The sequence below is a fragment of the Streptomyces sp. NPDC046197 genome, from assembly GCF_040646295.1.
GTDB lineage: Bacteria > Actinomycetota > Actinomycetes > Streptomycetales > Streptomycetaceae > Streptomyces.
This window is the reverse complement of sequence record NZ_JBEYZY010000037.1, coordinates 1-57,671: the sequence shown is the minus strand read 5'-3', so window position 1 is coordinate 57,671 and position 57,671 is coordinate 1. Positions and strand designations below refer to the sequence as shown.

Here is a 57,671-nt window from a genome sequence, read left to right as displayed (position 1 = left end):
CGCGTGATGCTCGCCGTCGAGGTCGTGTTCGCGGGGACGGACCCGGTGCCGACGTACCTCTTCGACGAGGTCGACGCCGGTGTCGGCGGCAAGGCGGCCGTGGAGATCGGGCGGCGGCTGGCCCGCCTGGCGAGGACCGCGCAGGTCGTCGTGGTGACCCACCTGCCCCAGGTGGCCGCCTTCGCCGACCGGCAGCTGCTGGTCGAGAAGACCAACGACGGGTCGGTCACCCGCTCCGGCGTGAAGGTGCTGGAGGGCGAGGACCGCATCCGGGAGCTGTCGCGCATGCTGGCCGGCCAGGAGGACTCGGAGACGGCCCGCGCCCACGCGGAGGAGTTGCTGGCCACGGCCCGGGCGGACGGGTAGCGGGCGGTGCCGGGCGGCCGGTGGCACGCACCACGGCCGTCGCGGCACGGTTGGCACCGGCGGCGAGGGCGACCGGGGAACGGCACGGGGCGCACGCGCGGCCGTGGTCCTGATCGCGCACGCCGCCGCCGCGGTCGCCGCGGGCGTGTACGGTGACAGGGTGAGTGAGGCGGCCCGTTCGCGGTGAGGGGCTCGGGCGCTTCCCGAACCTCCCTTCACCCGTGTGGGTGGCATACAGGGCATCCACGCCCTGTGCCCGTGCGCCGGTCGCACGCCGGCGTTCCCGGAACACGCGTACGTGCTGGCATCCTTGGGGCCGGAACCTCGGCCCGCCAAGGCAGCGCGTGCCCCGGCCCCTTGCTGGATACCTTCTGTACGTCTCCCCGTGACTGTCCGACGCCGAATCAGGAGCCCGGCCGCGTGAGCCCCGTGAGCAGTCCCGCATCACACGGTCACTCGCCGCTGCGTACGGTGCAGGTGCTGGGCGGAGGGAACGCCGGCAGCAGCGCGCATGTGCGGTCGCTGTCCGCCGGGCTGGTCGCAAGGGGCGTACGGGTCCTGGTGTGCGCCCCCGCCGAGGCCGACCACGCCTACGACTTCACCGGCGCCGGTGCCGAGCACGTGCCGGTGCCACGCAGCAGCGACCCGGTGTCCGTGGCCGCGCTGCGGGCGGCCTGCGCGAACGCCGACCTGGTGCACGCCCACGGGCTGCACGCCTCCTTCCGGGCGGCGCTCGCGCTCGGCGGGCGGCACACCCCACTGGTGGTCACCTGGCACAACCACGCGCACGCCGAAGGCGCCCGCGCCCATCTCCTGCGCGTACTGGAGCGACGGGTGGTCAAGGCCGCCACCGTCGTCCTGGGCACCACCTCGGAGCTCGTGGACCGCGCCCGCCGCAGGGGCGCACGGGACGCACGGCTCGCCGCGATCGCGGTGCCCGGACCGCGTACGGGCTACGAGGACCCCGAGCGGCCGTGCTCCAAGGTGCGGGCCGAACTCGGTGCCACCGGGCGGCCGTTGCTCATCGCCGTCGGTGTCCTCGACCGGCACCGGGGCCACGAGCTGCTGCTGGACGCCGCCCGCGCCTGGTGCCACCGCGACCCCGTACCCCTGCTGGTGATCGCGGGGGAGGGTCCGCTGCGCACCGTCCTGCAGCGGCGCATCGAGGACGAGGAACTGCCCGTCCGGCTCATCGGACGGCGCGACGACGTCGGGGAGCTGCTCGCGGCCGCCGATCTGGCGCTGCTGCCGGACACTCCCGAGGCCCGCTCCGTCCTCGCGCAGGAAGCCCTGCACGCGGGTGTGCCGCTCGTCGCCGCGCGGACCGGCGGCATCCCCGAACTCGTGGGCGACGCGGCCGAGCTGGTCCCGCACCGGAACGCGGCAGCGTTCGGCGCCGCCGTCGCACGGCTGCTCGACGATCCCGAACGCCGGGAACTGCTGCGGGAGAAGGGGACCCGGCAGGCGGCCACCTGGCCGACCGAGGACGAGACCGTCGCCCAGGTGCTCAGCGTCTACGACGAGTTGACCCAGCCACAGCCGCCGGCCTAGGGGTGTCGGCCACCGGCTCGCCTACGGCACGTGCCGGCGGGCCCGCAGGGCGAGGCTGAGTGCCAGGACCGTCTGCGGATCGTCGAGGTCCGTGCCCAGCAACTCCCCGATACGGGCGAGGCGGTTGTAGAGCGTCTGCCGGTTGAGGTGCAGCTCCCGGGCTGTTTCCGCCTTCCGGCCCGCGTGCGCCAGATACGTCTCCAGGGTGGGCAGCAGTGGCGGTTTGGAGCGGCTGTCGTGGTCCCGCAGCGGACCGATGGCACGGTCGACGAAGGCCGCCAGATCCGGATGGTCGCGCAGTCGCCACACCAGCAGGTCGATGTCGAGGCGGCGGGCGTCGTGCCACGGCCGGTCGGACAACCCCTGGGCCGCGGTCGCCGTCTCGGCCGCGTGCCGCAGGGCCGCCGAGGCCGCCGCCCACCCGCCGGCCACCCCGACCACGACGACCGGCGGCTGCCCGCCCGGCCGTTGCATGCCCGCCCGCTCCACCCCCGCCCGCAGCGCCGCCGCGACCCGGTCCGCGACCGCCGACCGCTCCGACTCCGAGCGCAGGCCGAGCAGCAGCGGCACCCGGCCCTCGACCGGGCGTACGCCCAGCAGCACCGGAACACCCACCGAGGCCAGCTCCTCCGAGACCGCGCGCGCCAGCACCGCCCAGCCCCCACCGGGCGCGAGCGTGTCGCCCAGCCGCATCACCACCGGCAGCAGCGGGCTGCCGCCCGGCTTGAAGCCGAGCACCCGGGCCTGCGCCGGGGCGTCCTCGGCGGCGATCCGGCCCTCGGCGAGGTCGGTGAGGAAGTCCCCGCGGCCGCGCGCCGCCAGCTCCTCCTCCTGGCGGGCCTGCATCAGTACCACGGCCAGGATGCCCGCGGCCCGCTCGGCGGCCATGCGGTGCACCGGGGCGAGGGGCGAGCGGACGGGCAGCAGCACCAGCCGGGCGCGCACCGAGCCCACCCCGGGGCCGCCGCCCGGCACGTCCACCAGGACCGAGCCCGACGGCGGCGGGGCGTCCTTGTGCTGGCCGCGCAGGCCCTCCCAGACCTGGAGCGGGTCCGCGCCCTCGGGGCCGGAACCGGCGGCGTACAGCAGCCGGCCGTCCGGGGTCTCCAGGAAGACCGGGTTGTCCGCGAAGTCGGCCAGGATGCCGAGCACCTGCGGCACCCCGCCGCCGCCGAGCAGCGCCTCGGTACAGCGCCGGTGCACCTCCTCGGCCCGCTGGAGCAGTGCGTAGTGACCGTTGACGATCTCCGTGTGGATCTCCTCGGTGACCGTCACGAACGGCACCTCGCGGTGCAGCTGGACCAGGGGCAGACCGGCGCCCCGCGCCGTGTCGACGAGCGTCGCCGGCAGGCGGGCGAAGCGCGGGCCCAGTTCCACGACCAGGGCGGCGATGCCGCGATCGGCGAGGGTGCGGACGAAGGCGCGCTGGTCGGCGGGGCGGGTGCCGAGGCCGTAGCCGGTGGTCAGCAGCAGTTCGCCGCCCTTGAGCAGGGAGGCGATGTTGGGGACCTCGCCGGCGTGCACCCAGCGCACGGTCCGGTTCAGCCGGTCGGCGCCGGCGAGCACCTCGGGCAGGCCGCTGCGCAGGCCGGGCAGCTCCAGGGCGCGCTGGACCGTGATCCCGGCTCCCTCGGTGTCGAATCTGCTGTCCATGCAGCGGACGCTACCTGGGCCGATGGCACCGGGACAGACACGGGTGCCGGCGCCGACCGGCGGGCCAGGGCCGGATCCGCCGGTCGGGCCCTGGGAGTGCACTGTGGGTTCGGTGAGCCGTGTCCTCCGGAGATGGAATGACCTGTGTTTTCGCGGCTTGATTCCGCGGTCGTGTCGGCGGTGCAGTCCCGTCTCCCCCGTCTCAGCGTCGTTTTCCTCAGCGGACGGGAAGCAGCACCGGCCGCCCAGTGACGGCGGCTCTAACCGGCGGACTCCGATCCGAAAAGCCGCAGCAGCCGCCCGCCAAGCAGTACGGCGCAGGCTCCGACGGTCAGTAGCCCGCCGACGAGGAAGGTGCCCCGCACGCCGGCGAGCGGCAGGACCAGTCCGCCGAGCGCGGCGCCCGCTGCGATGCCGGCGTTGTATGAGCCGGAGTTCGCCGCGAGTGCGATATCTGTGCGGCCCGGTGCGCAATGCAGCATCGCGTTCTGGGTGGTCATGAACACCGGCCCGAGTGCACTGCCCATCAGTGCCAGGAACACCACCGCTGCCACCGGCTCGGTGCCGACCGCATACAGACCGAGCATGCCCACCGCCTGCGTAGCAACGGCAGTGGTCAGTGCGGCTTGCGGAAAGCGGTCCAGCAGAGCCCCGGTGATGCTCACGCCGGCCAGACACGCAACCCCGAAAGCCACGAACAGGGCACTGACCGTGCTTGAGGAGAACCCGCTCACGTCGCCCAGGAACCTGACGACGTAGGTGTATCCCGCGAAGGCCCCAGTAGCGGATAAGGTCCCGGCCGCCAGAACGATCCCGAACCGGCGGACGTCGGGACTGGTTCCGTAGGCGGCGTTCTCCTCTTCCGGACGGGAGGTGGGCAGCAGGACGGCGATGGTCACCAGAGAGACAAGTCCGAGAGCCGCGAGCAAGGCGATGGGCACCTGCCAGTCGCTCTGCTGGCCCAGCCAGGTCCCGGCGGGAACACCGAGCACGAGGGCGAGCGAACCGGCGACGGACAGCGCTCCGACCACACGTCCACGGACCTCGGGCGCGAACAGGCCCACCGCGACCGGCCCCATCACGGCCCAGAACAACGCTTGGGCGAGCGCGGTCAGCAGCCGCGCGAAGAGGAGCACCCAGTAGGAGGTGGCCAGCGCTGCAACCAGGCTGGACACGACCAGCGCGGCCAGTAGTCCGGTGAGCACATGACGTCGGGGCACGGCCCGCATGACATAGGCGAGCGGTAATGACGCGACGGCCACTGTCACGCCGTAACCGGTGACCAGGAGACCGACCGCTGACACTGACACCCGGAGGCTTTCGGAGATGAGCTCCAGGAGGCCGATCGGCAGGCTTTCCGCGGTGTTGAGGGTGAAGGCGGCCAGCATCAGGGCCGCAAGCACCCCCGCCCTGTGCCACGGAGGCGGATGCATGGTGACCCTGCGGTCTCTTCCTGACCTCGCCCGTTGCGCCTGCTCCGTGGCACCGTTCATGTAGGTAGCTCACCGGGCTGCCCGGTCCCGCCGCAACCGAATTCATCTGTCGTGTAGGCAGCTCGGAGGGCAACTGGCGTATAGCGAGATCCTCCTGCCCTGGGGTTTCACGTATCGGTCCCACCTCTGTGTCGTTGGTTTTGTCCCGTGGTGCTGCGGTTTTCCTCAGCCATGAGTGCGGCATGGGGATCGTGGGCCATGGCTTGGTGTGCCGCAGCGGTAAGTGAGTAGTAGGTGCGTCGGCGTGCGGAGCTTGGCCGTTCGGCACGGGTTTCGAGGCGGCTTGTGAGCCAGCCGGCTGCTTCCATGCGCTTGAGCTGCTCATGGACGGTGTTGAACGGGATGCCGGTGGCGGTGTGGATCTGGGCTGCGCAGGTCTCCTGGGCGCTCTGTGCCAGGAGGTGGCTGAGGAGGGGGCGCAGAGGTGAAGGGATGCTCACGACGAGTCCACGCGCACGTGAACGCGACCTTCGGCCGTTCCAGTCGATGACGCGGCTTGACATCCACGACCACCGGCCCGTCATCGGTCAGCAGCAGATAGTCCGGGGTGTGCCGCCGCAGCCTGCCCTCGACCACGGCCTTGAGCAGGAATGGCTGAGCGACGACGTGCCGGACGTCCGGGGCGAAGTCCGCGAACAGCAGCCGGGCCAGCTCCAGCCGCGACTCGTAGATCACGTGGTCGCGTACCGTCGCCGCCCAGTACGTCCCCGAGTGGTGCTGCTGGCCCTTGTACCAGCGGAACGTCCGCCACGGCTGTGCGTGCCGAAGGAGATCGAGTGGCGCGGACGCCCACTCCCAGTCCTCCACCACACACTCGTCGGCCTGCCGGACACTCACCTGTACCGACGCAGCCAGATCTGTCGTGCTCACCGGACCCCACCTCGCGTTCTCCACGGCGGCCTGATCGGCCACCGAACGCCGTGGGCATGCCCCGGTCGTCTGCGTGATGACGACCGGGACGGTCCGGTACACGAAGAGGGGAACTACTTGAGTCAGAGGCATGAATCCCGCTCACCTGTCGTATCCGACACGGCTACGACATCCCCGCGCCGAATCCGACACGGGGAACGGGATCCCACATGCACTCAGCCTCCGTACGCCCCCGACGCCGTCAGGCGCAGTGCCGTGTCGATCAGCGGCACGTGGCTGAAGGCCTGCGGGAAGTTGCCCACCTGGCGCTGCAGGCGCGGGTCCCACTCCTCGGCCAGCAGGCCCAGGTCGTTGCGCAGCGACAGCAGCCTCTCGAAGAGCTTGCGCGCCTCGTCGACGCGGCCGATCATCGCCAGGTCGTCGGCCATCCAGAACGAGCAGGCGAGGAAGGCGCCTTCGTCGCCAGGGAGGCCGTCGACGCCTTCGTCGCCGCCCGAGGTCGGATAGCGCAGGATGAACCCGTCCGGGGTGGACAGCTCTCGCTGGATCGCCTCGATCGTGCCGATCACGCGTTTGTCGTCCGGCGGGAGGAAGCCCATCTGCGGGATCAGCAGCAAGGACGCGTCCAGTTCCCGGGAGCCGTAGGACTGCGTGAAGGTGTTGCGCTCCTTGTCGTAGCCCTTCTCGCACACGTCCCGGTGGATGTCGTCACGAAGCTGCCGCCACCGGTCCAGCGGGCCGTCGACGTCGCCCGACTCGATGAGCTTGATCGTGCGGTCCACGGCCACCCAGGCCATGACCTTGGAGTGCACGAAGTGGCGGCGCGGGCCGCGCACCTCCCAGATGCCCTCGTCCGGCTCGTCCCAGTGCTGCTCCAGGTAGCGGATCAGCTTGAGCTGGAGCAGGGAGGCGTAGTCGCTGCGGGCCAGGCCGGTCATGTGGGCCAGGTGCAGGGCCTCGGTGACCTCGCCGTACACGTCGAGCTGGAGCTGGTGCGCGGCGCCGTTGCCGACCCGGACCGGCGCCGAGCCCTCGTAGCCGGGCAGCCAGTCCAGCTCCGCCTCGCCGAGCTCGCGCTCGCCGGCGATGCCGTACATGATCTGCAGGTTGTCCGGGTCACCGGCGACGGCCCGCAGCAGCCACTCGCGCCAGGCGCGGGCCTCCTCGCGGTAGCCGGTGCGCAGCAGCGACGACAGGGTGATCGCCGCGTCGCGCAGCCATGTGTAGCGGTAGTCCCAGTTGCGGACGCCCCCGACGTCCTCCGGCAGCGACGTGGTGGGGGCGGCGACGATGCCGCCCGTCGGGGCATAGGTCAGCGCCTTCAGGGTGATCAGGGAGCGGATCACGGCCTCGCGGTAGGGACCGTGGTACGTACAGTGCGCGACCCACTCGCGCCAGAAGTCCTCCGTCGCCTCCAGCGACTGCTCCGGCTCCGGCAGCGGCGGCGGCTCCCGGTGCGAGGGCTGCCACGAGATGGTGAACGCGATCCGGTCACCCGGAGCGACCGTGAAGTCCGCGTACGTCGTCAACGCCTTGCCGTAGGTCTCCGCCGATGTGTCGAACCACACGGAGTCCGGACCCGCCACCGCGACCGTGCGCCCCTCGTGCTTGTGCACCCACGGCACCACCCGGCCGTAGGAGAACCGCATGCGCAGCTCCGAGCGCATGGGCACCCGGCCCGTAACGCCCTCCACGATGCGGATCAGCTGCGGGGCGCCGTCGCGCGGCGGCATGAAATCGGTCACGCGGACCGTGCCGCGCGGGGTGTCCCACTCCGACTCCAGGATCAGAGAGTCGCCCCGGTAGCTGCGCCGGGCGGCCACGGGCGGCTCCGCCTCGGGTGCGTGGGCCGGCCCCAGGCGCCAGAAACCGTGTTCTTCCGTGCCCAGCAGACCGGCGAAGATGGCATGCGAGTCGAAGCGGGGCAGGCACAGCCAGTCGACTGTCCCGTCCCGGCAGACCAGTGCTGCGGTCTGCATGTCTCCGATGAGTGCGTAGTCTTCGATGCGCCCGGCCACGTGCAACTCCAGTCGAACGGCCACGTCACCCCGCATGGGGGCGGTCGCTAGTGCGGTCAAGGGGTCGTTGTAATGCGTCGTTGAGCGGTGAATCCGAACCGCCGATCAGCCGTGAGGCAGAACGACAACCCTTGCTCAACGAACTGACGAGCTCTCGTTGTTCCGGTGCGTACGGGCGGGGGTGGTGCCGTGTTGCCGGCCGGGCTCGGCAGCGAGTGTCCGAGCAGGATACGACGCACGTAGATGATGTGTGTGCCGCTCCGGACAACGCACCTGCGCCGAACGGGTGAGCCACGGGTGGGAGAGCGGTCATGGATCCGCACGCGTGGCGACGTGTGCGCGGAGCGTGGCCGGAAGCCATCCCCGTCCGGCGCTGATACCCTGGTAGCCCGTGGACCGGTGGGCTCGAAACCCCCGAACCGCAGCGACGGCACCTCCGGGCGACAACCCGGACGACCCGGGATCCCCGGGCCGGACAGCCGCACCGCACGACAGATCGCGACCACGGGAGCTCCCTCTTGGCCATGCCGCCCGCTGCTTTTCGTAACAGCACAGCCACGACGACCAAGCACATCTTCGTCACCGGGGGTGTCGCCTCCTCGCTCGGCAAGGGCCTCACCGCCTCCAGCCTCGGCATGCTGCTCAAGGCCCGGGGCCTGCGCGTCGTGATGCAGAAGCTCGACCCGTACCTGAATGTCGACCCGGGCACGATGAACCCCTTCCAGCACGGTGAGGTGTTCGTCACCAACGACGGCGCCGAGACGGACCTGGACATCGGACACTACGAGCGGTTCCTCGACCGTGACCTGGACGGCACCGCCAATGTCACCACAGGCCAGGTCTACTCGACGGTGATCGCCAAGGAGCGGCGCGGCGAGTACCTGGGCGACACGGTGCAGGTCATCCCGCACATCACCAACGAGATCAAGCACCGCATCCGGCGCATGGCCACCGACGAGGTGGACGTGGTGATCACCGAGGTCGGCGGCACGGTCGGCGACATCGAGTCGCTGCCGTTCCTGGAGACGGTCCGCCAGGTGCGGCACGAGGTCGGCCGGGACAACGTCTTCGTGGTGCACATCTCGCTGCTGCCCTACATCGGCCCCTCCGGCGAGCTGAAGACCAAGCCCACCCAGCACTCGGTCGCGGCCCTGCGCAACATCGGCATCCAGCCGGACGCCATCGTCCTGCGCTGCGACCGCGAGGTGCCGACCGCGATCAAGCGCAAGATCTCGCTGATGTGCGACGTCGACGAGGCCGCCGTGGTCGCCTGTCCCGACGCCCGCTCCATCTACGACATCCCGAAGGTCGTGCACTCCGAGGGCCTGGACGCCTACGTGGTGCGCAAGCTCGACCTGCCCTTCCGTGACGTGGACTGGACGACCTGGGACGACCTGCTCGACCGTGTCCACAAGCCCGACCACGAGATCACCCTCGCCCTGGTCGGCAAGTACATCGACCTGCCGGACGCCTACCTGTCGGTGACCGAGGCGCTGCGCGCCGGCGGCTTCGCCAACAGGGCCCGGGTGAAGATCAAGTGGGTCACCTCCGACGACTGCAAGACCCCGGCCGGTGCCAAGGAGCAGCTCGCCGACGTCGACGGCATCTGCATCCCCGGCGGCTTCGGCGACCGCGGTGTGCTCGGCAAGGTCGGCGCCATCCGCTACGCCCGCGAGAACCGGATTCCGCTGCTCGGCCTGTGCCTGGGCCTGCAGTGCATCGTGATCGAGGCCGCGCGCAACCTCGCCGACATCGCCGACGCCAACTCCACCGAGTTCGACCCCGCCACCGCCCACCCGGTGATCTCCACGATGGCCGAACAGCTGGACATCGTGGCCGGCGAGGGCGACATGGGCGGAACGATGCGCCTGGGCATGTACCCGGCCAAGCTGGCCGAGGGTTCGATCGTGCGCGAGGTCTACGACGGCAAGGAGTACGTCGAGGAGCGCCACCGCCACCGCTACGAGGTGAACAACGCCTACCGCGCCGAGCTGGAGAAGAAGGCGGGCATCACCTTCTCCGGCACCTCGCCGGACGGCAAGCTCGTCGAGTACGTCGAGTACCCGCGGGACGTCCACCCGTACCTGGTCGCCACCCAGGCGCACCCCGAGCTGCGCTCCCGCCCGACCCGTCCGCACCCGCTGTTCGCCGGGCTCGTGAAGGCGGCCGTGCAGCGGCAGCAGCAAGAGGACGCGCTGAAGAATTCGAAGTAACACACCAGTTGTACGGTGGCCGGGGTGCATACCTTCAAAAGGTGAGCACCCCGGTTTCTTTTGTGCACGTGGAAGGACAGGGCATGACGATCAAGGACACCCCCGAGGAATGGGAGATCCGCGCGACGGAGACCCCCTTCGTGGGCAACAAGACCTCCGTCCGGACGGACGAGGTGGTCATGCCCGACGGCTCGGTGGTCCGCCGTGACTACCAGGTGCACCCCGGTTCGGTGGCGGTGCTCGCGCTGGACGGCGAGGGCCGGGTCCTGGTCATCCGCCAGTACCGGCACCCCGTGCGGCAGAAGCTGTGGGAGATCCCGGCCGGCCTGCTCGACGTGCCCGGTGAGAACCCGCTGCACGCCGCCCAGCGGGAGCTGTACGAGGAGGCGCACGTCAAGGCCGAGGACTGGCGGGTCCTGGTCGATGTGTACACCACGCCCGGCGGCTGCGACGAGGCGGTGCGGATCTTCCTCGCCCGCGGCCTGTCCGAGGTGGTCGGCGAGCGCTTCGAGGCCGAGCACGAGGAGACGGACCTGGAGATCGCCCGGGTGCCGATCGAGGAAGTGGTGCGGGGCGCGCTCGCGGGCGAGCTGCACAACAACTGTCTGGTCGTGGGCGTTCTCTCGCTGGTCGCGGCAGAACGGACGGACGGTCTGGACGCGCTGCGCCCGGCTCAGGCGCCGTGGCCGGCCCGCCCCTTCGAGTCGTGAACCCCGCCGTTTGCGCTTGCGGTGTGACCATCGCCTGATCCGATCGGGCGATGTGTCCGCCGTGCTCCTCCGGGATCGTCGCAGAGCGTGAACTAGGCTCTGGAAGCGCCCGCACCGGAGTCCCGGCGGGCTTGCGCGTGCGGTGGGACGGGAGCGTGGCCCGTGACGGATCAGGCGGTGGACGCAGGTGGCGTGAACCTGCCGCGGGACGACCGGGTCCGGGCGGCCACGGAGCGCCTCTTCCTCGGCCGCACACGGGAGTTGAAGGAACTGCGCGCCGACATCGAGCGCGCCGGCCTCGACACGATCTCCGGCCGGAAGGCTCCCCGCGCGCGCGTGCTGCTCATCGCGGGCAGGCCCGGTTCCGGCCGCAGCGCGCTCGCCGGGAAGCTGGTACGGCAGGTCGCGCACCGCTATCCGGACGGCGTGCTGCGCGCCCGGCTCACCGAACCCGACGGGACGCCCGTGCCGGTCGAGGGCGCCGCGCGCGCCCTGCTCACCGCCCTGGGGCTGCCGACGCCGCCCGGTGCCTGCGAGGACGACCTGGCCGAGGCCGTGCGGACCGCTCTCGTCGGCCGGCGCACACTGCTCCTGCTCGACGACGCGGCGGATGCCGGGCAGGTCGACGCGCTGCTGCCGGACAACGCCGACTGCCTGGTCGTCGCGGTCGCCGAGGGCCCGCTCACCGGGATCGCGGACGTCCGGCCGTGCACCCTGGGCGGCCTGGACACCAAATCCGCGGTGGAGCTGCTGGCCACGCGCATCGACCCGGTCCGCATCACCGTGGACCCGCGCGCAGCCGAGAGCCTCGTCGAGGTGTGCCAGTGCCACCCCGCCACACTCAGCCTGGCCGGCGGCTGGCTGGCGGCCCGCCCGCAGGCGGCCGTCTCCGACCTCGCCAAGCGCCTGCACGCCGACCCCGACGACGGCACACCGCTCGGCCGGGTCCTCCGGCTCGTCCACGACTCCCTGCCGGCTCCGGCCGCCCGGATACTGCGGCTGCTCTCCCTCGCCCCGGCCGGCGACGTCGACCCGCACACCGCCTCCGCGCTGGCCGGCTGCTCCGTCGACGCCGCCCGAGCCACCCTGGACGACTTCGTCGCCCTCGGCCTGCTGCACGCCGTTTCCTCGCGGCTGCCGCGCTACGAGGTCCCCGGGTGCCTGCATCCGCTGCTGCGCAGGCTCGCCGGGACCCAGGACCGCCCCGCCGAGCTGCAGCTGGCCCGGGCGCGGATGCTGGAGCGGAACGTGCGCCTGCTGCAGTCCTGCCGTGCGATCACCGAGACCGACAGCCCGGAGACCCGCGAGAAGCTGAAGCAGCTGCCGCCCGCCCTGCGCTTTTCGACCCCGCGGGCCGCCGCCGACTGGCTGGAGGACCGCCGGCCCGCCCTGCTCGCCGCCGCCCGGCTGGCGGTCGCCGACGGGGAGCTGGACACCGTGGCCCGCCGCCTGATGTCCCAGCTCGTACGGGCTCTGGTCGCCCACGTCGGCACCCAGGCCGCCGCCGGCGACCTGTACGGCATCCACCGCCTCGTCCTGGACGTGGCCGAGCGGCGGCAACTGCCCCGGGAGAAGGCCGCCGCCCTGCTGAACCTCGCCGACGTCGACGCCCGGACCGGCCGGACGGCGGAGGCGCTGGTGCGCTACCGGGCGGCACTGGACGCCGGCCGGGAGGCGAACGACCCCTACGCGACCGGCCGCGCGATGGAATCCGTAGGCGGCGCGCACCTGGAGCTCGGGGACTACGACCGGGCCGCCGACTGGTTCGGCCGGGCCCTCGCCCAGCGCCTCGCCCGCGGGGAGCGCGCGGACGCCGCCCGGCTGTACGGCCGTATCGCCACCGCGCACACCTACGCGGGCCGCTACGGCGAGGCGCTGCGCAACTGGCGGGCGGCCGTGGCAGCGCACCGGAAGATGGGTGATGTTCCCGCCCACGCGCGGGCGTTGAGCGAAATCGCCCGGGTCCAGGAGTACGCGGGGCGGCCCGCGGAGTCGCTGCGCACCTGCCAGGAGGCCGTCGAGTGGGCGCGCCGCGCCGGGGACGTCCGACTGCAGGCCGCGCTGCAGCTGCGGCTGGCGGACACCCTGGAGCGGCTGGGCGACGCGACGGCCGCGCGTCTGCACCGCGGGGCGGCCGAGCGCATGCTGGGAGACGAGCTGCAGGGGACCGACGAGCGGGCCGAGGAGGTCATCGGGCCGAAACACCACCCTGAAGCCTGCGAAATCCGCAGTGCATCGGCTGAAGATTGATGCAATGAAAGGCTAGACAGGGACAACGCCTTCATTAAACTGGCTCTGCCGCTCGTTCTCCTGCGGTGTCTCCTGGTATGCCCGCGCATGCCGGGGTACGTCTTGTATTGCCCCACATTCCCTGAGCCAAGGACCGTGATCGACGTGAAGGTCGGCATCCCCCGCGAGGTCAAGAACAACGAGTTCCGGGTGGCCATCACCCCCGCCGGCGTGCACGAGCTGGTGCGCAACGGCCACCAGGTCGTCGTCGAGCGGAACGCCGGCGTCGGTTCCTCGATCCCGGACGAGGAGTACATCTCCGCCGGTGCGCAGATCCTGGACACCGCCGACGAGGTCTGGGCCGCCGCCGACCTCCTGCTGAAGGTCAAGGAGCCCATCGCCGAGGAGTACCACCGCCTCCGGAAGGACCAGATCCTCTTCACCTACCTGCACCTGGCCGCCGCCAAGGAGTGCACGGACGCCCTGCTGGAGTCCGGCACCACGGCGATCGCCTACGAGACCGTCGAGCTGCCCAACCGCGCGCTGCCGCTGCTGGCGCCGATGTCCGAGGTGGCCGGCCGTCTGGCCCCGCAGGTCGGCGCCTACCACCTGATGGCCGCGGCCGGCGGCCGGGGTGTGCTGCCGGGCGGTGTCCCGGGTGTGCCGGCCGGCAAGGCCGTCATCATCGGCGGTGGCGTCTCCGGCTGGAACGCCGCGCAGATCGCCATCGGCCTGGGCTTCCACGTCACCCTGCTCGACAAGGACATCAACAAGCTCAAGGAGGCCGACAAGATCTTCGGTACGAAGATCCAGACGGTCGTCTCCAACACCTTCGAGCTGGAGAAGGCATGCCTCGAGGCCGACCTCGTCGTCGGTGCCGTCCTCATCCCGGGTGCCAAGGCCCCGAAGCTGGTCACCAACGAGCTGGTGTCCCGGATGAAGGCGGGAAGTGTTCTTGTCGACATCGCGATCGACCAGGGTGGTTGCTTCGAGGACTCCCGCCCGACCACGCACGCCGAGCCGACCTTCAAGGTCCACGAGTCGGTCTTCTACTGCGTCGCCAACATGCCCGGCGCGGTGCCCAACACCTCCACCTACGCGCTGACCAACGCGACGCTGCCGTACATCGTCTCGCTCGCCAACAACGGCTGGGTGGAGGCGCTGCGCCGCGACTCCGCGCTGGCCAAGGGCCTCAACACCCATGACGGCAAGGTGGTTTACAAGGAGGTCGCCGAGGCGCACGGCCTGGACCACGTGGAGCTGGAAACCCTCCTCGGCTGAGTCCCGGCCGGGCCGCCGACCGGGGCGTCGGCCAAGTCATCAGTGAGTAAAAGGCGATACGTCAACATGTGTCGTCAACAGAACGCGCCCGGCCGGACCTTGCCCGACAAGGTCCGGCCGGGTGTGTGTATGGTCACTTCGCCACGCTCGGTCAACTCGCCTCGAACGTAACCCTTCGACCGATTCACGCACCGCTGAAACCTGCCGTGCGACGGTCGTACGCCCTTGACAGAGGGATGTTTCATTGCCGACACATCGGGCCGGGTCCGGCGGATTGTGTTGCTGCGGACCGCCGACACGCCATAGAGTCGCCAACCGTCGGCATGGTGCCACGCTGACCTGTCTAGAAGTTTCCTGGTCACCAAGGAGGTAAGACGACTTGTGAATGAGTCGACATTTTCTCCCGGGGGTGGTCAACCAGGAATGCCGGCACGGGGCCAGGGCTCCGCGGGATTCGAGGCTGTCGGCTCCGTTGCTGTGCGCACCTTCGCAGCCCACCAGAGTCACCCGAACCCTGAGGTGACCCAGCCAGCACACCAGAGCATGGATGGCCATCACGTGAACGCCATGGCCGGCGACGGAAGTGGCGCGCCCCACAACCACTTCGCCGACTACGACGAACTGCCCGACGGGCACTTCTACGACCCCGACGCCGAGTACGAGCCCGACCCCGAGTACGCGGCCACGCTCGCGCCCGACGCGGCCCGCCAGCGCCGCGAGCGCATCGGCCCGACCGGACGCCCGCTGCCCTACTTCCCGATCCCGGGTCCGCTCACCGATCACGGCCCCGCGAAGATCATCGCGATGTGCAACCAGAAGGGCGGCGTCGGCAAGACGACGTCGACCATCAACCTGGGTGCCGCACTCGCGGAGTACGGCCGCCGGGTGCTGCTCGTGGACTTCGACCCGCAGGGCGCGCTGTCGGTGGGTCTGGGCGTCAACCCGATGGAGCTCGACCTCACCGTCTACAACCTGCTCATGGAGCGGGGCATGTCGGCGGACGAGGTCCTGCTGAAGACCGCGGTCCCCAACATGGACCTGCTGCCCAGCAACATCGACCTGTCGGCCGCCGAGGTCCAGCTGGTGAGCGAGGTCGCGCGCGAGTCGACGCTCCAGCGCGCGCTCAAGCCGCTGCTGCCCGACTACGACTACATCGTGATCGACTGTCAGCCCTCGCTCGGCCTGCTCACGGTCAACGCCCTCACCGCCGCGCACAAGGTGATCGTGCCGCTGGAGTGCGAGTTCTTCGCGCTGCGAGGTGTCGCGCTGCTGACCGAGACCATCGAGAAGGTCCAGGAGCGGCTCAACCCGGAGCTGGAACTCGACGGCATCCTGGCCACGATGTACGACTCCCGCACCGTGCACAGCCGCGAGGTGCTCGCGCGTGTCGTCGAGGCGTTCGACGATCACGTCTACCACACGGTCATCGGCCGCACGGTCCGCTTCCCGGAGACCACCGTCGCCGGTGAGCCGATCACCACGTACGCCTCCAACTCCGTCGGTGCCGCCGCCTATCGCCAGCTCGCCAGGGAGGTGCTCGCCCGGTGTCACGCCGAGTGAGTCTGCCGGGGGCCGACGAACTGTTCCGTACGACAGGGGGAACGGCGCTCCAGCCGTCCACTCCCCGGCGCCAGGCCAACGGCGAGGCCCGGGTGCCCGCTCCCGCGGGGGAGAGCGACGCGGCGGCCGCCGCGTCGGAGGACGCCCCGCAGGCGGTGCCGGCCCAGGGCGGCGACGGCGAGGGCGCGGAGCACGTCGCGGCCGACGCCGAACCGGCCGACGCCGGCGAGTCGCGCAGCCGCGGGGCGGCCGGGGAGCGCGCCGGGCGGCGCCAGGCGGCGCAGGAAGGTTCTGCCGCCGCCCAGCCGCAGGCTCAGCAGCGCAAGCGCGGGCGGGCCGCGGCGCGCCGGCCCAGCGGACGGGAACGGCACGACGAGAAGATCACGGTGTACGTCTCCGCCGAGGAACTCATGGACCTGGAGCACGCGCGCCTGGTGCTCCGGGGCGAGCACGGACTGGCCGTCGACCGCGGGCGGATCGTCCGCGAGGCGGTCGCCGTCGTGCTCGCCGATCTGGAGACCCGCGGGGACGCCAGCATCCTCGTACGACGGCTGCGCGGGCGGTAGCGGTAGCCTGCGGGGGCCATGACCTCGAACGACTCTCCCGCCTCCGGCCCCGGCTCCACCGCCGGCCGCCGGCGTGCCCTGGGACGGGGTCCCGGGACGGCTCCGGCACCCGCGGCCGCGCCGCCGGCCGCCGAGCCGCAGGCCCAGGAGCGGCCCGAGCCCGGGACTGCATCGCCGAAGCCCGAGGTCGTACGCGCCGAGCCCGAGGCCGTGTGGGCCGAGCCCGGGGTCGTAGGGGCTGAGACCGGGGTCGTAGGGGTCGAGCCCGCGGTTGTACGTGCCGAGTCCGAGGCCGTGTGGGCCGAGCCCGGGGTCGTAGGGGCTGAGACCGGGGTCGTACGTGCCGAGCCGGAAGTCGTACGTGCCGAGCCCGACGTCACCGCTCCCGTGCCGGAGCCGGAGCCCGCAGCGGCTCCCTCGTCGTCGTCCGAGCCCGGGGCGGTGCGTGAGCCGGGCGCCGGCGCCCGGGCCGCCGCGGAGAGCGACGACGGTGTCTTCAAGGTCCGCCTGGCCAACTTCGAGGGCCCCTTCGACCTGCTCCTCCAGCTGATCTCGAAGCACAAGCTGGACGTCACCGAGGTCGCGCTGTCGAAGGTCACCGACGAGTTCATGGCGCACATCCGGGCCATGGGACCCGACTGGGACCTGGACGAGACGACCGAGTTCCTGGTCGTGGCGGCCACGCTGCTCGACCTGAAGGCGGCCCGGCTGCTGCCCGCCGCCGAGGTGGAGGACGAGGCCGACCTGGCGCTCCTCGAGGCCCGGGACCTGCTGTTCGCACGGCTGCTGCAGTACCGCGCGTACAAGCAGGTCGCCGACATCTTCAGCCACCGCCTCGACGCGGAGGCCCGGCGCCACCCCCGCACCGTCGGTCTGGAACCCCACCACGCCGAGCTGTTGCCCGAGGTCGTCATCAGCATCGGCGCGGAGGGCTTCGCCCGGCTCGCGGTCAAGGCGATGCAGCCCAGGCCGAAGCCGCAGGTGTACGTCGACCACATCCACGCGCCCCTGGTCAGCGTGCAGGAACAGGCCGGGATCGTCGTCGCGCGGCTCAGGGAGCTGGGCGAGGCCAGCTTCCGCGCACTGGTGGAGGACACCGACGACACCCTCACCGTCGTCGCCCGCTTCCTGGCCCTCCTCGAGCTGTACCGGGAGAAGGCCGTGGCGCTGGACCAGGAGACGGCGCTGGGCGAGCTGACCGTGCGCTGGACGGGCGGGGACGGGAACGAGACGCCGAGGGTGACCGACGAGTTCGACCGGCCGCCCGAGCAGCCCGAGGAGTCCAAGCGGTCCAAGCAGTCCGAGCAGTCCGAGCAGCCGAAGGAGGAGATGGCGTGAGCGAGGAGACCACCGAGGTACCGGCCGGGCTGCGCACCGTCGCCGACCTCGACCTCAAGCCGGCCCTGGAGGCCGTCCTCATGGTCGTGGACGAGCCCGCGACCGAGGAACAGCTGGCGAAGATACTCCAGCGGCCCCGGCGGCAGATCGCGGACGCGCTGCAGGAACTCGCCGACGAGTACACCGTGCAGGGCCGCGGTTTCGAGCTCAGGCTCATCGCCGGCGGCTGGCGCTTCTACACCCGGCCCGAGTACGCCGCCGCCGTCGAGGGCTTCGTGCTGGACGGCCAGCAGGCCCGGCTCACCCAGGCCGCCCTGGAGACCCTCGCGGTGGTCGCCTACCGTCAGCCGGTCAGCCGCAGCCGGGTCTCGGTCGTACGCGGAGTGAACTGCGACGGCGTCATGCGCACCCTGCTCCAGCGCGGTCTGGTCGAGGAGGCGGGCACGGAACCCGAAACAGGTGCGATCCTGTACAGGACGACGAACTACTTCCTGGAGCGGATGGGCCTGCGCGGTCTGGACGAGCTCCCGGAGCTCGCGCCCTTCCTCCCGGAGGCGGAGGCGATCGAGGCCGAGACCCAGGAGGGGGTGCCGTCGTTCGACCCGGACGCGCCTGACGATGCGCCGGGCGCCCCGGGCATCCCGGGTACCAACGACGCAGACGACCAGACGGAACTTTGATGCGAAGCAGCGGCAGGAACGGCGGACACGGCGGGCGCGGGAACTACCGCGGTGCCGGCAACGACAGGGACGACAAGCAGGGGCAGGGCCGCCCCCGCAAGCCCCGCCCCGAGGAGCGCCGCTACGACGTGGGCCCCGGCGCCACGAAGGACGGCCCGAAGTCCGGGCGCGGCGGCGCGGCCCGCGGCGGCGCCAAGGGCGGCCCCAAGCAGCCCCAGCAGCCCCAGCAGTCCCAGCAGGGTGGCCGGGGCGGTACGGCTCCGGCGCGCTCGCGCGAGTACGAGGCGCGGGTCGAGGAGCGCAACCGGCAGCGGTACGCCGGCAAGAAGGACATCAAGCTGCCCAAGACCTTCCCGGGCGCCGAGCAGGAGGGCGAGCGGCTGCAGAAGGTGCTCGCGCGCGCGGGCTACGGTTCCCGGCGCGCCTGCGAGGAGCTGATCGAGCAGGCCCGCGTCGAGGTCAACGGCGAGATCGTCCTGGAGCAGGGCCGCCGGGTCGACCCGGAGACGGACGAGGTCAAGGTCGACGGCCTGACGGTGGCCACGCAGTCGTACCAGTTCTTCTCGCTGAACAAGCCCGCCGGTGTCGTCTCCACGATGGAGGACCCGGAGGGGCGCCAGTGCCTCGGTGACTACGTCACCAACCGCGAGACGCGGCTCTTCCACGTCGGCCGGCTGGACACGGAGACCGAGGGCGTCATCCTGCTCACCAACCACGGTGAGCTGGCGCACCGGCTGACCCACCCGAAGTACGGCGTGAAGAAGACCTATCTCGCGCACATCGTCGGTCCGATCCCGCGCGACCTGGGCAAGAAGCTCAAGGACGGCATCCAGCTGGAGGACGGCTACGCACGCGCGGACCACTTCCGGGTGGTGGAGCAGACCGGCAAGAACTACCTCGTCGAGGTCACCCTGCACGAGGGCCGCAAGCACATCGTGCGCCGCATGCTGGCGGAGGCCGGTTTCCCGGTCGACAAGCTGGTCCGCACCGCCTTCGGGCCCATCACCCTCGGGGACCAGAAGTCCGGCTGGCTGCGCCGTCTGTCCAACACGGAGGTCGGCATGCTGATGCAGGAGGTCGACCTGTAGGGCGTGCGGCGGGGCCGTGCCGCGGGTGCCTCCCGCGGACGGCCGCCGGTCAGCCGACGAGCCGGAGGACGTCCGCCAGGCCGCGCTCACCGGTGCGGTCCTCGGCCGGCAGGATGTAGGTCCGCAGCCCGCAGGCGGTGGCGCCGCCGTCGCGGACCGGATTGTCGCCGACCATGAGCGTGGCGCGGGGCTCCGCGCCCAGGTCGGCGCAGGCTTTCAGGAACAGCTCGGGGTCGGGCTTCTCCCGGCCCTGTTCACAGGAGATGACGCAGCTGTCCACCAGGGCATCCAGCCCGTGGTGGGCGAGGTGCGTGCGCAGGTCCCAGGCGAAGTCGCTGACGATACCGATGCGCAGTCCCCGGTCGCGCAGGGCGCGCAGCACCGGTTCGGTGTCCGGGAAAGGGGCCCAGGCGTCCGGTCGGGTGAGTTCGCGGTAGGCCGCCTCCTGCACGCCGCGCAGGAAGTCCACCCGCTCCCACCAGCCGTGCATGGCACGGCGGTGCCGCTCGGGGGAGAGGTCACGGCCTTCCTGGAGGGCGACGACGGAGGGCAGCCGGAAGGCGTCGCGCAGCTGCCCGGAGATCACGGCCACGGCGCCGGGCTTCTCCAGCAGGCCGAGGCGGCCGGCGGCGGCGCCGACCCGGTGCAGCCACGTCTCCAGGCCGATCATCCGGAAGACGGTGTTGCTGAAGTCGAACAGCACGGCCTCGACCCGTGGCACGGGTGCCGCCGTCTCGGCCTCGGTGGGGCGGTAGGAACTCGGCGTCTCGAACAGGGTGTGGATCATGGGGAGGGTTCTTCGGGCTCGACCGTCTCGACCGGTACGCCCAGTTCACGGATGGCCGCGAGTTCCGTGTCGGGGGTGCCGGTGTCGGTGAGGACGGTGTGGTAGTCGGCCACGGTGCCGTAGGCGTACGTGGCGGTCTTGCCGAACTTCGAGTGGTCGACCAGAAGCAGCGCCCGCTCCGCGGAGGCGAGCATGGCCAGCTTCACTTCGACGTAGTCGTTCAGGGGGTGGAAGAGCCGGCCGTCCAGGACGGCGGTGGCGGACATCAGGGCGAGGTCCGCGTGGATCTGGGAGAGCGCGCGGGTGACGGCAGGACCGGTGCAGGAGTTGAAGTCGCCGCGGTAGCGACCGCCGAGCAGCGTGACGTTCACCCCGGGCGCCGACCCGAGGTGCTGGGCCAGGCCGACCGAGTTGGTGACGACGGTGAGCTGGTCGAGCCGGGCCAGCGCGGGCACCAGGGGGAAGAGCGTGGTCGAGTCGTCCATCAGTACCGTGCTGCCCGGCCTGATCCGGTCGGCGGCGGCCGCGCACAACGCGTTCTTTGCCGCGAGGGCGGTGTTCTCCCGGAAGCGGGTGGCGGTCTCCATGGTGAGGGCGGGGAAGGCGACGGCACGTCCGCGCTCCTTGCGGAGCAGGTGGCGCCCCGCGAGGTCGTCCAGGTCCCGGTGCATCGTCATCAGGCTCACGTCGAAGTGCCGGGCGAGGTCGTCGATGCGGGTCTCGCCGTGTTCGGCGACGTAGCTCAGAACGGCCTGTCGCCGCTCCTCGACAGCGGCCTGCGACGGTCTCGTTCGGGCGGGCACAGCGGCCCCTCCTTCCCCTCCGGTCCTGGGCGGCCCGCCGCGGGGCGGATCGCTTCCCTCGTGGCGCTGCGGGCCGCAGCGCGGTCGGGTGGCTCCGGATTCGCAGTCTCGCACACGGGACGTCCCGTGCACGGGCCGGTCGCGGCCGGGGCCAATCCGGCTCCCGGCCGCGACCGTACGTGCGTCGACGAGGTGCGCACCGGCGCCCCCGCCTACCGGACCGCGCCCGCCTACCGGACCGCCCATGCCCACCGGACCGGCCACGTCCGTCCATCAGCCCTCCATGCCTACCGGCCGTCCATGCCTACCGGCCGCCCATGCCTACCGGCCGTCCATGCCTACCGGCCGTCCATGCCTACCGGCCGTCCATGCCTACCGGCCGTCCACGCCAACCGCACCGTCCGCGGTGACCAGCACCTTGACCTGCTCCAGGTCGAGGGAGGCGGAGAAGGCCATGGCCGCGTCCTCCAGGGGAAACGTGGCGGTGACGAGCTCGGCGGTGTCGACCGCGCCGGAGGCGATGAGGGACATGGCGGTGCGGTAGTCCTCGGCGGTGTACATCAGGGTGCCCTCGATGCGGATCTCCCGGTCCTGTACCAGGTCGAGGCGGACCGGGGTGGTGCCGGCGGCGCCCACGCCCACCACGACGATGTGGCCGCCCTTGGCCACCATGTCGGTGGCCTGGGCCATGGACTGCCCGCGGGCCACGCAGTCGAAGACGACGTCGACCGGGCCGCCGAGCGCCTCGTGGGCCCGGTCGACCAGATCGGGGGCGCCGGCGGGGAGGGCCACGTCGGCGCCCAGGCGCAATGCCCTGGCCCTCTTGCTCTCCAGCAGTTCGGTGACGGCGATCCGGGCAGCGCCCGCGTGCCGGGCGGCGACGACGGTGAGCAGCCCGATGGGTCCGGCGCCCAGGACGGCGACGGTGCGGCCGGTGAGGTCACCGGCCTTGGCCACGGCGTGCACCGGGGTGGCCAGTGGCTCGACGAGGACGGCCTGGAGGTCGGTCATGCCGTCGGGGACGCGGTGGACCCGGCGGGCCGGGATGGTGAAGAGGTCGGCCAGGGCACCGGGTGTCTGGCAGCCGAAGACCTTCAGCTCCTGGCAGATGTTGTAGCGGCCGGAGCGGCACTGGGGGCACCGTCCGCAGTACAGGTTCGGTTCGACGATCACCCGGTCGCCGGGGGCGAAGTCCCCGACCCCCCTGCCCGTGGCGACCACCACGCCGACCGCCTCGTGGCCGGGGCGGTAGGGCAGGTCGATGAACGGATGGTGTCCGGCCGCGGCATGGGTGTCGGAGCCGCACACTCCGACGACCGTGGTACGCACCAGGAGTTCGTCGTCCTGGGCGACGGGGGCGGGCACCCGCTCGATGACGATGTCCTCGAAGGAGCGGACGAGCACGCGGCGGATCTGCTGGGTCATGGACGGGGGGTTCCGTTCGTCTCGGGTGGGCATGCGGCCGGGGGCGGGTGCGGGGGTCGGTCGGGTCGCGTGGCTCATTTGACGGCTCCCAGGGACAGGCCGCGCACCAGCTTGTCCTGGGCGGCGAACCCCGCGACGAGGACCGGCAGCGACACCAGCGTGGCCGCCGCGCACAGCCGGGCCAGGAACAGTCCCTCGTTGGTGATGAAGCCGACCAGGAACACCGGTGCGGTGGACGCCTGTGTGGCGGTGAGGTTCACGGCGAACATGAACTCGTTCCAGCTGAAGATGAAGCAGATCAGCGAGGTGGCGGCGAGTCCGGGCATGGCGACGGGCGCGACGATGCGCAGCAGCACCGTGGGCAGCCCGGCACCGTCGACCTCGGCCGCCTCCAGGATCTCCTTGGGGACCTCGGCGAGGAACGAGCGCATCATCCAGACCGCGATCGGCAGGTTCATGGCGGTGTAGAGGACGACCAGCGTCCAGATGTTGTCCAGCATGCCGGTGTTCTTGACGATCATGTAGATCGGCAGGAGTGCGGCGACGAGCGGCAGGAACTTGGTGGACAGGAAGAAGAACATCACGTCGGTCCACTTCCTGACCGGCTTGACGGACAGGGCGTAGGCGGCCGGCACTGCCAGGGCGAGGACCAGCAGGGTGGAGAAGACGCCGGCCATGACCGAGTTGAGCAGGTAGGGGGTGATGTCCCGGCCCAGCAGCAGCTTGTACTGGTCCAGGGTCAGCGGCGCGAAGGGGCTGGGCGGGTTGGTCGCGGCGTCGGACTCGCGGTGGAAGGAGGTGAGGACCATCCAGGCCACGGGGGCGAAGAAGGCCAGGGTGGCCAGCCAGGCGACGAAGGTCCACAGGGGCGACAGGCGGGGGGCCTGCCCGTCGTCGGGCCGGCCTCGGCGGCGCAGTCTTCGGACGGGGGTGAGGGGCGCGGCCTCGGCGCTCATCGGGACACCTCCTCACGGAACAGGGAGGCGACCACCCGCAGGGCGAACGTCGCGATGACGATCGAGCCGATCACCACGACGACGCCGGCGGCCGCGGCCTGGCCGTACTCGAACTTGCGGAACATGGTCAGGTAGATCTCGTAGGGCAGATTGGTGGTCTGCGAGCCGGGTCCGCCCTGGGTGATCGTGTAGACGGCGTCGAAGGTCTGCACCACGAAGATGCTGCCGAGCACGACGCCCAGCTCGATGTACTGCCGCAGGTGCGGCAGCGTGATGAGGCGGAAGGTCTGCAGCGCGGAGGCTCCGTCGACCTTGGCGGCCTCCAGTACGTCACCGGGCTGGGCCTGCAGACCGGCCAGCAGGATGAGCATCATGAACGGCGTCCACTGCCACACCAGTGCCACCACCAGGGCGGGCATGGGGAAGGACGACACCCAGTCGACGGTGGGGCCGCTGTCGGCCCCGAACAGCCGGTAGACGGCGTTCAGGGTGCCGTTGAGGAGTCCGTAGTCGGGGTTGTAGATGGCGTGCTTCCACAGCAGTGCGGCGGCGACCGGCATCACCAGGAAGGGGGCGATGAGCAGCGTGCGTGCCAGGCCCCGGCCCAGGAAGTGGCGGTCGAGCAGCAGGGCCAGGCCCAGTCCGAGGACCACGCTGAGGATCACCACGGACGCGGTGAGGACGACGGTGTTGAGGACCGCGTTGCGCAGCCGCTCGTCGGTGAAGACGGTCCCGTAGTTGGACAGGCCGGTGAAGTGACGGTCACCGGGCCGCAGGATGTTCCACTGGAACGTGGAGATCACGAGCGTGGCCACGAACGGCAGCTGCGTGACGACGACGGTGAAGACGAGGGCCGGCAGCAGCGGGAAACGCCGCCGCCACTTCCGTTCGCCGGAGCCTCCTCCGACCGGTCGGGCAGGTGGTCGCATGGTCTTCTCGGGTGGATGGACGAGTGTGGTCATGGGCTTCCTCCGCCGTCGGCGGCCGGGGGACGGTGAGTTCGGGGGACGGCGCCGCGGCCGGCGGTGCGGCCGGCCGGGCGGCACGGGTCAGTGGTAGTTCTTGGCCACGTCCTCCGCGAGCTTCTGACCGTCGTCGAGTGCCTTGTCCACGCTGGTCTTGCCGGCGATGGCGGCGGAGATCTCCTGCGTCACCTTGGTGCCGAGGTCCTGGAACTCGGGAATGGCGACGAACTGGATGCCGACCGTGGGCCGCGGCTGGACTCCGGGGTTGGACGGGTCGGCCTGCTGGATGGACTTCAGGGTGATGCCGCCGAACGCCGCGGCGGCCTTGTTGTACGGGGGGATCAGGTAAGTGCTGTCGCGCTTGCCGGCGGGCACCCGCGCCCAGCCCAGCTTCTCACCGACGAGCTTCTCGTACTTCTTGCTGGACGCCCACAGCATGAACTTCGAGGCGGCGTCGGCCTTCTTGGTGGTCTTCGGCATGGCCCACGCCCAGGCCCACAGCCAGCCGCTGCTGCCGGTCTTCTCCACCGGCGCGTACGCGTAACCGATCTTTCCGGCCGCCTTGCTGGTGCTCGGGTCCTCCAGCGAGCCGGCCGCGCTGGTGGCGTCGTACCACATGGCGACCCTGCCCTGGCTCATCGCGTTCAGGCACTCGGTGAACCCGGCCTGCGCCGCGCCGGCCTCGCCGTGCCTGCGGACCAGGTCGACGTAGAACTTCGTGGCGTCCTTGAAGCCGCCCTGGTTGACCTGCGGCTGCCAGTCCTTGGTGAACCAGGTGCCGCCGAAGGTGTTGACCATGCTGGTCAGCGGCGCTCCGAGCTCGCCCCATCCGGGCAGGCCGCGCAGACAGATGCCCCTCATCGCCGGCTTGGCGCCGTCGACCCTGGCGGCGAGGTCGGCCACCTGGTGCCAGGTGGGGTGCTCGGGCATCGTCAGGCCCTTCGCGGCGAAGACGTCCTTGCGGTACATGAGGAAGGACGACTCGCCGTAGAACGGCAGGGCGTACAGCTTGCCGTCCGGGCCGGACAGCGACTCGACCATCGGCTTCAGCAGGTCACCCCGGTCGAAGGCCGCGTCCTTGTCGGCGTAGGAGCCGAGCTCGTGCAGCCAGCCGTTCTTCTGCCAGATCGGGACCTCGTAGGCGCCGATGGTGGCGACGTCGTACTGACCGGCCTGGGTGGCGACGTCCTGGGTGACCTTGTCGCGCAGTTCGTTCTCGGGCAGGACCGTGAAGTGGACCTCGATGCCGGTCTCCTTGGTGAACGTGTTCTTCGTCAGCTTCGCGATGTCCTCCATCTGCGGGTTGCCGACCATCAGCACGTTGATGCTCTTCCCGCCGTCGGCGGACCCGCCGGCTCCGGCTCCCGAACACGCGGTGGCCAGGAGGGCGGTGGCGGCTGCGCCGGCGATGAGGACATGTCTGGTGGATGGCATGAGGGGGACCTCTCGTGCGGGTGGGCGGGGACGTGGTGGGGCGGCGGCTCGGGAGCCGCGGCGTTGACGATGGCGGAATTTGTATCAGAACCTCTGCTGCTTGTTAACGCATAATGCGAGAAAAACTCTCGCTCTCTATCGAGAGATGGGCCAGGGTCCATGTCCCGCAACCGTGATGGCGCAGGTCGACGTGGGTGGCGAGGGCGCGGACGATGTCCAGGCCGCGGCCGTGCTCGTCGGGGTCCTCGTCCGCGGGGGGTCCGCCTCCGGGGTCGGGATCCCCGTGGTCGCTGACGGCGATGCGCAGCGTGCCCCGGTCGAGGTGCAGGCACAGGGTCATCACGCTGCGCCCGTGTCTGGCCGCGTTGGCGGCGAGTTCCCCGACGACCAGGACCGCCGAGTGGCGCTCGTCGTCCGACAGCCGCCAGCAGGTGAGCAGGTCGGAGGCGATGCCGCGGAGGCGGCCGACCAGTGCCTCCTGCGCCGGGAGGGTGAACTGCGCCCTGGCCGAACAGTGCGGGGCCGGAGCCTTCCCTTCGGGGAGTGTGACGTCGACCCAGGGCGCGACGGGCGAGGATCGGGGAAGGGCGGCGGCGTAGGGGTGCATGACCGGGACTTTCGGGCTTGCGGGTGGAGCGCGATGCCACGTGGGCTTGCGGGTGGAGCGCGATGCCACGTCGTGGTCGTTGCGTGCCGGGGGACCGGCTGTGAATCGCGACCGGCTGCGAGTCGCGGGACGAGCCGCGAGGGCGTCATTGATCCCTGTCTACGCCCCCATGCGTCACATCTCAATAGATTGGCGGGCAAAGTCTCAATTAGTGTGTTAAAAGATCTTAGTGGGCCCAGGGCAGGCCGGCCCAGAGCGGCCCGAGAGCCTCCAGCGCCTCCAGGTACATCCGGTATGCCTCGTCCAGCACGGCGCCCCGCTCGGCGTCCGGCTCATGGCGTCTGAGGACCGCGGCCCCGGCACGTGGATCATCGGGGCCGTCGAGCAGCCCCACGGCGCCGGCGGCGATCAGCGCCGCTCCCCGGGCGGCACTCTCCGCCACATCGCTCACCACGACCGGCCGCCGCAGCGCGTCGGCGAACATCTGGCTCCAGATCCGGCTGTGTGCCGCGCCCCCGGTCAGCCGAGCGGGCCCGGTGACCGGCAGCCGCGAGCACAGGGCGTCCACGTGCCAGCGGTGGTTGAGGACGACGCCCTCCATCAGGGCCCGCAACAGGTGGCCGCGGTCGTGCCAGCCGCGCAGGCCGAGGAACGTCCCGGACGTGGGCTGCGGGTGGGGCGAGCCGTAGACGAACGGATGGAACAACACCTCCGACGGCCCCGCCAGGTGGGCCTCGACCTCCCGGCCGATCAACTCGTGGACCCCCGCGCGTTGTTCGGCCGGTGCCCCCGTGACGCGCAGGAACCATTCCAGGTTCGCCACCGACGCGGGCGAGGTGGACATGGTCATCCACCGCCCCGGGCGCACGAAGCTGCGGACCTGCCAGCGGGGATCGAGGACGGGGCGCTCGCTGACCACCTGGTTGATGCTGAACGTTCCGGCGATCAGGCACAGTTCGCCGGTAATCGCGCCGCCGATCCCCACGGCGGCCGCGTCGACGTCGTGCGCGCCGGTGACCACCGGAGTACCCGCGGTCAGCCCGGTGGCCGCCGCGGCCTCGCGCGTGACGGTTCCGCTCACCGCGTCGCAGGGCAGCACGGGCGGCAGCTTGCCGGCGAGCCCGTCCAGGCCGTAGAGGCCGAGCAGCTCTGCCGAGTAGCCGCCCCCGTGCAGGTCGGTGAACGAGGCGCTGGCGTCCGTGGGATCGGTGGCCACCGTCGCCGTGAGCCTCAGGCGCAGCCAGTCCTTGCAGGCCAGCAGCCAGCGGGCCCGATCCAGCGCCTCGGGCTCGTGGACTTCGAGCCAGGCCAGCAGAGCCGCCGGGGAACCGGCGAAGGGCACCATGCCCGACAGCGCGAGGGCCCGGGGCCAGACCGAGGTGCCCCGCCACTCGTCCAGCACCGGCTCGGCGCGGGTGTCCATCGCCACGATGGCGGCCCGCACCGGGCGGCCCCGGTCGTCGACGGCGTACAGGCCGTCGCCGTGCCCGGTGAGCCCCACGGCCGCGACGGCCCGCCCGGCCCCGGGACCGGCCGCGCCGAGACAGGCCCGGACGGCCCGGAGCGCGGTCCCCCACACGTCGTCCATGTCCCGTTCCACCCAGCGCGGGTGGGGCGTGTTCAGCGGCAGCGCGCCGCTTCCCTGGGCCAGCTGCCGACCGGTGGCGTCGAACAGCACGGCCTTGGTCACGGTGTGTCCCGCATCGACACCCAGCACCAGGTCACGCGCCACCGCTCACACCCACCCCAGTTCGCGGGCGTTGACGGCGGCTGCGCACCGGCCGGTCACGGCCAGTTCGGCGACGGCCTCGGCGACGAGCCGCGCCGAACGGAGCGTCGTGGTCGTCGTGTCACCCGCGTAGTGCGTGGTGATCGTGACGTTGTCCAGACGGCGCCAGGGACTGTCCACCTCAAGAGGCTCCTGGTCGTGCACGTCGAGCCCGGCCCCGGCGATGCGGCGCCCGGACAGGGCCTCGTACAGGGCGTCCGTGTCCACCAGGCGGCTGCGCGCGGTGTTGACGAAGTACGCGGTCGGTTTCATCAGCGCGAACTGCCGTGCGCCGATGAACCGCTCGGTCTCCGGCGTCAGCCGGGCGAAGAGCTGGACGAAGTCGGATTCGCGGAAGACCGTGTCCAGGTCGCCGGCGCGCACCGCGGCGTGCCGCATCAGGACGTCGTCGGAAACGTAGGGGTCGTACGCGAGCACACGCGGGCCGAAGCCGCGCAACAGCTCGGCGAACGCGCGCCCCACGTGTCCCATGCCGACCAGGCCCACCGTGCTGTCGCCGATCTCGCGGCCGGGCCGGCCGAAGTCCTTCTGCCAGCCGCCGGCCTTGACCGAGGCATCCGCGCGGGCGACGTTGCGTGCCTCCGCGAGCATCAGTGCGAGGGCGAGTTCGGCGACGGCCGAGGCGTTGCGGCCGAACACCGGTACCACGCCCACGCCGCGTGCGGTCGCGGCGGCGACGTCCACGTTCTCCAGCCCCGTGCGGGCCACACACACGGCCCGCAGAGCCGGGGCGGCCCGGAGCACGGCCGCGGGAACCGGAGCGAAGTGCACCATCAGCACCTCGGCCTCGCCCACCGCGTCCACGATCTCCCCGGGCACCGCCACCGCCTCGGGCCCGCGCCACTCCATGATCTGCTGTGCGGCGTGCTGCTCGGCCTTCGTCCCCCGCCAGTCGACGCTGTGGACCGGGCCGAAGTGCGGACCGCAGACCTCCGCCAGGGCGTCGGCGTAGGGGACGGCGGGGATGAACCGGTCACCGACGATCAGCACGCGCACTGCGGTCTCCTCGGCTGTCGAGCTCATCGAGCCCGGCTGGTCCGCACGGGTGGCCCGGGCGGCCGCCCTACAGCAGCCTGCGCGGGTCGGGCGGGAGACTTCCAGCCGGGGCGCAGTCGCGTACCCGGTCGTCGCCGCTGGACACCGCCGAGGCGCATCGGGCCGCACGCCCGGGAGCGCACGGGGAACCTCAGGCGAGGTGGATCGAACTGCCCTCCACCGTGATCTGCTTCGGGGGCAGCGGCCTGGCGGCCGGGCCGTTGGCCACCGAGCCGTCGGCGATGTGGAACCTGCTGCCGTGACAGGGGCAGTCGATGGTGCCGGCCGTCACCCTGCTCACCGTGCAGCCCTCATGGGTGCAGATCGCCGAGAAGGCCTTGAACTCGTTCCTGGCCGGCTGGGTCACCACGACCTTCTGCTCCTTGAAGACCCTGCCGCCGCCGAGCGGGATGTCGCCGGTCGCCGCAAGCGCGTTTCCACGGGGCGACCCTGCGGGCGAGGCCGCCGACGGGGAGGACGTGACAGGCGGGGACGACACCGGCGGTGAGGACGCGGCGGCCGACGGGGACGCCGGGGAGGAGCCGCTGGTGCCGGAATTGCCACAGCCGGCGACGAACGCCGCCGCGCCGGTCGCGAGAACGGTACGCCGCGTCGAGCAGTGGGTCATGTCGTCACTCCCAGGTGCGAAAAAGGTGCGTAAGGAATCTTTGCATCGAAAGACGCGAAGGCGAAGCAAGCTCCATGAAGTGATGAATGGGTGTGTTTCGCGTCCCCGTGCGCGCCGTCTCAGCGGGCGGGCGTGGCGCACCCGGCCGACGCGGTCTGACTAGGCTGGATGTGCCAAGAGCCGATACGCACGTCAGCAAGGAGCAGCGCCGTGGCGGTACGAGCGGTCCGGGGGGCCGTCCAACTGGAGCGGGACGAGGCCGGCCACATGGAGGAGCAGGTCGGGGCCCTGCTCACCGCCATCCTGGAGCGGAACGGGCTGACCGCCGACGACCTGATCAGCGTCTGGTTCACGGCCACGCCCGACCTGCACAGCGACTTCCCGGCGGCCGCCGCCCGCAAGCTCGGCATCGTCGACGTGCCGCTGATCTGCGCCCAGGAGCTGGACATCGAGGGGGCCATGCCCCGGGTCGTCCGCGTCCTCGCCCACATCGAGTCCGACCAGCCGCGCGCCGGCATCGCCCACGTCTACCTCGGCGCCGCGGCCGCCCTGCGCAAGGACATCGCCCAGTGAGAACCGCACTCGTCATCGGAACCGGGCTCATCGGCACCTCCGCAGCCCTGGCCCTCGCCCAGCGCGGCGTCACCGTCCATCTCGCCGACCACGATCCCGAGCAGGCCCGCACGGCGGCCGCGCTCGGCGCCGGCACGGACGCGGCCCCCGACGGTCCCGTGGACCTGGCGATCGTGGCCGCTCCGCCGGCGCACGTGGCAGGGGTGCTCGCCGACGCCGTGCGCCGGGGCGTGGCCCGCGGTTACCTGGACGTCGCCAGCGTCAAGGGCGGGCCGCGCCGCGAGCTGGAGTCGCTCGGCCTCGACCTGACCCGCTACATCGGCACCCACCCCATGTCGGGCCGAGAGAAGTCCGGCCCGCTGGCCGCGACCGGCGACCTCTTCGAGGGCCGGCCCTGGGTGCTCACCCCCACCCGGGACACCGACACCGAGGTCCTCAACCTCGCGCTGGAGCTGGTCTCCCACTGCCGAGCGGTCCCGGTGATCATGGACGCCGACGCCCACGACCGCGCCGTCGCCCTCGTCTCCCACATGCCGCACCTGGTCTCCAGCATGGTCGCCGCGCGCCTGGAGCACGCCGAGGAGGCGGCCGTACGGCTGTGTGGGCAGGGCATCCGCGACGTGACCCGGATCGCCGCCTCCGACCCCCGGATGTGGGTCGACATCCTGTCCGCGAACCCCGGACCGGTCGCCGACCTGCTCTCCGACGTCGCCGCCGACCTCGACGAGACGGTGCGGGCCCTGCGCGCCCTGCAGTCCTCCGACGAGGCCAAGCGCAACGCGGGCAGCACCGGTATCGAGGACGTGCTGCGGCGCGGAAACGCGGGGCAGGTCCGGGTGCCCGGCAAGCACGGCTCGGCGCCCAGGGCGTACGAGGTCGTGGTCGTCCTCATCGACGACCAGCCGGGGCAGCTGGCCCGTATCTTCGCGGACGCGGGGATGGCCGGGGTCAACATCGAGGACGTCCGCATCGAGCACGCCACGGGGCAGCAGGCGGGCCTGGTGCAGCTGATGGTGGAGCCCAGGGCGGCGCCGGTCCTGACGGCGGCCCTGCGCGAGCGGGGCTGGGCGATCCGCCAGTAAGCGGGCTGGGCCGTCCGCCGGTGAGCGGGTTGGGCCGTTCGCCGGTGAGCGGGGCCGGGCCGTCCGCCGGTGAGCGGGGCCGGGCCGTCCGCCAGTAAGAGGGCCTCCGCGAAGCCAGTAACCTTGTGCGGGGCGCCCTCGCGTCCCGCACACCCGTCCGCCACCCTTCACCAGGAAGGTGTCCCCCCGTGGAAAACGGCGCCGCCCGGACCGCCCAGCCCGTGATTGTCGCCATCGACGGCCCCTCGGGTACGGGCAAGTCGAGCACGTCGAAGGCCGTGGCCGCGAAGCTCGGCCTGAACTACCTGGACACCGGCGCCCAGTACCGGGCCATCACGTGGTGGATGGTGACCAACGGGATCGACATCGACGACCCCTCGGCGATCGCCGCCGTGGCCGGCAAGCCCGAGATCCTCTCCGGCACCGACCCGGCCCACCCGACGATCACCGTCGACGGCGTGGACGTCGCCGGCCCGATCCGCACCCAGGAGGTCACCTCCCAGGTCAGCGCGGTCAGCGCGGTCCCCGAGGTGCGTGCCCGGATCACCGAGCTGCAGCGTTCGCTGGCCGCCTCCGCCGAGACCGGCATCGTCGTCGAGGGCCGTGACATCGGCACCACCGTGCTGCCGGACGCCGATCTGAAGGTCTTCCTCACCGCCTCGCCGGAGGCCCGGGCCGCCCGCCGCAGCGGCGAGCTGAAGGGCGTCGACGTCCACGCCACCCGCGAGGCCCTGATCAAGCGGGACGCGGCGGACTCCAGCCGCAAGACGTCTCCGCTGGCCAAGGCCGACGACGCCGTGGAGGTGGACACCACCGACCTCACGCTGCCCCAGGTCATCGAGTGCGTCGTCACGCTCGTCGAGGAGAAGCGGACCGCCAAGTGAGCCTTCCGTCGGAGCGTGGCGCCGACGTCGGCCGCCGGATCGGCGTCGGGCTGATGTACGGCCTGTGGCGGCCGCGCGTCCTCGGCGCCTGGAAGGTGCCCGCGAACGGCCCGGCGATCGTCGCCGTGAACCACTCGCACAACATCGACGGCCCGATGGTCATGGGCGTGGCGCCCCGGCCGGTGCACTTCCTGATCAAGAAGGAGGCGTTCGTCGGCCCGCTCGACCCGTTCCTGACCGGCATCGGCCAGCTGAAGGTCGACCGCCGCACCACCGACCGCGGGGCGATCACCCGGGCGCTCGGCGTGCTGGAGCACGGGGGAGTGCTCGGCATCTTCCCGGAGGGCACCCGGGGCGAGGGCGACTTCGCCTCCCTGCGCGCCGGACTCGCCTACTTCGCCGTGCGCAGCGGTGCCCCGATCGTCCCGGTCGCGGTACTGGGAAGTTCCGAGCGGCGCGGACGGCTGGTGAAGCAGTTGCCCCCGCTGCGCTCCCGCGTCGACGTCGTCTTCGGCGACCCGTTCGAGGCGGGCGACGGCAGCGGACGGCGTACCCGCCGGGCGCTGGACGAGGCGACCGAGCGCATCCAGAAACAGCTCACCGACCACCTGGAAAACGCCAGGCGCCTCACCGGGCGCCGGGGCGACACTTGAGTAGTGGATCACCGCGGACCGCGGTGCCCCACCGACCACCACGATGAACTACGAGGTACGGACTTCATGAACGACGACATCCAGCCCGACGGCTCGGCCGAGCACGAGCACGAGCACGGGGCGCTCGGCGACGCCGAGTACGCGGAGTTCATGGAGCTCGCCGCGGAAGAGGGCTTCGACCTGGCGGACGTCGAGGGCGCCATCGAGGCGGCCGGGCACGGCCCGCTGCCCGTGCTCGCCGTCGTCGGCCGCCCCAATGTCGGCAAGTCGACTCTGGTCAACCGCATCATCGGCCGCCGCGAGGCGGTCGTCGAGGACAAGCCCGGCGTCACCCGTGACCGCGTGACCTACGAGGCCGAGTGGGCGGGCCGCCGCTTCAAGGTCGTCGACACCGGCGGCTGGGAGCAGGACGTCCTGGGCATCGACGCCTCGGTGGCCGCGCAGGCCGAGTACGCGATCGAGGCGGCCGACGCCGTGGTCTTCGTCGTCGACGCCAAGGTCGGGGCGACCGACACCGACGAGGCGGTCGTGCGCCTGCTGCGCAAGGCCGGCAAGCCCGTGGTGCTGGCCGCCAACAAGGTGGACGGGCCCAGTGGCGAGGCGGACGCCGCCTACCTGTGGTCCCTCGGCCTCGGTGAGCCGTACCCGGTCTCGGCGCTGCACGGCCGCGGCACCGGCGACATGCTGGACCGCGTCCTGGAGGCGCTGCCCGAGGCGCCCCGCGAGACGTTCGCCGGGGGCGGCATCGGCGGCCCCCGCCGGGTGGCCCTGATCGGCCGCCCGAACGTCGGCAAGTCCTCGCTGCTGAACAAGGTGGCCGGCGAGGAGCGCGTCGTCGTCAACGAACTGGCGGGCACCACCCGGGACCCGGTCGACGAACTCATCGAACTGGGCGGCAAGACCTGGAAGTTCGTCGACACGGCCGGTATCCGCAAGCGGGTCCACCTCCAGCAGGGCGCCGACTACTACGCCTCGCTGCGTACCGCGGCGGCCGTGGAGAAGGCCGAGGTGGCCGTCATTTTGATCGACGCCTCCGAGCCCGTCTCGGTGCAGGACCAGCGCATCATCACCATGGCCGTCGAGGCGGGCCGCGCGCTCGTCATCGCGTACAACAAGTGGGACAACCTCGACGAGGAGCGCCGCTTCTACCTGGAGCGGGAGATCGAGACGGACCTGGCCCAGATCGCGTGGGCGCCGCGGGTGAACGTCTCGGCGCGCACCGGCCGGCACGTGGAGAAGCTGGTTCCGGCGATCGAGACCGCCCTGGCCGGCTGGGAGACCCGCGTTCCGACCGGTCGTCTCAACGCCTTCCTCGGCGAGCTGATCTCCGCCCACCCGCATCCCATCCGGGGCGGCAAGCAGCCGCGCATCCTGTTCGGTACCCAGGCGGGCACCAAGCCGCCGCGGTTCGTGCTGTTCGCCTCCGGTTTCATCGAGGCGGGCTACCGGCGCTTCATCGAGCGCCGGCTGCGCGAGGAGTTCGGCTTCGAGGGGACGCCGATCCACATCTCGGTGCGGGTGCGCGAGAAGCGCGGCGCGAAGAAGAAGTAACCGGGACCACCGGGATCACGGGACCACCCACCGGGACTACGGGAACCAGCGGGAACACCGGAAACGGCGAAAGGGCTGCCTCGTCAGGAGGCCGGCCCTTTCCGCCGTTTCCGGTGACCGCGCGTCACAGGCCCCGGTGCTGCCGAGCCGGCGGCAGCGCCGCCGGCACATGGTGCATCCCGGTGTCCTGCCGCCCGAGCGTCCCGACCCGCTGCCACTGAGCCTGTTGCTGGCCGGTGCCGTGCCGGGCGCCGTACACCCCCGTGCCGTAGCCGCCGTATCCGTTCGAGACGTAGGACCCCGCGCCGTGCGGGTCCTGGTGGTGCGGGAGGTCGAACGAGATGAACCCCAGATCCTCCTCGCCGCTGCGGTCACCCGGCAGGGAGCGGTAGGACTTGACGTATTCGGCGTAGAGCGCGTCATAGATCGGTGTGGCCGATGGGGTGACGATGGACTCCTGCGCCACCCGCGCGGACGGAATCGGCGGGTAGGGCTGGCGGCGGGGAACGTCATATGCGTGCACGTATGTCCAAACGACCCCGAACCAGAAGAGATGCGGCCGTGCGGTTCCCCTTTGGGGGCGCGGGGAACTGCGCGACCAGCCACCGGCGACCCGCAGTCGGCCGTCCGGCCCGTACACCTGCCCCTGCGGGCGCTCAGGTGCCGGCCAGCGGCAGTGTCGCCGCCACCAGCTTCCCCGCGGCCGCGGCCTTGTCCAGCGCCTCCCGCAGCAGGTCCTCGCGGGGCTGGCGTCCGATCGAACCGACCGGCGCCGCGAACATCAGCACCTGCTGGCGCTTGTTGGCAGCCGCCCGCCAGCCCTCGGTGACCTGCAGCGGCTGGTGCGCCTGCCACCAGGCCACCGGCTGGCCGCCGGTGGGTCCGGGCTGCAGCACGGCGTGCAGCTGCCCCACGGCGAGCAGCACCGACCAGCCGTGCAGAACGGGCGGTACGGAGCCGAGCTCGGTCACGGGCATGTAGCCCTGCTCGATGAGCAGGGGCAGGAAGTCGTCGCCGGAACCGGTCGAGCCGGGGCGCACGATCGGCGCGGTCGGCTCGACCACCAGTGCCGGGTGCAACTCACCGGCGATCAGGACCAGTCCGCTCGTCACTCCGAGGACGGCCTGCTCGGGCACGGCCTTCTCGGTCCCCCCGCCGGACGCGGCCGCGTCGGCGCTGATGGAGCGGACCGCGCCGCGCAGTTGCTCCTCGGTGACCTGGACGACCTGTGAGGGCAGACAGCTGGCGTGGGCGAAGGCGAGGACGGCGGTCTCGTCCCCGATGAACAGGACGGTGCTGGTGCGCTCCTGCTCGGAGTCGCCCGGGGTGCGGCAGGACGTGCAGTCGTAACTGCCCGGGGCGTTCTCTCCGGCGAGCAGCCGGTCGGCTTCTTCGTCGCCGATCTCGGCGCGTACCTCGTCGCTGACGTCGAGCATGCGCGGCACGGGTGGCTCCCTCGGGATGCAGTGCGTGGCGGGACCGGGTGGCTCCCGGCCCATGAGCGGGAGGGGACCCCGGCTCATGAAGAAGACAACGGCGATCTGTGGCGGGAGTCACGCCCACCGGCGAACGGAATCGAACCATCCGACGCACAGGGTCACGGGCGGTGCGGAATTGGGCACTCACGGTCAAGTCCAGGAAAAAACAAGGGGCTTGACGAGGTGAAGTGAGTCACAGACCGCCCTCGACGCTGGTTGAAAAATCCGGAAATCAGCGAATGAAGTGGGTGTCCGGAAATCGCCGATACCTTCGGTAACGTCGAACTGGCCTGCGAAGAGGAGGAGTTGGTTGATCCCGGCTCCCCATGCTCCCTACATTCCTCGGCCGTGTGCAAACAGCACCGCTCGGGTACGTCCGCCCATCGCACCACCTGGCTCGCAGTACGGCCTCACGGCGGACGGGACGGAGCGCGACAGCCGCGTCCAAGCGCGGCCGGAGCGCCCCGCCTTGGGGGACCCCGGGTCCTTGGAGAGGGAATTACATGTCCGAATGTGCCGATAAGTACGCCGACAGCACGCGCGACAACGCTCGCAGGACGACACGGACGACGGCCGTCCTCGCCGGGGCGGTCCTGCTCGCCCCGCTCGGACTGCTGGCCGCCACCGGCAACGCCCACGCGGCGGACGGCGGAGTGTGGGACCGCATCGCACAGTGCGAGAGCGGCGGCAACTGGCACATCAACACCGGCAACGGCTACTACGGCGGGCTCCAGTTCGCCGCAGGCACCTGGCGCGCCTACGGCGGGACGTCCTACGCGCCCACCGCCGCCCAGGCCTCCAGGTCCCAGCAGATTGCCGTCGCCACCCGGGTCCAGCAGGCCCAGGGCTGGGGCGCCTGGCCGGTCTGCTCGGCCCGGGCCGGGGCGTACGGCAGCGCGCCGGGATCCGCGTCCGGCTCGGGTGCGGCCGACTCGGACCACAGGTCGTCCCACAGCTCGACGCACGAGTCGGCCGGGACGACACGGAAGGCGGCGCCGGCCCAGCAGTGGAAGGCGCCGGCCCGCGGCGGCGACCACACCAACCGCGGCGCCTCCCGCGGCGACTACACCGTCCGCGAGGGCGACACGCTGAGCGGCATCGCCGCTCGGCACGGGACCACCTGGCAGCGGCTCTACGCCGTCAACAAGGACGTCGTCGGCGGTGATCCCGACCTGATCGTGCCCGGGCAGCGCCTCGCACTCTGAGCCGCTCCTTCCGCGGTTGCGAGCCCCGTCCGGTCCGCCGACCGGATGGGGCCCACGCGTTGTGGAGTGCCCGCCCGAGGCCGCCGGCGGTCCTCAGACCGGCCCGGACCGGCGCTCCAGTTCGCCCGGCTCACCGGCGAACACCACCTGACCTCGGCGCAGTTCGTAGACCACGGCCGGGCGGCCGCGCAGCGCGGGCGGCGGGCGCTGTTCGGCGAGCACCACGCACGCGTGCAGGGCGGCCAGCAGGTCGTAGGTGCGGGCCGCGACCGAGGGCGACATGCCCTGCGCCGCATCGTCGACGAGCACGACACGCGCGTGGGTCGACAGGGCACGCGACAGGGCCAGCATGCGCTGCTCGCCGCCGGACAGGGTGCCGGCCCGGCGGGGCAGCAGCGGGCGCAGCTGCGGGTAGGCGTCCAGGGCGGCTTCGGGGTCGGACGCGCCCAGTTCCAGGTTCTCGCGCACGGTGAGGGATCCGAACACGGCCTGCCGTTCGGGCACCAGGCACAGGCCACGCCCGGCCCGCCGGTCCGCGGGCACACGGGTGACGTCGACGCCGTCCCAGACCACGGCGCCGCCGGACAGGGCCACCGTTCCCGCCAGGGCGCGCAGGGCCGTCGTACGGCCGGAGCCGTTGCGGCCGAGCAGTAACGTGAGCCCCGGGCCGGGCGCGGCGAGGGTCACTCCGTGCAGGGCCTCCACCGGGCCGTAGCGCACCCGCGCGTGGCGCAGCGAGATCGTCACGGGGCGGCCTCCCGGGCACCGAGGGAGTCGGAGCCCTCGAAGCCGTCGAAGCCGTCGAAGCCGTCGAAGTGGTCGAGGCCGTCGAAACCGTCGAGGACGCGGCCGGGCGGACCGGAGGCCACGATGCGGCCCGCGGCCATGACGTGGACGACGTCGGCGAGACCGGCGACCAGATCGAGGTCGTGCTCGACGACGAGCAGGGCGGTGCCGTCGGCGGCGAGCGCCCTCAGCACCCGGGTCAGCGCGGTGACCTCGGCGGTGTCCAGCCCGGCGGCGGGCTCGTCGAGCAGCAGTACACGCGGGCGGCCGGCCACGGCGCGGGCCAGTTCGACGCGGCGCAGGGTGCCGGTGGGCAGCCCGGCGGCGGGCAGCGCCCGCACCGGCCCGTCCAGCCCGAACAGCCGCAGCACGCGCTCCACGGCCTCCGGGTCGGCGACCCGCGCCTGTTCGGCACCCACGCGTACGTTGTCCGTCACGGTCAACGACGGGAAGACGGCGAGCTGCTGGAAGGTCCGCGCCATGCCGAGCCGCGTCCGCCGGTGCGCCGGCAGCCGCGTGACGTCCCGCCCACCCAGGACCACCCGCCCCCGGTCGGGCCGCAGCGTCCCGGCGAGACAGTGGAACAGGGTGCTCTTCCCGGCCCCGTTGGGCCCGACGACCGCGGTCACGCTCCTGGCGGGCAGGGCCAGATCGACCCCGTCGAGAGCGGTGAAGGCGCCGTACCGCGCCCCCAGCCGACGGGCGGCCAGCACGGGCGCGGCGACGCCGACACGCGTCCCCGCCATCACACCGGGCGCCTCGGGCCGGCGCGCGGGGCCGACCGTCCCCGAACCGCCCGGCTCCGAGACGCCGCCGATCACCGGGCTCGCCCCTTCGCCCGTGCAGGGTCCGGCCCCCGAGTGACCGGTTGCCTCCGGTTGTCCGACCGCTTCCGACCGCCCGGCGGTCTGCGGCCGTCCGGCCGCCTTCGACCGCTCGGCCGCGCCGCTCTCCGGCCCTCCGGGGGCCTTGGAACGGTGGGCTTCGGTTGTCTCCGAGCGACGGACTGCCTGCGGTTGTTCGACCGCGTCCGGCTGCCGGGCCGCCTTCGGCCGGCCGGCCGCGACCGCCTCCGAGTGAGCGATTGCCTCCGGCGGTCCGGCCACTTCCGGCGGTCCGGCCACTTCCGGCGGTCCGGCCACTTCCGGCGGTCCGGCCGCCTTCTGCGGTCCGGCCACCTCTGGCCGTGCGGCCACGTCCGGCCGTCCGGCTGCCTTCGGCCGCTCGCCGACGACCGCCTCCGACTGTCCGACGGCCTTTGACCGTTCGGCTGTCTCCGGCCGTGCGGCCGCCTTCGGCCGCTCGTCGACGACCGCCTCCGACTGTCCGACGGCCTTTGACCGTTCGGCTGTCTCCGGCCGTTCGGCCTCGACCGCCTCCAACCGACCGCCCGCCTTCGACCAGCCGGGCCGGGCCCGGTCTCCCCGCAGGGCAGCCGTGGTCGTCACGGTCGCCGCGGTTGCCCGGCTCGCCGCCCGCGTCGCACTGCCCGCCGCCCGCGTCGCACGCACCGCCGCTGTTCGCGGCTGCCCGAGCCTGGCTCGTACCCGTACCCCCAGTGGCGTGAGCCGTGTCCCCCGTATCGGGCGCAGCCGGGAGGCAGACCGGTGCAGTGCCTCGTACGGGCCTGCGGGAAGGCGGCCGACCAGTACCGCCAGCACCCCGATCAGGGCCGCCGCCACCCCACCGCGCGCGCCCGCGTCGAGGCCCACCAGGAGGGCCGCAGCGGCCAGGGCGCCCAGCGTGCTGTCCGCGCCCAGGACCACGACCGCGGCGAACCACAGCAGCCCGCGCACCGGGTCGAACGCGCCGGGGTCGAAGGCCCGTACGCCCATGCCGAGCATGCCGCCGCCGAGCGCGGCCAGCGCCGCACCCGACACGAAGGCCAGCAGTTTGAGCGACGGCACCTGAACGCCCGCCGCCGACGCGCCGCCCTCGTGGTCCCGCATCGCGGCCAGGGCCCGGCCGGTACGGCCCCGGCGCAGCGCTCGGGTGGCGAGCAGCGCGGCGGCCAACAGGGCCAGCTCCAGGACGTAGTACGCACGGTCGCCGTCGAAGCCTGCCGGGCGGCCCAGCGACAGCCCGGCCGTGACGTACGGCTGGGCGAAGACGAAACGGCTCACCCCCACCCCCACCGCGAACGTCGCCAGCGCCAGCGCGAGGCCCCGGCGGTTGATCGCGGGCCATCCGGTCAGCAGCCCCAGGGGAGCCACCAGCACCACGGCCACCACGAGCGCCGCCAGTTCCGGCAGGCGGGGCACCCCCGGGAGGCGGCCCGCCGCGAGCAGCGCCGTGAACAGGGCACCCAGGCCCGCGTACGCCGCCTGCCCCAGCGAGATCTGACCGCCGCGCCCGGTGACCACCACCAGCGACAGCAGCACCACTCCCAACGCGGGTACCTGGACCGACGTGTGCAGGTCCGAGCCCGCGAAGCCCAGCGGCAGCAGGAACAGCACGACGGCGACGATCCACGCGCCGGGCGGGGTCGGCACCCGCGCGGTCGCCGTGCGGAGCGGCACCTCCCGCGCACTGGTGCCCGGCAGCACGTCCCGGGCGCCGGCACCCGGCAGCACCAGGGCCGTCACCAGCAGCGCCACCACGAAGAGATTCGCGCCGACCGCCCGCAGCAACGGCTCACCCCAGCCCGGCGGGTGCAGCCGGGTCAGCTGGCTCTGCGCGATCCCGATGCCGAGCGCCACCAACACCGCGGTCGGCAGGCTGCGCATCCGCGCGGCCACCGCCACCGCCACCACCTCCACCACGAGCAACGGCAGCCCGTACGGGTCCAGCCGAACGGACGGCGCCAGCAGCACGCCCGTCAGCCCGGCCGTGAACGAACCGAACGCCCAGCCCGCCGCGGCCACCCGGTCCGCGTCGATCCCGCTCAGCACGGCGAGTTGCCGGTCGTCGACGACGGCACGCAGCTCGCGGCCGAAGCGCGTGCCCCGTGTCACCGCCCCCACCCCCGCCGCCAGTACCAGGGCCACCGCCAACTGCCCCCACGGGTCCGCCGGCACCACGTTCGGGGCGTCGTCCCGTGCGCCCTGCCCCCACATCAGCGCGGCCCCGCCCACCAGCAGCACGAACACCCCGATGGAGGCGACCAGCGTCTGCGCCGGATCGCCGCCCAGGACCGCCAACGGCCGGAAGACGAACCGCTCCAGGACCGCACCGACGGCCGGCGCCAGGAAGACGAGCGTCACCACGGCGCCGAGCCACGGCGGCCAGCCCCACCCGACCACGCACTGCCGCAGCACATAGGCGCACACCATCGCGATCGCGCCGTGCGCGAAGTTGAGCACGCCGGTGGTGCGGTACGTCACCACCAGGCCGACTCCGGTGAGCGCGGCGGCGCTGCCCACGGAGAGCCCCGCGAGCGTGAGGTCGTACGTCAGCGAGGACATCGTCAGCCGGCCGGGAACGTGTCGGTGCCGTCCGGCTCGCAGATCGGGCACGGGCCGAGCTCACCGCCCGCCAGGAGCCGGCCGTCCACCGCCACCGCGTCCGGCTTGCCCGCGACCAGCGGACAGTCCGCGCGGTGGTACAGCGTGCCGTCCGGCACCATCGACAGCTCCCCGCTGACCGCGATGGGCGCGATCGGCGCCCGCCTCGGCTCGCCGGTGTCCGCGGGACCGGCGGCCACGAGCAGGCCGTACAACTCCTCGACCCGCGCCGCGGCGAGCGCGTTGCGTCCGTGCGTGAGCAGCACCGACCCGGCGACGATCAGCGCGGCACCCGGGAGCGTGCACGAGGCCAGGTAGGGGAGTTGACGCTCGGCGTACCGTTCGCCGGAGATGCCGTACCAGCCGATGACGCACAGCACGGCGCCGGTGGCGAGCGCGGCCCAGCCGGCCCAGAGGACGGGGTGCACGGTCCGCAGTCGGGCTGTCCGCATCGCTGGCTCCCGAACGTCGTGTGTCCGGCTGTGTGCGGCCGGCTCTGCCTGACTCTGTCCAAGTACGCCGATGGCTTGCACTATGCCTTCTGGAAGCCGACCCTGAAAGCTCCGGGCACGCAGGGCCCGGACGGACACCCGGTGGTGAGCCACATGGTTCTCGGGAGCGACCGCAGGCGGGACCCCGCACGACGGGGCAATGGCCCGGCGGCGGTTCGACGCACGGCACTGGCGGCCACCCTGGCCGTCGTCCTCGTCCCGGCCCTCACGGGCTGCAGCGACAAGAGCGGCGGCGGCAGCGACAGCACACCCCCGACTCCCACCGTGGAGCGGACGACGACCGTGCCGGCGAGCCCGGCCGCGACCGGACCCGCCGATCCCGCGGCGGCCACGAACGAGATCAAGCGGAACTGGCAGAGGTTCTTCGACCCGGCCATCTCCACCAAGGACAAACAGGCCGTCCTGGAGAACGGCGACGCGATGGCCCCGGTGCTGCGCGCCTTCGGCGGCGACCAGCGCGGCGGGCAGGTGCAAGCCCACGTCACCAAGGTCGAGTTCAGCTCGCCGACCGACGCCGACGTGACCTACACCCTGACGCTGAAGGGCGCCACCGCCCTGCCCGACGCCAAGGGGACGGCCGTGGCACAGAACGGCACGTGGAAGGTCTCCGACAAGACCCTGTGCGCCCTGGTCCAGCTGAGCGGCAATGCCTCCGCGTCGGCTCTGCCGGGCTGCTGAGACCGCTGCCGCGGTGCTGCTGCTCCTCACGGGCACGGCCTGCGGCAGCCGGCTGCCGGAGCGCGACTTCGGGCCCGGCACCCGCACGCCCGTGTCCGCGCAGACGGGCGGCGCGCCGATCCCGGTGGGCATCATCACCAGCGCCACGAGCCCCGTCGGCGGCAACACCTTCACCGGCCCCAGGGACGGTGCCCGGGCGTACTTCGACCGTCTCAACACGCGCGGGGGCGTCGACGGCCGCCGGGTCGAGGTGCACCTGTGTGACGACGGCGGCAGCGGCGTGGGCAACAACGAGTGCGTGCACAAACTCGTCGACGACGACAAGGTCGTCGCCCTGGTGGCCACCACCGCCCTCGACTACTCGGGCGCCTCGCGCGTGTCCCACGCGCGCGTGCCCGACATCGGCGGCCAGCCCATCGGGGCCGCCTACGACACCTGGCCGCACCTGTACGGCATCTACGGCAGCCTCGCACCACGCGACGGCACACCGGGATGGGGCGGCACCCTGTACGGCGGGACGGAGGTCTACCGCTACTTCAAGCGCGAGCTCGGCGCCCGTACGGCCGCGGTCGTGTCGTACAACCAGGCCGCTTCCGCCGCCTACGCCCGGCTCGTCGAGCGCGGCCTGAAGACCGAGGGCTACAAGGTCGTGACCGAACAGGTCGACTTCGCGCTGCCCAACTTCCGTGCGGCAGCGGCCGACTTGAAGCAGCAGGGCGCCGACCTGGTCTTCGACGCCCTCGACACCCACGGCAACGCCCAGTTGTGCACGGCACTGGACGAGGTCGGCGCCACGATCACCGCCAAGGTCACCAACGTGCAGAACTGGACCTCCACCGTCCGCGACGACTACAAGGACTCCCCGAACTGCCGCAACGCCCTGTGGGCGACCGGAGCGAGCCGCAACTACGAGGACACGTCCGACACGGCGGTACGGGAGTTCCGGGACGCCACCGCCGGGCTCGGCACGCACTCCCAGTGGCAGCTCGAGGGCTGGGCGGCCGCCCTGTGGTTCACCGACGCGGCGAGGTCGTGCGCGAGTACGGGCATCACGCGCCCGTGCGTGGACGGCTTCATGAACCGCAGCCGGAACTACACCGCCGACGGCCTGCTGCTCCCGGTGGAGTTCGAGCGGCTGCCGGCGCCGCCGAAGACCCGCAGGGCGTGTCTGTCGGTTGCCCGGTGGCAGGACGCCAGGGGCTGGGTGTCCCAGGGGGACATGAACAGCACCTGCTTCGACGTGCCGCAGCTGCCGTACACGCCCTGACGCCCCCGCACATGCCCTGACCGCCCCCGCACATGCCCTGACGCCGCCATGCATGCCCTTGAAGCCGCCCCGCACGCCCTGAAGGCCGGGCAAGCGATGCCGGGCTCCCGAACCGGTCGCGGACACCACCTGTCCGCAATGCCTGGCAGACTCGGACCCATGCTGGAGACCTCGGCACGACTGCTGCGCCTGCTCTCACTGCTCCAGGCCCACCGCGAGTGGTCCGGCGCCGAGCTGGCCGACCGGCTCGGTGTCACCCCGCGCACGGTGCGCCGGGACGTGGACCGACTGCGTGAGCTCGGCTACCCGGTCAACGCCAGCCCCGGCACCGGCGGCGGCTACCAGCTGGGCGCGGGCGCCGAGCTTCCCCCGCTGCTCCTGGACGACGACGAGGCGGTCGCCGTCGCCGTCGGGCTGCGCACCGCCGCCGGGCAGGGCATCGAGGGCATCGGCGAGAGCTCCGTACGGGCCCTGGCGAAGCTGGAGCAGGTGCTGCCCGGCCGGCTGCGCCGCCGGGTGAGCGCCCTGAACGCCTTCACCGTGCCGATGCTGCGCGGGCCGCAGCCCTCCGCCGTCGACCCGGCCGTCCTGGTGGAGCTCGCCCACCTGTGCCGGGACACCGAGCGGCTGCGCTTCGAGTACCGCGGCCACGACGGCGCCACCACCCGCCGCAGCGTCGAACCGCACCGCCTGGTGTGCACCGAGCGCCGCTGGTACCTGGTCGCCTGGGACCTCGACCGCGACGACTGGCGTACATTCCGCGTCGACCGCATCACCCCGAAGCCGCCCCACGGACCGCGCTTCACGCCGCGCACCCCGCCCGCCGACGACCTGGCCGCGTTCGTGTCGCAGGGTGTGTCCACGCGCGCGTACGCCTCGCACGCCGCCGTCCGGCTGCTGGTGCCGCTGGCCGAGGCCACCCAGCGGGTCTCGCCCTCGGCCGGGACGCTGGAGGCCGATGGGCCGGACGCCTGCATCCTGCGCACGGGCGCCCCGAGCCTGGACCTGATGGTCGTGCACGTGATGATGATGGGCTTCGAGTTCGAGGTGCTGGAGCCCGCCGAGCTGACCGAGGCGATCAGGTGGGCTCGTGACCGGCTTGATGCCGCTTTGGCTCGGGCTGAGGAACCTGCTCGGCGTATTCCGGGTGGTGCAGGTCGAACGCCGGGGACTCCGAGCGGATCCGGGGCAGCGTGACGAAGTTGTGCCGGGGCGGCGGGCACGAGGTCGCCCACTCCAGGGACCGGCCGTAGCCCCAGGGGTCGTCGACGTCGACCTTCGGGGCGTACCTGGCGGTCTTCCACACGTTGTACAGGAACGGCAGCGTCGACAGACCGAGCAGGAACGCGCCGATCGACGAGACGGTGTTGAGGGCGGTGAAGCCGTCCGTGGCGAGATAGTCGGCGTACCGGCGGGGCATGCCCTCGGCGCCCAGCCAGTGCTGCACCAGGAAGGTGGTGTGGAAGCCCACGAACAGCGTCCAGAAGTGGATCTTGCCGAGGCGCTCGTCGAGCATCTTGCCGGTGAACTTCGGCCACCAGAAGTAGAAGCCGGCGAAGGTCGCGAAGACCACGGTGCCGAAGACGACGTAGTGGAAGTGCGCCACCACGAAGTACGAGTCCGTGACGTGGAAGTCCATCGGCGGCGACGCCAGGATCACCCCGGTCAGGCCACCGAACAGGAAGGACACCAGGAAGCCCGTCGACCACAGCATCGGCGTCTCGAAGGACAGCGAGCCCTTGAGCATCGTGCCGGTCCAGTTGAAGAACTTCACGCCGGTCGGGACCGCGATGAGGAAGCTCATGAAGGAGAAGAACGGCAGCAGCACCGAGCCGGTGGCGAACATGTGGTGCGCCCACACCACCACCGACAGTCCGGTGATCGCCATCGTCGCGCCGACCAGCGTCAGATAGCCGAAGATCGGCTTTCTGGCGAACGCGGGAATGATCTCCGTGATGATCCCGAAGAACGGCAGCGCGATGATGTATACCTCGGGATGGCCGAAGAACCAGAACAGGTGCTGCCACAGCAACGCACCGCCGTTGGCCGCCTCGAAGACCTGCGCGCCCAAGCGCCGGTCCGCCTCCAGCACCAGCAGCGCGGCCGCCAGCACCGGGAACGCCATCAGGATCAGGATCGACGTGAACAGCGTGTTCCAGGTGAAGATCGGCATCCGGAACATCGTCATGCCCGGGGCGCGCATCCCGACGATGGTGGTGATGAAGTTGACCGCGCCGAGGATCGTCCCGAACCCGGCCAGGGCCAGCCCCATGATCCACAGGTCGGGGCCGAGACCGGGGGAGTGCACCGAGTCGTTGAGCGGCGCGTAGGCGAACCAGCCGAAGGCTGCGGGCCCACCGGTCACCACCAGGGAGCCGAGCACGATCAGGCCACCGAACAGGAACAGCCAGTACGACAGCATGTTCAGCCGGGGGAAGGCAACGTCCGGGGCGCCGATCTGCAGCGGCATCAGCTCGTTGGCGAAGCCGGCGAAGCTCGGCGTCGCGAACAGCAGCAGCATGATCGTGCCGTGCAGGGTGAACAGCTGGTTGAACTGGTTGTTGGTCATGAGCTGCAGCCCGGGCCGGGCGAGTTCGGCCCGCATCAGCAGCGCCATGATCCCGCCGGCCAGGAAGAAGCCGAACGACGTGATCAGGTAGAGGTGGCCGATCTTCTTGTGGTCGGTGGTGGTCAGCCAGTCGACGACCAGGCGGCCGGGCCGCCTGCCCCGTACGGCTCGCACCGCCGCCGGTACGGTCTGGGTCCCCATCGCTCGCTCGCCCCTTCGCTCGTCGCGCCCGGGTCCGCCGCGGTCCGCGTCACACGGTCCGCGGACTCACCATCATGCGCACGCTGTCGCGTGCTCCGACAGTGGGCGTCGGGGGTCCTGTGGTGGAACAGTGAAATGTCTATGCCGTGTCAGCCGGCGCGACCCCGTGCGGATTCGTTAATGGAATGAGGCCCGGACGGTCCCGGACAGCTTCTCCCGGGCACTTTCCGCCGTGCTTTTCCGGGCACCGCCCCGACACGCGGGAATTACGTTCGAATGCCTGCGGAAGAGGGACGGAACCGCCCGTACGTGTGACGGAGATCGACCGGTACGCGGGGGCGAGGCTGTGACAGAAGTGTGACAGGAGGGGTCGGCGTGACTGCCGGTGCCCGGCGGGCTTCCCCGGTCGGCAGGCCAGGGCCTAGCGTGGCGGCATGGCACCGATTCCGACTCCGCCAGCGGAGCCCCAGGACAGTCCCGACGGGTACGTCGGCCTCGCGGCCGAGCGGGCCGAACGGCTCGCACACGAGCGGGGCTGGTCGACGGTGCGGTCGCTGCCGCCGGGCGCGATCATCACCATGGAGTACCGGGCCGGACGGCTGAACTTCGAGGTCAGGGACGGCCGGGTGGCACGCGCCTGGAAGGGGTGAGGCGCCGCCCGCATGGTGAAGGCCCCGGTTCCTGGACCAGGAACCGGGGCCTTCACCATGCGGAGTGGGGGTGCGTACCGGCTCCGCCGTCCGTTGTCGGCCGCCCCGAGACAGGCTCGCCTGCAACCGGCTTGCCTACGGCCCGCTGCCGGTCAGGAGCGGGCCGCCGAGGTCGTGCCGCGCGGGGTGCGGTCCGAGTGCGGTGGCCGACGGCTGCCGACCGGGGTGACCGGAGTGCGCTCCGAACGGGCCGTGTGCGGGCCCGGTGCGAGGTAGACCGGCGCCCGGGGCGACCGGCCCGCGCCGACCGTCTCGCGGGCCGCCGGGGCCTCCTCCGAGGCGGGGCGCGGCTTGAGCACCGCCGGCGCACCGACGGGCACGGGGACCGGCGCGGTGCGGCCGCGGCGGGCGCGCCGGCGGTCGCGCAGGTCGAAGAGGGCGACCTCGGCCCTGGCGATCAGCGACTCGAACCACGGCAGCGCCAGCAGGATCAGCAGCCCCGCGGCCCAGCCCAGCAGCACGTCGCTCAGCCAGTGCGTACCCAGGTAGACGGTGGTGAGGCCGACGCCGAGCGAGGTCACCGCGGACAGCGCCGAAAGCCAGCGCCGCGCTCGTGGGGTGGAGGCCAGATAGGCCAGGATCCCCCAGGTCACCACGGCGTTGGCGGTGTGGCCGCTGGGGAATATATCGCCGCCCAGGCCCATCTCGTTGGCGCCGATGACGGTCGCGTAGTGCGGTCCGAGACGTCCCATGCCGAGCTTCGCGGCGCCGACCGTGATGTTCAGCAGCAGCAGTGACGCGGCCAGGGTGAGCAGCGGGCGCAGCGTGTGCTGCCGCCACGAGCGCCAGCCCAGCCACGCGGCGACCATCACGGCGGTGGGGCCGCGCTGGCCCAGCACGACGTAGTAGTCGAGGAACGCGTGGATCTGCGGCCACTGCTGGTACGGGCGGAAGAACATGACCTGCCAGTCGAGCCGGACCAGCCAGGAGGTGGTCACCACGGCCCAGACGATGGACAGGTAGAAGGCCAGGGTCGCCGAGAACAGCACGACCCGGTGCCGGCTCATCCGCGGCACGTCGATGTGCGCCGGCCGTTGCGGCTCACGGTCCAGCCTGGCGAACACCCGGTCCAGGCGGGTGAGGGTTCGTTCGGTACGCACCTAATCGACGTTACAGCGAGTGAGCTCAGTTCCCTGACGAATCACGTGGTTTGTGATGACGATGTGATGTGGGATTGCTCTCAGCCGGGTCTTTAATTCGACGGATTCCGCAATGCGCCGCGCCCCGCTGGTGTCATTTCTTTTGATCATTTCAAGAGTTCGTTTTGAGCCGCTTATGAATTCGGTAACCGAACGATCGGATGGAATTTCCCACGTGCTCGTCGGGGAGGGAACCGGTCACGGTGGCCCGGAGCCGTTCAGCCAGAACGCCCCGTAGACCGCGCCGGCCACCGCCGCACCGCCCAGGACCAGCGCCGATCCGGACGTACGCAGCCTGGCCAGGGCCAGAGCGAGGGGCAGCAGCAGCGGGAAGGCGGGCAACAGCAGGCGCGGTTTCGAGCCGAAGTAGCTCGAGGCGCACAGGGCGAGCGCGGTGACCAGGCCCGAGTACACCAGCAGGGGAAGCGGCTGGCGCTGCCGTACGCCGGTGACGTACAGCCGGATGACCAGGGCCACACCGATGATCAGCCCGAGCCCCGCCAGGGCCGACGGAAACGACGTGAACTTGCCGGCCACGAAGCGGGCGAAGGCGTATCCGCCGTCGAAGCCGTTGCGCCAGCCCGCCTGGACGTCGAGATAGCCGAGCGGGCCCCGGCCGGTGCGGTGCCCCACCCACAGGACGTACCCGGCGGCGCCGAGGGGGGCGAGCAGCATGCCGAGGGCACGGCGGACATCCGCCGTGGGGGCGTGCGCGGCGGCGGGCGCGCCGTCCGCAGGCGTCGCGCTCCGGCTTCGCACGAACGAGGCGATGGCCGCCGCCCACACCGCCGCGACGACGGCGAGGCCCACCGGCCGGGTCAGCCCCGCCAGCAGCGCCAGGGTGCCGGCGGTCACCCAGCGGTCGGTCAGGACCGCGTAGAGCGACCAGGCGGCGAGCGCCGTGAACAGCGACTCGCTGTACGCCATCGACTGCACGATCCCGACCGGCAGCACCGCCCACAGCAGCACCGCGCAGATGCCGGCCCGGCCGCCGTACAGATGATCCGCGACCGCGAAGATCCCCCAGGCCGCGGCGAGGGAGGCGAGCAGGGCGACCACGAAACCGGCGTCGGCGTACGACAGCGGGACGACAGCTGCCAACAGCCGCTCCAGCCAGGGCAGCAGCGGGAAGAAGGCGAGGTCGGAGTGCACGTCCCCGTTGGGCAGGCGCACCTCGTAGCCGTATCCGGGTCCGGCGACCCGGGCGTACCAGAGCGAGTCCCAGCGCGCGGTCAGCAGGGTGTACGCGCTCTTCCCGCGCGCGGCACTCCACGCGGCCAGGACGATCAGGCCCAGGGCGCGGACGGCCGCGTACCCGAGGAGCGCCGGGGCGGCCCGGCGCGGGGCCCCGGGGCGGGCCGCTGCCACGTGGGTGTCAAGATCGGTCACGGGCTCGATTATCGGCCGCCCGGGGAACCGGAGGCTCCGCCGGGGCGACGGGTGTCCACCGCTCAAGGCGAAGCGTCCCCCGCTCGAGCGGAGCCGAGACCGGGACAAACCGAGGGGGGAGTGGCGTACGCCACACGGGTTCGGCGCGGAGTCTGAGAGCTGCACCACGTGATACCGGAGCGGACTCGCGTACGCTGGCGAGTCACTCGTATGTCGTTGCGCGGGCCGGAGACCACCGCTCCTCTCCGGCCGAGCCGCGGGGAGTCCCCACCCCGCGGGCCCGCCGAACACGAGGGTTCATCTGGGAGGTACGTACATGTCCGGGACGACGACGGCCGCCACCGCGCTGCGCCGTCGGGCGGCCGGGGCCGGTGCCAACCGGTGGGTCGTCCTCGTGGTCCTCTGCGTCAGCCTGCTGCTGGTCGCCGTGGACGCGACCGTACTGCACGTCGCGGTGCCCGCCGTCACCGAGGACCTCAAGCCCGGCGCCATCGAACTGCTCTGGATCGTCGACACCTACCCGCTGGTCTGCGCCTCGCTGCTGATCCTGTTCGGCACACTCGGCGACCGGGTGGGCCGCAGGCGGATCCTGCTGCTCGGCTACGCCCTGTTCGGCGTCGCCTCGGCCGTGGCGGCCTTCGCCCACAACCCGCAGATGCTGATCCTCGCGCGGGCGCTGCTCGGCGTCGGCGGCGCCATGATCATGCCGGCGACGCTGTCCATCCTGCGGCAGGTCTTCCCGGACCGGCGCGAGCGGGCGCTGGCGATCGGGATCTGGAGCGCGGTGGCCGCGGTGGGCGCGGCCGTCGGGCCGCTGCTCGGCGGCTTCCTCCTGGAGCACTTCTGGTGGGGCTCGGTCTTCCTGGTCAACATCCCGCTGATGTTGGTCAGCCTGCCGGTGGGCCGGCTGCTGCTGCCCGAGTCGACGGGCGGGCGCAACGGCCCCTGGGACGTGGTCGGCGCGCTCATGGCGGCGGCCGGGCTGTTCTCGTCGGTGCTGGGCGTGAAGCGGCTCGGCGCCGGAGAGGACCCGCTGGGCGTGTTCACCCTGGTGCCGCTGGTGCTGGGCGCGGCGCTGCTGTTCTTCTTCGTCCGCAGGCAGGGACGCCGCCGGCATCCGCTGGTCGACCTCCGGATGTTCGCGCGGCCGGCGTTCAGCACGTCCGTCGGGTGCATCGTGCTGGCCATGCTGGCGCTGGTCGGTCTTGAGCTGATCGCGGCGCAGTACCTGCAGCTGGTGCTGGGGCTGTCTCCCCTGCAGACCGGTCTGCGGCTGCTGCCGCTGACGTTCGCGGCGATGGCGGCGGGGCTGGCCGGGGCGCGGATGCTGCGGCGGTTCGGGCCGCGCCGGATGGTGTGCTTCGGGTTCTGCCTGACGGCGGCCGCGGTGGTCGTGCTGACCGCGATGGGCGGGGAGGCCGACACCAGGCTGCTGCTGTCCGGTTTCGTGCTGCTGGGCTTCGGTCTGGAGACCACACTGTTCGGCGCCTACGAGTCCATGCTCAGCGAGGCACCACCGGCGCAGGCGGGCGGTGCCGCGGCGATCGGGGAGACCTCGTACCAACTCGGCGCGGGCATCGGGATCGCGCTGCTGGGCAGCGTGATGAACGCGGCGTACGCGCCCGGGCTGGCCCAGGTGCCGGGGGTGCCGGCGGCGGCCTCCGGGGCCGCGTCCCACTCGCTGGGGGAGGCCTACGGGGTGGCCGCGCAGCTCGGCGGGTCCGCCGGTGTCGCCCTGCGGCGAGCGGCTCAGGACTCGTTCGTGCACGGGCTGCATGTGACGTTGCTGGTGAGTGCGGGGCTGTTGCTGCTGGGGGCGGTGATGGCCCTGCGGCTGCCGCGGGTGATGCACTGTGAGGAGGCGGCCGTGGGGCTGCCTGCTCAGCGGGAGGTCGAAAGGCCCCGCGTCTCGGCGTAATGCGCTGTGCCCGCCCAGCCACGCACCACCGGTGAGAGCCGTTCGGCAGGGGGGCACGGAGACGGGCTGGACGCGCGGGACACCGCGTCGTAACGTCGGGCCGGAGCCGCGTGACTAGCGGTGCTAGTTTTCAGTTTCCCGGAGGGTGCCCCATGTCCGCGTCCACGAAGCTGCCGCCATTCGACCCCGCGGACCCGCTCGGGCTCGACGACCTGCTGGACCCGGAAGACCTGGCCATCCGCGACACCGTACGGAACTGGGCCACCGACCGCGTCCTCCCGCACATCGCCGAGTGGTACGAGAACGGTGAACTGCCCGCCATCCGCGAGCTCGCCCGCGAACTCGGGACGCTCGGCGCGCTCGGCATGTCCCTCACCGGATACGGCTGCGCCGGCGCCACCGCCGTCCAGTACGGGCTCGCCTGCCTGGAACTGGAGGCCGCCGACTCCGGAATCCGGTCCCTGGTCTCCGTGCAGGGCTCCCTCGCCATGTACGCCATCCACCGGTTCGGCAGTGAGGCGCAGAAACAGCGGTGGCTGCCTCGCATGGCCGCCGGTGAGGTGATCGGCTGCTTCGGCCTCACCGAGCCCGACCACGGCTCCGACCCCGCCGCCATGCGCACCTACGCCAAGCGGGACGGCTCCGACTGGGTGCTGAGCGGCCGCAAGATGTGGATCACCAACGGCTCCGTCGCCGGTGTCGCCGTCGTCTGGGCGCAGACCGACGACGGCATCCGGGGATTCGTCGTCCCGACCGACGCCCCCGGCTTCTCCGCCCCGGAGATCAAGCACAAGTGGTCCCTGCGGGCCAGCGTCACCAGCGAACTCGTGATGGACGAGGTACGGCTGCCCGCCGAGGCCGTGCTGCCCGAGGTCGTCGGACTGCGCGGACCGCTCAGCTGTCTGTCCCACGCCCGCTACGGGATCGTCTGGGGCGCCATGGGTGCGGCCCGGTCCTGCTTCGAGGCGGCCGTCGAGTACGCGAAGTCGCGCGAGCAGTTCGGCAGGCCCATCGGCGGCTTCCAGCTCACCCAGGCCAAGCTCGCCGACATGGCGGTCGAACTGCACAAGGGGATCCTGCTCGCCCACCACCTTGGGCGCCGCATGGACGCCGGCCGGCTGCGTCCCGAGCAGGTCAGCTTCGGCAAGCTCAACAACGTGCGAGAGGCGATCGAGATCTGCCGTACGGCACGGACCATTCTGGGCGCCAACGGGATCTCCCTGGAGTACCCCGTGATGCGGCACGCCACGAACCTCGAGTCGGTGCTGACCTACGAGGGCACCGTCGAGATGCACCAGCTGGTGCTGGGCAAGGCGCTCACCGGTCTCGACGCCTTCCGGTGAGGGCCGAAGGAACTGCGGCGGGCGGGGCCGGTGCGCGGCCCCGCCTCAGCTCTGGTTGAAGAACCCGTCCGAACGGTGCCCCTGCGCCTCCCCGCTGATGATCTCGGTGTCGGCGGGGGACAGCAGGAACACCCGGTTGGACACCCGGTCGATGGAGCCGCGCAGCCCGAAGACGAGCCCGGCCGCGAAGTCGACCACGCGCTTGGCGTCGGACGCCTCCATCGCCGTGAGGTTCACGATGACGGGCACACCTTCCCGGAACAGCTCACCGATGGCACGCGCGTCCCGGAAACTGTCCGGGGTCACCGTGCCGATCCGGCGGCCCTTCTCCTCGGCCGTGTCCGACGCCACCTTCACCCGGGGGTCCGTGACCCAGGCGTCCGCGGGCTCGGTGCCCTCGGAGTAGTCGTCGTCGTAGTAGCGCTCGTCATCGTTGTCGTCGACGAGGCCGAGCCACGCACTCGCCTTGCGTACCGATCCCATGGACGCCTCCTCTCACAGCGGTCCTTCTTGCTTTCCGCATCCCTATGGTCATCCATGATGCGGACGGCGCGCCAAGTGGATAGACGCCGCGCGGGGGGTTTGTGACGGTACTGGTGCACAGCGAATCCGTCGAGAGCCCGTGTGCCCCAAGGGCCGTGTCCCATGCGACTGCTGACTGTGAGTGAAATATGATTGTTCCCGGCGTCCGGGTGACGAGCGGTGCGTACGGGTGAACGAAGGGGCCGTTACGATGCGGCAGCTCAACGTCGTACGCACCACGGGGGATCTTCGTGTTCGGAATAGTGAGGCCCTGTCGCCATCGGCTCGGTGAACGCCTCGGGGCCCAGTGGATGGCCCACTTGTGCGGGCTGTGCCTCGCGCTGCGCGGCGACCACGGGCAGTTCGCGCGTGTCGTGACGAACTACGACGCGCTTCTGCTCTCGGTCCTGACGGAGGCTCAGCTTCCTGATCAGGGCGGCAGGGACGGCGGCCGGCGACGTACGGCCGGGCCCTGTCCGTTGCGCGGTATGCGCACCGCGTCCGTCGCACAGGGTGAGGGCGCACGGCTCGCGGCGGCCGTCTCCCTGGTGCTCGCCTCGGCCAAGGTGCGCGACCACGCGGCCGACGGGGACGGGTTGCTGGCCCGACGCCCGGTGGCGCTCGCCGCACGCCGCGTCGCCGTGAGTTGGGGGCGCGCGGGAGCCCGCACCGGAGCCGACGTCGGATTCGACACCGCCGTCCTCGTCGATGCCGTGGAGCGGCAGCTCGGCCTCGAGGCGCTGGCCGGGCCCGGAAGCCCGGTCCTTTCGGTCACCGAGCCGACCGAGACCGCCACCGCCGCCGCCTTCGCCCACACGGCGGTCCTCGCCGGACGGCCGGGCAACGCCGAACCGCTGGCCGAGGCCGGGCGCCTGTTCGGGCGGCTGGCACACCTGCTGGACGCCGTGGAGGACCGGGAGGCGGACGCCGCGTCAGGTGCCTGGAACCCGCTCACGGCCACCGGCACGTCCCTGGCGGAGGCGCGGCGACTGGCCGACGACGCGGTGCACGGCATCCGCCTGGCCCTCCGGGAGGTCAGGTTCACGGACGGCCGCCTGGCACACCTGTTGCTCGCGCACGAACTGGGGCGCTCGGTGGAGCGAGCCTTCGGCACCTCCTGCGGACACGCCCCCGAGGGGGCCTTCGGACCGCCGCAGGGCCCTTACGCCCCGGGCGGCCCGACGGCCCCGCACCACGCCAACGGCCCGTACCCCAACGGCGATCCCCTGGGCGGCAATCCCTTCGGCGGCGAGCCCCCGCGGCCCGGCGGGCGCGGCTTCTGGGCCGGGTGCGCGACCGCCGTCGGGCTGTGCTGCACCTGCAAGCTGTGCTGCGCCGACGAGTTCGAGGGCCCGTGGTCGCGGAAGAAGCGCGAGAGCTGGTGCCATGACTGCGACTGTGACTGCGACTGCTCGTGTTGCGAGGCGTGCCAGTGCTGCGAGTGCTGCGAGTGCCTTTCGTGTTGCGACTGCGGGCTGTGACGGGCTCCTTGCGCCCACCGCGGCACTGCCGGGCTCTGGTTCTTCAGTTCGGGTGGTGAAACCCGGGACTCGCTGATCACCGAGCCGTCTCCGGACGGCGAAGGGGGCCTCGAGAGCCGTGAGGGGAGGCGCGAACACGCTCGCCGCACGGCCGTCCGGTCGTCATCCTGGCGGGGGATTCGGAGGATGGCCGGGAATCTGAACGAGCTCGTACGGCGGGACGCCGCCGACGCGCTTCGTCCTCCTGCCGCATCCGCTCACACCTCGGTTTGGCTGGCCGCCCCGGCATGGAAGGGTTGATCACATGACGGACGCATCCGACCGGTGGAAGCGGTGGCACGTGGGTCGCACCGAGACGGTGCCGGCGCCCCACGGGCCGCGCGCGCTGACGGGCAGGTACTGGCTGGAGGAGTATCCGGACGGTCAAATCCCGGACGTCCCCGGGGTCTGGACGGCCGATGGCCACGCGGTCGTGCCCGAGCCGCGCCGGTCGGCGCCGGGGCACTTCACCCCGTACCGGGAGAGCCGCACCGTGCGCGTGCCGAACGCGGACGGACGTGAGCGCGGCCTCGGGCTCGACGGGGAGCCCGGCAACATCCTGAGCCTGGCCATACCGGCGGGGGAGCGCACGCTGCTCTGAGACGGGGATTTCTCGCCGTTGACAGAGCGTCAAACCATCTTGACCGCACACAGTCCACTTAGTTCGCACACAGTCGCACGGCCGAAAGGCGCCCTTGCGCCTACCAGCCGTGCGGCCGAATACTCCCCCCACAGCGCTTGTCAGGGTCACGGCGTATCCGGAATCCGGTCACATTGCCCCCTGGCTGCGCCTCACGGGCCCCGACCCCACGCGGGCCCCCGACTTCCTTTGTGGAGGAACGAAAAGTGAGGATCAAGCGCATCACCCCGCGCAGCGGAATCGCGAGACGGACCCGGCTGATCGCCGTCGCCTCCGGTCTCGTGGCCGCTGCCGCGTTCGCGGTCCCCAGCGCGAACGCGTCCGACACGACGCCCTTCAGTGCCGCTCAGCTCACCAAGGCGAGCGACTCCGTGCTCAAGGCCGATGTCCCGGGCACCGCCTGGGTGGTCGACAGCAAGAGCAACCGTGTCGTCGTCACGGCCGACAGCCGGGTCTCCCAGGCCCAGATCAACAGGATCAAGAAGCAGGCCGGGTCCATTGCGGGTGCCCTGACCATCAAGCACACTGCGGGCCGGTTCAACAAGCTGATCTCCGGCGGCGACGCCATCTATGCGAGTAGCTGGCGCTGCTCGCTGGGCTTCAACGTCCAGGACTCCAGCGGCAACTACTACTTCCTGACCGCCGGTCACTGCACCGACGGCGCGGGCACCTGGTGGTCGAACTCGTTGCACTCGACCACGCTCGGCACCACCGCCGGCTCCTCCTTCCCCGGCAACGACTACGGCATCGTGCGCTACACCAACAGCTCGGTGACCAAGTCGGGCACCGTGGGCAGTGTGGACATCACCAGTGCGGCCACGCCCTCCGTCGGCACCACCGTCTACCGTCGCGGCTCCACGACCGGCATCCACAGCGGCCGCGTGACCGCGCTCAACGCGACGGTCAACTACGGCGGCGGCGACATCGTGTACGGCCTCATCCAGACCACGGTCTGCGCCGAGCCCGGCGACTCCGGCGGCCCGCTCTACTCCAACAGCGGCATCGCCTACGGCCTGACCTCCGGCGGCAGCGGTGACTGCACCTCCGGCGGTACGACCTTCTTCCAGCCGGTCACCGAGGCGCTGAGCGCCTACGGGGTCCACGTCTACTGACGTGCCGCCCCTGCCGGCCGTCCGCACGGACCGACCTGCAGCAGGGAGCCCCCGCACACAACTGGTGTGCGGGGGCTCGCCCTTGTGCGGCGGCGGAGCTACCTTCGAAAGAACCATGAGGACGTACCCGGGACGCCCCCGGAACACACCCTGAGCAGTCCTGGTGCGCCCGCGCCGGATTCTGCTGGGGGCCGTGATGGTCGAGGAGCTGGTGGCGGCGGGAGTGTCCCTCGCGTGCGCCGGAACGGTGTACGCGATGGCGGCCGCGCGGGTGGTCAGGCAGTACGAGCGGGGCGTGGTGTTCCGCCTGGGCAGACTCCGGCCCCAGGTGCGCGAACCGGGGCTGGCGGTGATCGTTCCGTTCGTGGACCGGCTGCACAAGGTGAACATGCAGATCGTCACGCTGCCGATCCCTGCCCAGGAGGGCATCACCCGGGACAACGTGACCGTG

50 protein-coding genes (1 of these 50 running past the window's edge) are annotated in these 57,671 nt (G+C 71.8%); 27 read left to right on the top strand and 23 right to left on the bottom strand.

Translation table 11 applies throughout. From position 1 onward, the window contains the following. Both recN and AB0A61_RS34050 read left to right on the top strand, forming a co-directional pair. Window positions 1-366, top strand: the final stretch of a protein-coding gene (gene recN, locus AB0A61_RS34055) for a DNA repair protein RecN (protein WP_361301211.1). The gene continues 1,353 nt to the left of window position 1, outside the view; 366 of the gene's 1,719 nt are visible here — the last part of the coding sequence; its start codon lies off the left edge, out of view; its stop codon occupies window positions 364-366. A 420-nt stretch (window positions 367-786) separates the two neighbouring features. Then, the gene (locus AB0A61_RS34050; protein ID WP_361301169.1) at window positions 787-1,917 is read left to right on the top strand and encodes a glycosyltransferase family 4 protein; all 1,131 of its coding nucleotides are present in this window, start codon (window positions 787-789) and stop codon (window positions 1,915-1,917) included. A 21-nt stretch (window positions 1,918-1,938) separates the two neighbouring features. Here AB0A61_RS34050 and AB0A61_RS34045 read toward each other — a convergent pair whose 3' ends face one another. The 4 genes from AB0A61_RS34045 to AB0A61_RS34030 form a co-directional block, all read right to left on the bottom strand. Further along, complete coding sequence (locus tag AB0A61_RS34045) at window positions 1,939-3,570, bottom strand: PucR family transcriptional regulator (RefSeq protein WP_361301166.1); 1,632 nt, start codon at window positions 3,568-3,570, stop codon at window positions 1,939-1,941. Window positions 3,571-3,830: 260 nt separating this feature from the next. Then, the gene (locus AB0A61_RS34040; protein WP_361301163.1) at window positions 3,831-4,958 is read right to left on the bottom strand and encodes an MFS transporter; all 1,128 of its coding nucleotides are present in this window, start codon (window positions 4,956-4,958) and stop codon (window positions 3,831-3,833) included. Between the two features lie 426 nt (window positions 4,959-5,384). Then, on the bottom strand, window positions 5,385-5,933 hold the full coding sequence (locus AB0A61_RS34035) for a TnsA-like heteromeric transposase endonuclease subunit (RefSeq protein WP_361301160.1): 549 nt from the start codon (window positions 5,931-5,933) through the stop codon (window positions 5,385-5,387). A 215-nt stretch (window positions 5,934-6,148) separates the two neighbouring features. Beyond that, a complete protein-coding gene (locus AB0A61_RS34030; protein ID WP_361301208.1) occupies window positions 6,149-7,951 on the bottom strand; it encodes a glycoside hydrolase family 15 protein in 1,803 nt (600 codons plus the stop codon). Between the two features lie 524 nt (window positions 7,952-8,475). Between AB0A61_RS34030 and AB0A61_RS34025 the strand changes: the two genes are divergently transcribed. The 9 genes from AB0A61_RS34025 (at window position 8,476) to AB0A61_RS33985 (ending at window position 19,616) form a co-directional block, all read left to right on the top strand. Beyond that, entirely contained in the window at window positions 8,476-10,164 is a 1,689-nt protein-coding gene (locus AB0A61_RS34025) for a CTP synthase (protein ID WP_361301205.1), read from the top strand. A gap of 83 nt (window positions 10,165-10,247) precedes the next feature. Next, window positions 10,248-10,874 carry an NUDIX hydrolase gene (locus AB0A61_RS34020; RefSeq protein WP_361301157.1) on the top strand — a complete coding sequence of 209 codons (627 nt, stop codon included), beginning with the start codon at window positions 10,248-10,250 and terminating at the stop codon, window positions 10,872-10,874. Between the two features lie 162 nt (window positions 10,875-11,036). After that, window positions 11,037-13,124 carry a tetratricopeptide repeat protein gene (locus tag AB0A61_RS34015; protein WP_361301154.1) on the top strand — a complete coding sequence of 696 codons (2,088 nt, stop codon included), beginning with the start codon at window positions 11,037-11,039 and terminating at the stop codon, window positions 13,122-13,124. Between the two features lie 135 nt (window positions 13,125-13,259). Beyond that, window positions 13,260-14,384 carry an alanine dehydrogenase gene (gene ald, locus AB0A61_RS34010; RefSeq protein WP_361301152.1) on the top strand — a complete coding sequence of 375 codons (1,125 nt, stop codon included), beginning with the start codon at window positions 13,260-13,262 and terminating at the stop codon, window positions 14,382-14,384. 423 nt (window positions 14,385-14,807) lie between these two features. After that, entirely contained in the window at window positions 14,808-15,944 is a 1,137-nt protein-coding gene (locus AB0A61_RS34005) for a ParA family protein (protein WP_361301149.1), read from the top strand. Next, window positions 15,929-16,510: a hypothetical protein gene (locus AB0A61_RS34000; protein ID WP_361301146.1), complete on the top strand. Its 582-nt coding sequence runs from the start codon at window positions 15,929-15,931 to the stop codon at window positions 16,508-16,510. Before AB0A61_RS34005 ends, AB0A61_RS34000 begins: the two co-directional genes overlap by 16 nt. Before the next feature lie 18 nt (window positions 16,511-16,528). Further along, entirely contained in the window at window positions 16,529-17,848 is a 1,320-nt protein-coding gene (locus tag AB0A61_RS33995; protein WP_361301143.1) for a segregation/condensation protein A, read from the top strand. Beyond that, the gene (scpB, locus tag AB0A61_RS33990) at window positions 17,845-18,528 is read left to right on the top strand and encodes an SMC-Scp complex subunit ScpB (RefSeq protein WP_361301140.1); all 684 of its coding nucleotides are present in this window, start codon (window positions 17,845-17,847) and stop codon (window positions 18,526-18,528) included. The genes AB0A61_RS33995 and scpB overlap by 4 nt, the downstream gene beginning before the upstream one ends. Then, the gene (locus AB0A61_RS33985; RefSeq protein WP_361301137.1) at window positions 18,528-19,616 is read left to right on the top strand and encodes a pseudouridine synthase; all 1,089 of its coding nucleotides are present in this window, start codon (window positions 18,528-18,530) and stop codon (window positions 19,614-19,616) included. The genes scpB and AB0A61_RS33985 overlap by 1 nt, the downstream gene beginning before the upstream one ends. 49 nt (window positions 19,617-19,665) lie before the next feature. Here AB0A61_RS33985 and AB0A61_RS33980 read toward each other — a convergent pair whose 3' ends face one another. The 10 genes from AB0A61_RS33980 to AB0A61_RS33935 form a co-directional block, all read right to left on the bottom strand. Further along, complete coding sequence (locus AB0A61_RS33980) at window positions 19,666-20,403, bottom strand: HAD-IA family hydrolase (RefSeq protein WP_361301134.1); 738 nt, start codon at window positions 20,401-20,403, stop codon at window positions 19,666-19,668. Continuing rightward, window positions 20,400-21,206, bottom strand: coding sequence for a DeoR/GlpR family DNA-binding transcription regulator (locus AB0A61_RS33975; RefSeq protein WP_361301131.1), 807 nt, complete (start codon window positions 21,204-21,206; stop codon window positions 20,400-20,402). Before AB0A61_RS33975 ends, AB0A61_RS33980 begins: the two co-directional genes overlap by 4 nt. Window positions 21,207-21,578: 372 nt before the next feature. Beyond that, entirely contained in the window at window positions 21,579-22,631 is a 1,053-nt protein-coding gene (locus tag AB0A61_RS33970; RefSeq protein WP_361301128.1) for an alcohol dehydrogenase catalytic domain-containing protein, read from the bottom strand. A 74-nt stretch (window positions 22,632-22,705) separates the two neighbouring features. Then, entirely contained in the window at window positions 22,706-23,587 is an 882-nt protein-coding gene (locus tag AB0A61_RS33965; RefSeq protein ID WP_361301125.1) for a carbohydrate ABC transporter permease, read from the bottom strand. Then, window positions 23,584-24,549 carry a sugar ABC transporter permease gene (locus tag AB0A61_RS33960; protein ID WP_361301122.1) on the bottom strand — a complete coding sequence of 322 codons (966 nt, stop codon included), beginning with the start codon at window positions 24,547-24,549 and terminating at the stop codon, window positions 23,584-23,586. The genes AB0A61_RS33965 and AB0A61_RS33960 overlap by 4 nt, the downstream gene beginning before the upstream one ends. 87 nt (window positions 24,550-24,636) lie before the next feature. Continuing rightward, window positions 24,637-25,986: a sugar ABC transporter substrate-binding protein gene (locus AB0A61_RS33955; RefSeq protein ID WP_361301119.1), complete on the bottom strand. Its 1,350-nt coding sequence runs from the start codon at window positions 25,984-25,986 to the stop codon at window positions 24,637-24,639. Window positions 25,987-26,089: 103 nt separating this feature from the next. Beyond that, the gene (locus AB0A61_RS33950; RefSeq protein ID WP_361301116.1) at window positions 26,090-26,593 is read right to left on the bottom strand and encodes an ATP-binding protein; all 504 of its coding nucleotides are present in this window, start codon (window positions 26,591-26,593) and stop codon (window positions 26,090-26,092) included. Window positions 26,594-26,819: 226 nt separating this feature from the next. Continuing rightward, window positions 26,820-28,325, bottom strand: a complete 1,506-nt coding sequence (locus AB0A61_RS33945) for an FGGY-family carbohydrate kinase (RefSeq protein WP_361301113.1) — start codon at window positions 28,323-28,325, stop codon at window positions 26,820-26,822. A 3-nt stretch (window positions 28,326-28,328) separates the two neighbouring features. Then, window positions 28,329-29,405 (bottom strand): NAD(P)-dependent oxidoreductase, encoded by a 1,077-nt coding sequence (locus AB0A61_RS33940; RefSeq protein ID WP_361301110.1) that lies wholly within the window; start codon window positions 29,403-29,405, stop codon window positions 28,329-28,331. Window positions 29,406-29,568: 163 nt separating this feature from the next. Next, complete coding sequence (locus tag AB0A61_RS33935) at window positions 29,569-30,045, bottom strand: Rieske (2Fe-2S) protein (protein ID WP_361301107.1); 477 nt, start codon at window positions 30,043-30,045, stop codon at window positions 29,569-29,571. A gap of 210 nt (window positions 30,046-30,255) precedes the next feature. Here AB0A61_RS33935 and aroH point away from each other — a divergent pair, with 210 nt between their 5' ends. The 5 genes from aroH to der all read left to right on the top strand — a co-directional run bounded on the left by aroH (window position 30,256) and on the right by der (window position 34,788). Beyond that, window positions 30,256-30,618, top strand: a complete 363-nt coding sequence (gene aroH / locus AB0A61_RS33930) for a chorismate mutase (protein ID WP_361301104.1) — start codon at window positions 30,256-30,258, stop codon at window positions 30,616-30,618. Beyond that, window positions 30,615-31,700 (top strand): prephenate dehydrogenase, encoded by a 1,086-nt coding sequence (locus tag AB0A61_RS33925; protein WP_361301101.1) that lies wholly within the window; start codon window positions 30,615-30,617, stop codon window positions 31,698-31,700. Before aroH ends, AB0A61_RS33925 begins: the two co-directional genes overlap by 4 nt. 188 nt (window positions 31,701-31,888) lie before the next feature. Then, complete coding sequence (cmk, locus tag AB0A61_RS33920; RefSeq protein WP_361301098.1) at window positions 31,889-32,584, top strand: (d)CMP kinase; 696 nt, start codon at window positions 31,889-31,891, stop codon at window positions 32,582-32,584. 53 nt (window positions 32,585-32,637) lie between these two features. Next, window positions 32,638-33,237, top strand: coding sequence for a lysophospholipid acyltransferase family protein (locus AB0A61_RS33915; protein WP_361301202.1), 600 nt, complete (start codon window positions 32,638-32,640; stop codon window positions 33,235-33,237). Window positions 33,238-33,303: 66 nt separating this feature from the next. Further along, on the top strand, window positions 33,304-34,788 hold the full coding sequence (gene der / locus AB0A61_RS33910) for a ribosome biogenesis GTPase Der (RefSeq protein ID WP_361301095.1): 1,485 nt from the start codon (window positions 33,304-33,306) through the stop codon (window positions 34,786-34,788). Between the two features lie 124 nt (window positions 34,789-34,912). On the opposite strand, the gene AB0A61_RS33905 is transcribed toward der, so the two are convergent. Both AB0A61_RS33905 and AB0A61_RS33900 read right to left on the bottom strand, forming a co-directional pair. After that, window positions 34,913-35,311: a hypothetical protein gene (locus AB0A61_RS33905; protein WP_361301092.1), complete on the bottom strand. Its 399-nt coding sequence runs from the start codon at window positions 35,309-35,311 to the stop codon at window positions 34,913-34,915. A 133-nt stretch (window positions 35,312-35,444) separates the two neighbouring features. Continuing rightward, a complete protein-coding gene (locus AB0A61_RS33900) occupies window positions 35,445-36,233 on the bottom strand; it encodes a hypothetical protein (protein ID WP_361301090.1) in 789 nt (262 codons plus the stop codon). A 536-nt stretch (window positions 36,234-36,769) separates the two neighbouring features. On the opposite strand from AB0A61_RS33900, the gene AB0A61_RS33895 reads away from it, so the two are divergent. After that, entirely contained in the window at window positions 36,770-37,471 is a 702-nt protein-coding gene (locus AB0A61_RS33895; protein WP_361301087.1) for a transglycosylase family protein, read from the top strand. Between the two features lie 93 nt (window positions 37,472-37,564). On the opposite strand, the gene AB0A61_RS33890 is transcribed toward AB0A61_RS33895, so the two are convergent. Genes AB0A61_RS33890 through AB0A61_RS33880 form a run of 3 tightly spaced genes read right to left on the bottom strand, consistent with a single transcriptional unit; the run spans window position 37,565 to window position 42,152 of the window. After that, entirely contained in the window at window positions 37,565-38,218 is a 654-nt protein-coding gene (locus tag AB0A61_RS33890; protein WP_361301084.1) for an ATP-binding cassette domain-containing protein, read from the bottom strand. Continuing rightward, complete coding sequence (locus AB0A61_RS33885; protein WP_361301199.1) at window positions 38,215-41,661, bottom strand: ATP-binding cassette domain-containing protein; 3,447 nt, start codon at window positions 41,659-41,661, stop codon at window positions 38,215-38,217. Before AB0A61_RS33885 ends, AB0A61_RS33890 begins: the two co-directional genes overlap by 4 nt. A gap of 2 nt (window positions 41,662-41,663) precedes the next feature. Next, window positions 41,664-42,152, bottom strand: a complete 489-nt coding sequence (locus AB0A61_RS33880) for a hypothetical protein (protein WP_361301081.1) — start codon at window positions 42,150-42,152, stop codon at window positions 41,664-41,666. Window positions 42,153-42,305: 153 nt separating this feature from the next. On the opposite strand from AB0A61_RS33880, the gene AB0A61_RS33875 reads away from it, so the two are divergent. From AB0A61_RS33875 to AB0A61_RS33865, 3 genes are all read left to right on the top strand, one after another. Continuing rightward, window positions 42,306-42,890 carry a hypothetical protein gene (locus AB0A61_RS33875; RefSeq protein WP_361301078.1) on the top strand — a complete coding sequence of 195 codons (585 nt, stop codon included), beginning with the start codon at window positions 42,306-42,308 and terminating at the stop codon, window positions 42,888-42,890. After that, on the top strand, window positions 42,859-44,157 hold the full coding sequence (locus AB0A61_RS33870; protein WP_361301075.1) for an ABC transporter substrate-binding protein: 1,299 nt from the start codon (window positions 42,859-42,861) through the stop codon (window positions 44,155-44,157). The genes AB0A61_RS33875 and AB0A61_RS33870 overlap by 32 nt, the downstream gene beginning before the upstream one ends. Before the next feature lie 159 nt (window positions 44,158-44,316). Further along, window positions 44,317-45,354 (top strand): YafY family protein, encoded by a 1,038-nt coding sequence (locus tag AB0A61_RS33865; protein ID WP_361301072.1) that lies wholly within the window; start codon window positions 44,317-44,319, stop codon window positions 45,352-45,354. On the opposite strand, the gene ctaD is transcribed toward AB0A61_RS33865, so the two are convergent. Further along, entirely contained in the window at window positions 45,236-46,927 is a 1,692-nt protein-coding gene (ctaD, locus tag AB0A61_RS33860; RefSeq protein WP_361301069.1) for a cytochrome c oxidase subunit I, read from the bottom strand. The genes AB0A61_RS33865 and ctaD overlap by 119 nt on opposite strands. Window positions 46,928-47,361: 434 nt before the next feature. Between ctaD and AB0A61_RS33855 the strand changes: the two genes are divergently transcribed. Beyond that, window positions 47,362-47,577: an I78 family peptidase inhibitor gene (locus AB0A61_RS33855; protein ID WP_361301066.1), complete on the top strand. Its 216-nt coding sequence runs from the start codon at window positions 47,362-47,364 to the stop codon at window positions 47,575-47,577. 152 nt (window positions 47,578-47,729) lie between these two features. On the opposite strand, the gene AB0A61_RS33850 is transcribed toward AB0A61_RS33855, so the two are convergent. Beyond that, window positions 47,730-48,737 carry a phosphatase PAP2 family protein gene (locus AB0A61_RS33850; protein ID WP_361301063.1) on the bottom strand — a complete coding sequence of 336 codons (1,008 nt, stop codon included), beginning with the start codon at window positions 48,735-48,737 and terminating at the stop codon, window positions 47,730-47,732. Window positions 48,738-48,974: 237 nt separating this feature from the next. Further along, window positions 48,975-50,165: a hypothetical protein gene (locus tag AB0A61_RS33845; RefSeq protein WP_361301060.1), complete on the bottom strand. Its 1,191-nt coding sequence runs from the start codon at window positions 50,163-50,165 to the stop codon at window positions 48,975-48,977. A 316-nt stretch (window positions 50,166-50,481) separates the two neighbouring features. Between AB0A61_RS33845 and AB0A61_RS33840 the strand changes: the two genes are divergently transcribed. Together AB0A61_RS33840 and AB0A61_RS33835 are read left to right on the top strand one after the other, a co-directional pair. Then, window positions 50,482-52,083, top strand: coding sequence for an MFS transporter (locus tag AB0A61_RS33840; RefSeq protein ID WP_361301057.1), 1,602 nt, complete (start codon window positions 50,482-50,484; stop codon window positions 52,081-52,083). A gap of 152 nt (window positions 52,084-52,235) precedes the next feature. After that, window positions 52,236-53,426 (top strand): acyl-CoA dehydrogenase family protein, encoded by a 1,191-nt coding sequence (locus AB0A61_RS33835; RefSeq protein ID WP_361301054.1) that lies wholly within the window; start codon window positions 52,236-52,238, stop codon window positions 53,424-53,426. 45 nt (window positions 53,427-53,471) lie between these two features. On the opposite strand, the gene AB0A61_RS33830 is transcribed toward AB0A61_RS33835, so the two are convergent. Next, window positions 53,472-53,909 (bottom strand): cell division protein SepF, encoded by a 438-nt coding sequence (locus AB0A61_RS33830; RefSeq protein ID WP_361301051.1) that lies wholly within the window; start codon window positions 53,907-53,909, stop codon window positions 53,472-53,474. 290 nt (window positions 53,910-54,199) lie between these two features. Here AB0A61_RS33830 and AB0A61_RS33825 point away from each other — a divergent pair, with 290 nt between their 5' ends. The 4 genes from AB0A61_RS33825 to AB0A61_RS33810 all read left to right on the top strand — a co-directional run. Continuing rightward, entirely contained in the window at window positions 54,200-55,429 is a 1,230-nt protein-coding gene (locus tag AB0A61_RS33825; protein WP_361301048.1) for a DUF5685 family protein, read from the top strand. 304 nt (window positions 55,430-55,733) lie between these two features. Further along, window positions 55,734-56,069: a hypothetical protein gene (locus tag AB0A61_RS33820; RefSeq protein WP_361301045.1), complete on the top strand. Its 336-nt coding sequence runs from the start codon at window positions 55,734-55,736 to the stop codon at window positions 56,067-56,069. Window positions 56,070-56,314: 245 nt separating this feature from the next. Beyond that, window positions 56,315-57,220: a S1 family peptidase gene (locus AB0A61_RS33815; protein ID WP_361301042.1), complete on the top strand. Its 906-nt coding sequence runs from the start codon at window positions 56,315-56,317 to the stop codon at window positions 57,218-57,220. 196 nt (window positions 57,221-57,416) lie between these two features. Further along, window positions 57,417-57,671, top strand: a 255-nt coding sequence (locus tag AB0A61_RS33810) for an SPFH domain-containing protein (RefSeq protein ID WP_361301196.1), incomplete at its 3' end; no start/stop codon positions are given.

What these genes read in the sequence shown, in the direction of transcription:
- AB0A61_RS34045 (WP_361301166.1), bottom strand. Translation starts at nt 3,570, where the DNA reads ATGGACAGCAGATTCGACACCGAGGGAGCCGGGATCACGGTCCAGCGC.
- AB0A61_RS34040 (WP_361301163.1), bottom strand. Translation starts at nt 4,958, where the DNA reads ATGCTGGCCGCCTTCACCCTCAACACCGCGGAAAGCCTGCCGATCGGC.
- AB0A61_RS34025 (WP_361301205.1), top strand. Translation starts at nt 8,476, where the DNA reads ATGCCGCCCGCTGCTTTTCGTAACAGCACAGCCACGACGACCAAGCAC.
- AB0A61_RS34020 (WP_361301157.1), top strand. Translation starts at nt 10,248, where the DNA reads ATGACGATCAAGGACACCCCCGAGGAATGGGAGATCCGCGCGACGGAG.
- AB0A61_RS34005 (WP_361301149.1), top strand. Translation starts at nt 14,808, where the DNA reads ATGCCGGCACGGGGCCAGGGCTCCGCGGGATTCGAGGCTGTCGGCTCC.
- AB0A61_RS33995 (WP_361301143.1), top strand. Translation starts at nt 16,529, where the DNA reads ATGACCTCGAACGACTCTCCCGCCTCCGGCCCCGGCTCCACCGCCGGC.
- AB0A61_RS33985 (WP_361301137.1), top strand. Translation starts at nt 18,528, where the DNA reads ATGCGAAGCAGCGGCAGGAACGGCGGACACGGCGGGCGCGGGAACTAC.
- AB0A61_RS33980 (WP_361301134.1), bottom strand. Translation starts at nt 20,403, where the DNA reads ATGATCCACACCCTGTTCGAGACGCCGAGTTCCTACCGCCCCACCGAG.
- AB0A61_RS33970 (WP_361301128.1), bottom strand. Translation starts at nt 22,631, where the DNA reads ATGACCCAGCAGATCCGCCGCGTGCTCGTCCGCTCCTTCGAGGACATC.
- AB0A61_RS33965 (WP_361301125.1), bottom strand. Translation starts at nt 23,587, where the DNA reads ATGAGCGCCGAGGCCGCGCCCCTCACCCCCGTCCGAAGACTGCGCCGC.
- AB0A61_RS33960 (WP_361301122.1), bottom strand. Translation starts at nt 24,549, where the DNA reads ATGACCACACTCGTCCATCCACCCGAGAAGACCATGCGACCACCTGCC.
- AB0A61_RS33955 (WP_361301119.1), bottom strand. Translation starts at nt 25,986, where the DNA reads ATGCCATCCACCAGACATGTCCTCATCGCCGGCGCAGCCGCCACCGCC.
- AB0A61_RS33950 (WP_361301116.1), bottom strand. Translation starts at nt 26,593, where the DNA reads ATGCACCCCTACGCCGCCGCCCTTCCCCGATCCTCGCCCGTCGCGCCC.
- AB0A61_RS33940 (WP_361301110.1), bottom strand. Translation starts at nt 29,405, where the DNA reads ATGAGCTCGACAGCCGAGGAGACCGCAGTGCGCGTGCTGATCGTCGGT.
- AB0A61_RS33935 (WP_361301107.1), bottom strand. Translation starts at nt 30,045, where the DNA reads ATGACCCACTGCTCGACGCGGCGTACCGTTCTCGCGACCGGCGCGGCG.
- AB0A61_RS33915 (WP_361301202.1), top strand. Translation starts at nt 32,638, where the DNA reads ATGTACGGCCTGTGGCGGCCGCGCGTCCTCGGCGCCTGGAAGGTGCCC.
- der (WP_361301095.1), top strand. Translation starts at nt 33,304, where the DNA reads ATGAACGACGACATCCAGCCCGACGGCTCGGCCGAGCACGAGCACGAG.
- AB0A61_RS33895 (WP_361301087.1), top strand. Translation starts at nt 36,770, where the DNA reads ATGTCCGAATGTGCCGATAAGTACGCCGACAGCACGCGCGACAACGCT.
- AB0A61_RS33885 (WP_361301199.1), bottom strand. Translation starts at nt 41,661, where the DNA reads ATGTCCTCGCTGACGTACGACCTCACGCTCGCGGGGCTCTCCGTGGGC.
- AB0A61_RS33880 (WP_361301081.1), bottom strand. Translation starts at nt 42,152, where the DNA reads ATGCGGACAGCCCGACTGCGGACCGTGCACCCCGTCCTCTGGGCCGGC.
- AB0A61_RS33875 (WP_361301078.1), top strand. Translation starts at nt 42,306, where the DNA reads ATGGTTCTCGGGAGCGACCGCAGGCGGGACCCCGCACGACGGGGCAAT.
- AB0A61_RS33870 (WP_361301075.1), top strand. Translation starts at nt 42,859, where the DNA reads ATGCCTCCGCGTCGGCTCTGCCGGGCTGCTGAGACCGCTGCCGCGGTG.
- AB0A61_RS33865 (WP_361301072.1), top strand. Translation starts at nt 44,317, where the DNA reads ATGCTGGAGACCTCGGCACGACTGCTGCGCCTGCTCTCACTGCTCCAG.
- ctaD (WP_361301069.1), bottom strand. Translation starts at nt 46,927, where the DNA reads ATGGGGACCCAGACCGTACCGGCGGCGGTGCGAGCCGTACGGGGCAGG.
- AB0A61_RS33855 (WP_361301066.1), top strand. Translation starts at nt 47,362, where the DNA reads ATGGCACCGATTCCGACTCCGCCAGCGGAGCCCCAGGACAGTCCCGAC.
- AB0A61_RS33840 (WP_361301057.1), top strand. Translation starts at nt 50,482, where the DNA reads ATGTCCGGGACGACGACGGCCGCCACCGCGCTGCGCCGTCGGGCGGCC.
- AB0A61_RS33835 (WP_361301054.1), top strand. Translation starts at nt 52,236, where the DNA reads ATGTCCGCGTCCACGAAGCTGCCGCCATTCGACCCCGCGGACCCGCTC.
- AB0A61_RS33830 (WP_361301051.1), bottom strand. Translation starts at nt 53,909, where the DNA reads ATGGGATCGGTACGCAAGGCGAGTGCGTGGCTCGGCCTCGTCGACGAC.
- AB0A61_RS33820 (WP_361301045.1), top strand. Translation starts at nt 55,734, where the DNA reads ATGACGGACGCATCCGACCGGTGGAAGCGGTGGCACGTGGGTCGCACC.